General features: G+C 63.6%; 35 protein-coding genes and 1 pseudogene (2 of these 36 only partly in view). 20 read left to right on the top strand and 16 right to left on the bottom strand.

Annotation, left to right across the window (positions count from 1 at the left end; translation table 11 throughout):
* Together IGX34_RS11880 and IGX34_RS11875 are read right to left on the bottom strand one after the other, a co-directional pair.
* Positions 1–762, bottom strand: the 5' portion of a protein-coding gene (locus IGX34_RS11880; RefSeq protein WP_192555937.1) for an esterase/lipase family protein. It extends 834 nt beyond the left edge of the window; only the first 762 of its 1,596 coding nucleotides appear in the window; its start codon is at positions 760–762; its stop codon lies off the left edge, out of view.
* 12 nt (positions 763–774) lie between these two features.
* Positions 775–3,705: a type VI secretion system Vgr family protein gene (locus IGX34_RS11875; protein WP_192555936.1), complete on the bottom strand. Its 2,931-nt coding sequence runs from the start codon at positions 3,703–3,705 to the stop codon at positions 775–777.
* 234 nt (positions 3,706–3,939) lie between these two features.
* On the opposite strand from IGX34_RS11875, the gene tssA reads away from it, so the two are divergent.
* The gene (gene tssA / locus IGX34_RS11870; RefSeq protein ID WP_192555935.1) at positions 3,940–4,992 is read left to right on the top strand and encodes a type VI secretion system protein TssA; all 1,053 of its coding nucleotides are present in this window, start codon (positions 3,940–3,942) and stop codon (positions 4,990–4,992) included.
* Positions 4,993–5,114: 122 nt separating this feature from the next.
* Here the strand turns inward: tssA and IGX34_RS11865 are convergent, their stop codons facing one another.
* On the bottom strand, positions 5,115–5,531 hold the full coding sequence (locus IGX34_RS11865) for a hypothetical protein (protein WP_192555934.1): 417 nt from the start codon (positions 5,529–5,531) through the stop codon (positions 5,115–5,117).
* Between the two features lie 568 nt (positions 5,532–6,099).
* Between IGX34_RS11865 and IGX34_RS11860 the strand changes: the two genes are divergently transcribed.
* From IGX34_RS11860 to IGX34_RS11835, 6 genes are all read left to right on the top strand, one after another.
* The gene (locus tag IGX34_RS11860) at positions 6,100–6,960 is read left to right on the top strand and encodes a M15 family metallopeptidase (protein WP_192555933.1); all 861 of its coding nucleotides are present in this window, start codon (positions 6,100–6,102) and stop codon (positions 6,958–6,960) included.
* Positions 6,961–7,018: 58 nt separating this feature from the next.
* Complete coding sequence (locus IGX34_RS11855) at positions 7,019–7,285, top strand: PAAR domain-containing protein (RefSeq protein WP_192555932.1); 267 nt, start codon at positions 7,019–7,021, stop codon at positions 7,283–7,285.
* Between the two features lie 118 nt (positions 7,286–7,403).
* Positions 7,404–8,774 carry a hypothetical protein gene (locus tag IGX34_RS11850; RefSeq protein WP_192555931.1) on the top strand — a complete coding sequence of 457 codons (1,371 nt, stop codon included), beginning with the start codon at positions 7,404–7,406 and terminating at the stop codon, positions 8,772–8,774.
* A 16-nt stretch (positions 8,775–8,790) separates the two neighbouring features.
* Positions 8,791–12,552, top strand: a complete 3,762-nt coding sequence (gene tssM / locus IGX34_RS11845) for a type VI secretion system membrane subunit TssM (protein WP_192555930.1) — start codon at positions 8,791–8,793, stop codon at positions 12,550–12,552.
* Complete coding sequence (tagF, locus tag IGX34_RS11840) at positions 12,549–13,529, top strand: type VI secretion system-associated protein TagF (RefSeq protein ID WP_192555929.1); 981 nt, start codon at positions 12,549–12,551, stop codon at positions 13,527–13,529. Before tssM ends, tagF begins: the two co-directional genes overlap by 4 nt.
* Before the next feature lie 2 nt (positions 13,530–13,531).
* Positions 13,532–14,332, top strand: coding sequence for an OmpA family protein (locus IGX34_RS11835; protein ID WP_192555928.1), 801 nt, complete (start codon positions 13,532–13,534; stop codon positions 14,330–14,332).
* A gap of 383 nt (positions 14,333–14,715) precedes the next feature.
* Here the strand turns inward: IGX34_RS11835 and IGX34_RS11830 are convergent, their stop codons facing one another.
* Together IGX34_RS11830 and IGX34_RS11825 are read right to left on the bottom strand one after the other, a co-directional pair.
* Positions 14,716–14,982 carry a hypothetical protein gene (locus IGX34_RS11830; protein WP_192555927.1) on the bottom strand — a complete coding sequence of 89 codons (267 nt, stop codon included), beginning with the start codon at positions 14,980–14,982 and terminating at the stop codon, positions 14,716–14,718.
* A 247-nt stretch (positions 14,983–15,229) separates the two neighbouring features.
* Positions 15,230–25,168: an autotransporter-associated beta strand repeat-containing protein gene (locus IGX34_RS11825; RefSeq protein ID WP_192555926.1), complete on the bottom strand. Its 9,939-nt coding sequence runs from the start codon at positions 25,166–25,168 to the stop codon at positions 15,230–15,232.
* Positions 25,169–25,687: 519 nt separating this feature from the next.
* On the opposite strand from IGX34_RS11825, the gene IGX34_RS11820 reads away from it, so the two are divergent.
* Positions 25,688–27,028 carry an amidohydrolase gene (locus IGX34_RS11820; RefSeq protein WP_192555925.1) on the top strand — a complete coding sequence of 447 codons (1,341 nt, stop codon included), beginning with the start codon at positions 25,688–25,690 and terminating at the stop codon, positions 27,026–27,028.
* Positions 27,029–27,145: 117 nt separating this feature from the next.
* On the opposite strand, the pseudogene IGX34_RS22495 reads toward IGX34_RS11820, so the two are convergent.
* The 8 genes and pseudogenes from IGX34_RS22495 to IGX34_RS11775 form a co-directional block, all read right to left on the bottom strand.
* Positions 27,146–27,961: pseudogene (locus IGX34_RS22495) on the bottom strand (LysR family transcriptional regulator); the annotation flags it as partial.
* A 149-nt stretch (positions 27,962–28,110) separates the two neighbouring features.
* Positions 28,111–28,869 (bottom strand): hypothetical protein, encoded by a 759-nt coding sequence (locus IGX34_RS11805; RefSeq protein ID WP_192555924.1) that lies wholly within the window; start codon positions 28,867–28,869, stop codon positions 28,111–28,113.
* A 124-nt stretch (positions 28,870–28,993) separates the two neighbouring features.
* Positions 28,994–31,228 carry a glycoside hydrolase family 20 protein gene (locus tag IGX34_RS11800; RefSeq protein WP_192555923.1) on the bottom strand — a complete coding sequence of 745 codons (2,235 nt, stop codon included), beginning with the start codon at positions 31,226–31,228 and terminating at the stop codon, positions 28,994–28,996.
* An 80-nt stretch (positions 31,229–31,308) separates the two neighbouring features.
* A complete protein-coding gene (locus tag IGX34_RS11795; RefSeq protein WP_192555922.1) occupies positions 31,309–34,272 on the bottom strand; it encodes a TonB-dependent receptor domain-containing protein in 2,964 nt (987 codons plus the stop codon).
* Positions 34,273–34,411: 139 nt separating this feature from the next.
* Positions 34,412–36,010 (bottom strand): alpha-L-fucosidase, encoded by a 1,599-nt coding sequence (locus tag IGX34_RS11790; RefSeq protein WP_225737407.1) that lies wholly within the window; start codon positions 36,008–36,010, stop codon positions 34,412–34,414.
* An 87-nt stretch (positions 36,011–36,097) separates the two neighbouring features.
* Positions 36,098–37,123, bottom strand: coding sequence for a glucokinase (locus IGX34_RS11785; RefSeq protein WP_225737406.1), 1,026 nt, complete (start codon positions 37,121–37,123; stop codon positions 36,098–36,100).
* 484 nt (positions 37,124–37,607) lie between these two features.
* A complete protein-coding gene (locus IGX34_RS11780) occupies positions 37,608–40,223 on the bottom strand; it encodes a glycoside hydrolase family 3 C-terminal domain-containing protein (protein WP_192555919.1) in 2,616 nt (871 codons plus the stop codon).
* Positions 40,224–40,282: 59 nt separating this feature from the next.
* Positions 40,283–41,299, bottom strand: a complete 1,017-nt coding sequence (locus IGX34_RS11775; protein WP_192555967.1) for a glycosyl hydrolase family 18 protein — start codon at positions 41,297–41,299, stop codon at positions 40,283–40,285.
* Positions 41,300–41,611: 312 nt separating this feature from the next.
* On the opposite strand from IGX34_RS11775, the gene IGX34_RS11770 reads away from it, so the two are divergent.
* The 6 genes from IGX34_RS11770 to IGX34_RS11745 are packed head-to-tail and all read left to right on the top strand — an operon-like array spanning position 41,612 to position 47,688.
* The gene (locus IGX34_RS11770) at positions 41,612–42,640 is read left to right on the top strand and encodes an aldo/keto reductase (protein ID WP_192555918.1); all 1,029 of its coding nucleotides are present in this window, start codon (positions 41,612–41,614) and stop codon (positions 42,638–42,640) included.
* Positions 42,637–43,488, top strand: a complete 852-nt coding sequence (locus IGX34_RS11765; protein WP_192555917.1) for an amidohydrolase family protein — start codon at positions 42,637–42,639, stop codon at positions 43,486–43,488. The genes IGX34_RS11770 and IGX34_RS11765 overlap by 4 nt, the downstream gene beginning before the upstream one ends.
* Before the next feature lie 46 nt (positions 43,489–43,534).
* Positions 43,535–44,281: an SDR family oxidoreductase gene (locus tag IGX34_RS11760; RefSeq protein ID WP_192555916.1), complete on the top strand. Its 747-nt coding sequence runs from the start codon at positions 43,535–43,537 to the stop codon at positions 44,279–44,281.
* A gap of 20 nt (positions 44,282–44,301) precedes the next feature.
* Entirely contained in the window at positions 44,302–45,162 is an 861-nt protein-coding gene (locus tag IGX34_RS11755; RefSeq protein WP_192555915.1) for a fumarylacetoacetate hydrolase family protein, read from the top strand.
* Entirely contained in the window at positions 45,159–46,475 is a 1,317-nt protein-coding gene (locus tag IGX34_RS11750) for an enolase C-terminal domain-like protein (RefSeq protein WP_192555914.1), read from the top strand. Before IGX34_RS11755 ends, IGX34_RS11750 begins: the two co-directional genes overlap by 4 nt.
* Before the next feature lie 10 nt (positions 46,476–46,485).
* On the top strand, positions 46,486–47,688 hold the full coding sequence (locus IGX34_RS11745) for an alpha-hydroxy acid oxidase (protein WP_192555913.1): 1,203 nt from the start codon (positions 46,486–46,488) through the stop codon (positions 47,686–47,688).
* Between the two features lie 157 nt (positions 47,689–47,845).
* Here IGX34_RS11745 and IGX34_RS11740 read toward each other — a convergent pair whose 3' ends face one another.
* Positions 47,846–48,184, bottom strand: coding sequence for an L-rhamnose mutarotase (locus IGX34_RS11740; RefSeq protein WP_192555912.1), 339 nt, complete (start codon positions 48,182–48,184; stop codon positions 47,846–47,848).
* Entirely contained in the window at positions 48,184–49,482 is a 1,299-nt protein-coding gene (fucP, locus tag IGX34_RS11735) for an L-fucose:H+ symporter permease (protein WP_338015462.1), read from the bottom strand. Before fucP ends, IGX34_RS11740 begins: the two co-directional genes overlap by 1 nt.
* Before the next feature lie 191 nt (positions 49,483–49,673).
* Between fucP and IGX34_RS11730 the strand changes: the two genes are divergently transcribed.
* From IGX34_RS11730 to IGX34_RS11710, 5 genes are all read left to right on the top strand, one after another.
* On the top strand, positions 49,674–50,450 hold the full coding sequence (locus IGX34_RS11730) for an IclR family transcriptional regulator (RefSeq protein ID WP_192555911.1): 777 nt from the start codon (positions 49,674–49,676) through the stop codon (positions 50,448–50,450).
* A 92-nt stretch (positions 50,451–50,542) separates the two neighbouring features.
* On the top strand, positions 50,543–51,883 hold the full coding sequence (locus tag IGX34_RS11725; RefSeq protein WP_225737405.1) for an alpha-L-fucosidase: 1,341 nt from the start codon (positions 50,543–50,545) through the stop codon (positions 51,881–51,883).
* 274 nt (positions 51,884–52,157) lie between these two features.
* Entirely contained in the window at positions 52,158–53,279 is a 1,122-nt protein-coding gene (locus tag IGX34_RS11720) for a glycosyltransferase (protein WP_192555909.1), read from the top strand.
* Entirely contained in the window at positions 53,276–55,198 is a 1,923-nt protein-coding gene (locus tag IGX34_RS11715) for a glycosyltransferase family 39 protein (protein ID WP_192555908.1), read from the top strand. Before IGX34_RS11720 ends, IGX34_RS11715 begins: the two co-directional genes overlap by 4 nt.
* Before the next feature lie 50 nt (positions 55,199–55,248).
* Positions 55,249–56,088, top strand: a complete 840-nt coding sequence (locus IGX34_RS11710) for a CHAD domain-containing protein (RefSeq protein ID WP_192555907.1) — start codon at positions 55,249–55,251, stop codon at positions 56,086–56,088.
* 78 nt (positions 56,089–56,166) lie between these two features.
* On the opposite strand, the gene IGX34_RS11705 is transcribed toward IGX34_RS11710, so the two are convergent.
* A complete protein-coding gene (locus IGX34_RS11705; RefSeq protein WP_192555906.1) occupies positions 56,167–56,844 on the bottom strand; it encodes a Rossmann-fold NAD(P)-binding domain-containing protein in 678 nt (225 codons plus the stop codon).
* 106 nt (positions 56,845–56,950) lie between these two features.
* Here IGX34_RS11705 and IGX34_RS11700 point away from each other — a divergent pair, with 106 nt between their 5' ends.
* Positions 56,951–57,671 carry the 5' portion of an NAD-dependent protein deacetylase gene (locus IGX34_RS11700; RefSeq protein WP_338015459.1) on the top strand. Its footprint extends 134 nt past the window's final position, so 721 of the gene's 855 nt are visible here — the first part of the coding sequence; it begins with the start codon at positions 56,951–56,953; its stop codon lies off the right edge, out of view.

The following is a 57,671-nucleotide window of genomic DNA, read 5'->3' as shown; positions in this document are numbered from 1 at the left end:
CGCCCTGCTGACCAGACCGCCCATCGAGTGACTGACCAGAATCACCTGCTCGCACTTATAGGGCTTTTGGCCGCCGACTTCGTAATCCGCCCAGGTCTTGATGATTTCGCTGATCTTTGCAGCCAGATCCTTGCCTGACTGGCCATTGCTCTGCAGCCAGTTGTAGCCAACGGCATGTACCGGGCAATAAAAATTATTCCAAGCCTGGTTGGATTCAGCGTCGGTAAGCGAAGTAAAACTTTTTTCCGCCCCCCATTCCTTGCTGAAATCCTTGTCCTGGAAATCCGCCCATGGCGATTTGTCGTCGCCTTGAACGATCGAATTGCAGAAATCGGAATTGAGACTGTTGTCCAGCCAGCGCAAAAAATCGCCGTAGGACATTTTGGCCACCGTGCCCCAGCCTCGATCTTTCGCCACGGCCGCATTGGGAACGGTAGCGCTTTTACCGGGAAAAGCACCGCCAGGATCCACTTCGGCGTTGCCGGGATCGAGCTTGCTTTGACGTGTACCGGAGGAACGAAATCCCCACTGGAACAGCATGCCGATCACGGAGTTCAAACCCCAGATATTTTTCTTGGTCTGCTTGTCCCTGAGATTGGACCCCATGATGCCCGGCACGAAAACTATCGGCACAACCGTATGCGGCAGGGTTTTGCATTGGGCGCGCACCTTGTCATCCGTGGGCGAGGTAATGGTTTGCGCAACAGGTACGCCATCCTCACCGATCGTGGTCCCGACGGGCCGCGTGGTTTCACCAGTCATGAGTGCCTCTCCCTAGGCCTTGCCAAGCAGTCGAATGCTCAATGGCTCCATCCCTAATCCCTTCTGCATTGAAGCCCAGCCGTCCCCATCTGTGACGCCCTGTATTTTCGCGCCGTCGGCACGCACGTATTCGTAGCGATAATTCGCCGCCGCCGTCTTGCCGTCGCGCTGGGTGAGTCTTACGCGTTCATCGAACTGCGCTTCGTCCCAGTTGTTCATTTCCCTGGACAATTGCGTCGGCCCCACAAACTGATGATTGGCCGCATGCACGGTGATCTTGCCGGGACAACCGAACACGATGTTGCCGCCCGATATCGTCACATGCGCCCCGCCGCTCACGGCCAGGTGCACCGTCTGCTTGGCCTGCATCTCTACGGCAGCATTGGCCGACACCACGCTGAGGTCGCCTTTGCTGCGCAAGGCCAGCGCATCGTGCTGTGCCTGCATGTTCAAGGCACCTTTGCCGGCTACAAGGTTGAGACCTACGCCATCCGCTTTCTGTGCACCGGCCAGCCATCCGATCGCCTGGCCGCCGTGAATGCGCAGCTGGTTAGCGACTGCAAGATTGGTGTCCTGCCCACTGCCCATGGCCAATGTTTCGCCGGCCACCATATGCAGCGACTGGCCAGCGATGGCACCGATACCGCCACGCCCCGCCATGGTGAGCAATGCATCTGCGCTATGCGGCACGTCACCATCCTTGCCGGCACCCTGGGCGGGCTCGGCCGTCTGAAAATTGTCGCTGCTGACCACGCTTCCAACGCTTTTTTGCATCGCATCCAACGGTGCCGCCTGCGGATTGAGCTGCGAGGCATTGGCCTGCATCACGCCTTCATGCGTCGACAGCGGTACGGTCGTGTGCGTCGTAGCGGCCTGGCTCAAGGCCTTGCTTAGCTGACTTTGTTGTTTGAGCAAGGCACTGGCCGCCACCGCATCGCCGGCAGGTTCGTTGCCGCTGGCGGCATACGTACTGAGCAACACACCACTGCCACCGCGCACAGCGCCGTAGCTGTCCGTGCGCAATTCCATGCCGCGACCGCGGAAACTGCCGCGGTAGTTGTCGGCCTGATGCACCAGGTTGCCGAGGTTGAGCTGGGTAGCGGCGTGGCTGGTGGCGAATTGCAGGCGACCTTGCTGGTCGGTGTCGTCCATCACCAGCTGGTTGTAGCCATCACCATCGAAGCCCTGGGTTTTCAGGCCGGAAAGCGCGGCGGCGTTGCCATGGCCGCTGGGATCGGCGCTCAGGCCATGCCATGCGGGACTGTTGCCGCCGGCGAGGTTGCCTTGGGCGCTGGGCTGGAAATCGGCGGCCTGCGTATAGAGCGCGGTGGCCGGTGCCACGGCCGAGGCGCCCGGGCTCGGCACCACGCCCGCTTCGCCCTGGCCGTTGTACAGCGCACCCACGATCACCGGGCGATCGATATCGCCGTCCATGAAATTGACCAGCACTTCCTGCCCGATGCGCGGCAAGGCCTGCATGCCGTGGCCGCTGCCAGCATACCGTTGCGTCATGCGCAGCCAGCAGCTGGCGCCGCCGTCCATCCAATGAAACTTCACCTTGATGCGACCCATGCTGTCGGCATGCAGCGGGCCGCTGGCACCGGGACTGGTTTCGCCTTCGGGGCCGACCACGATCGCCGTTTGCACGCCGGGTGCCGTGGGCCGCGGATTCAGGCGCAGGCCGTGACCGTCATCCAGCGCCGCGCGCCAGGGATGATCGCTGGCCAGGGCGTCGAAATGCTGCGCGTAGCCGACTGTTTTGGCGCGTTCCCACAGCGCCTGGTCGACGCCATGCGGAATGCCTTGTTCCGACGTGCTATCGCCAAGGGTCTTTTGCACCGCCTGCTGCACGCTGTCGGGCAAGTTGTTGATGCCGGCATGCCAGACGCGGGTCCACACGAAGGCAGATGGTGCGTTCGCCTCGCCTTCCCACGGCGCTTGCGTTACGCGAAAGCGCGTACCGGTGCGGGCGGTGCGTACGGTGCCGCGGCCTTCCCAGCGCTGTTGCTGAACTTCATGGACCTGTGCGGCGAGTTGAGCGTAGTGCTGGGCTTCGCGCGAATCGGCGAAGGCGTACATGCCGACCGGATCGTAGGCTTCGCGCTGCCCCTGCGCGCCGTCGATGGGCGTGCTGGCGCTCACCGCGCTCACGGCGGCGTAGTCGTAGCTGAGCAAGGTGACCGCATCCGGCGCCAGTTGCAGCGAGGGACCCAGCGCCTGCAGCGTATCGCTGGCTTCGGTCGCGGAGGACCGGTGATAGCGCAGCCCGGCGCCGGAGGCATCGGCGGCGGAACTGGCATCTTCCGGCAGCTGGCCACTGTCGCCGAAGATCACCAGCGTATGGCCGGCCGGTGCGCTGCTGTCTTCGATGAAACTGTAGCCAAGGCCTTCTTCCGCCAGCAGGCGTTCGACGAAGGCCAGATCGGTTTCGCGGTACTGCACGGCATAGCTGCGCGGGCGCACCTGCGCGATCAGACTGCGTGCATCGGGTGTGATTTTCCAGGAAGCAAAATCGCTGTAATCGCCGAATACGCTGGCGGCGATATCCAGCACGCTCTGGTCCTGGAAGATGCGACTGTGCCGGCCCTGCCCCAGCAGCCACAGCCACGGCACCAATACCAGGCGATAGCGCGCCATGCCGCCCTCGGAACCCTGCGCCTGCGCTTCGCAGATCAGGCCACTGCGCACGGCGCTGCTGCCATCGGCCAGGGTGGTACGCAAGGCGGCGCGCTGGCCAAGCATGTCGTCCAGCGACAGGTTGGCATCGGTGCTCAGGGCATCGATCGTCCACGCGTAGCACGCCGACAAGGCTTCGCTGCCGCTCCAGCGTTCGACCTGCAAGGAGGAAAGCGGGCCATCGCCATCGATAGCGTAAAGACGCGTTGCGTCCGTGAAGGTAGCGAGCGACGCCACGGCCGAACCAAGCGTCTGGGGGATGTCCATGTCCTTCTCCCTGGGCTGATCAATCCATCAACCGAACCATGAATCCATAAAGATTCCAGCGTCGGGAGAATATCGCGTTATGCAGCTAATGTCTGTCAACGGCGCCACGGGATTGGCACATCGTTTATGGCAGGATACGGCTTCTGCCGGAGCCATTTGCCACCGGCCGGCCCGCTCTACGGCGGCCATCGCCGCCGCTTAACATCGTCAAGCCCAGCCAGGGAATGCTGCCCCATGATCGATATTGAAGCCTTGCTTGAACCGATTTCCGCCGACGCCCCGTGCGGCGACGATCTGTCGTTTTCCGCGGAATTCGACGCCATCCAGGAGGCCCGCCGCAGCGACGATGCCAGCCTGGACCAGGGGCAATGGGTCACGGATCTGAAAACCTCCGACTGGTTCAGCGTGTCGCGCCAGTGCGGCACCTTGCTGCGTACGCGCAGCAAGGACCTGCGTTTGGCCGTCTGGCTGGCCGAAGCCAGCGCGCGCATGGACGGCTTCGCCGGCCTGGCCGCCGGCTACCGACTGGTGGCGGGCCTGTGCGATCGCTACTGGGACAGCATCCATCCGCAAGCCGACGGCGACGATCATGAATTGCGCGTGGGCAATCTCAGCTGGCTGCTGACGCAGTCGATCCAGTGGGCGCGCTCGATTCCGCTGACCAATGCATCGCAGGGCCGTTATGACGCCATCGCGCTGGAAATGGCGGCGCGCGGTCTGTCCGGCGACGGTCAATCCGATTATCCGGACAACGCACGCATCGATGCGGCGCGCGCGGCTACGCCGTTCGAGTTCTATCAGCAATTGGCCGAGCAGGCGCCGCAGGTGCTGGAAGCGCTCAAGGCACTGGAATCGGTGGTGGATGCGCGGCTTGGCGCCCACGGCCCAAGCTTCACCGCCGCACGCGATGCGGTGGGCGACGTGGTGCGCAGCGCCTTGCGCATGGCATCGACGGCAGGCGTCACCTCGCTGGACGCATCGGCGCCACCGCCGCTGCCGGGCAACAACAGCGCCGTTGAAGCAGTCCCTGCCCCGGCTCCTGCAGCCAGCGGCGTGAGCGGCGAAATCGCCAATCGCCGCGAAGCGCTGCTGTTGCTGCGACGCGTAGCGGATTTTTTCCGCCGCACCGAACCGCACAGCCCCGTGGCCTATCTCGCCGACAAGGCTGCGCGCTGGGGCAATATGCCTTTGCACGTGTGGCTGAAGACGGTAGTGAAAGACAACAATGCGCTGAGCCAGCTGGAAGATCTGCTCGACGTAGGCACCGACGAATCGCGCAACGGCTGATCGCGTAGGTTGGGTTACCCCGGACTTGATCCGGGGGCAACCCAACAAGGCATGCGCGAAGACGGGAAATTTGTTGGGTTACGCTGCGCTAACCCAACCTACCCGGCATGCCTGCGTTTGCGTTATGCGCCGCCGGGCGTTGCGGCCGGGCACGATGCATCGCCCTGGCCTGCATGCGCCGCGCAGAAACGCTGGCGGCAGGTTACGCCTGCTTCGGTATTTGCCGGCGGGCAATCCTGCGGCAGTACATCGTCATCGGCGGTCGCCTTCTTGGCGTGGCGGCCGTGCGCCTTTTTGCCGGCAGCTTCGTTCACTTCCAGGTGATTGATCAGCACGGCAAGCAGATCCACATCCGAATCGCTGCCGGAAGCATCGCCACGCTTGGCCGCATGCGCTATCAGCATCGGCGGTTTACCGGCAGCATGCGGCGCGAACATGTCGCCCAGCGCGGCGGTGTCCTTGCTGCTGGCGCTGGAAGCCGGTGCCGCGGCAGCGGTGGAGGCCGCGCCTGCCGGCGCAAATTGATCGGCCAGAATCACTGCCGCATTCTGCGATCCGCTGGCGGGTTTGGCGGCAGCCGATGCCGCACTGGTTGACGCGGCGGCCGGCTCGGCAGTTGCTGCAGCATGATTTTGCGGATCCGCAGCAGGCGCAAGCGAAGCGGCGGGACCGCCTGCCTGGACCAACGAAGATACCGGTTTGGACGGCTCAAACACGCCGCCCACCGCAAGCAATGCCACGGCGGCTACCGCCACCCCGAGCAAGCCCAGCGGCCACACCCAGCGACGTGCACGAACAGGCTGTGCAGGGCTAGCCGAAGTCCCCTGCAGGCCGGATAGAATGCGTTCTGGCGATTTCGATGCCGGCGCCGGCTGAGCGTCGCCGGCAAGCAGGCTGGGTGCTTTAGATCGTGGTTCCTGCGGGTCCAAGCGCAACTCCCTTTAAGCTTTAGTCCACGAGGCGAACAGGACGAAACCATACTAGGTACCGCGCTGATGGTCCAAGACCTGGTTGTCATTGTCCAGTGACAGCGTCACGGTAGCTTGGCCGCGGGCCCGGTCGCCGGTTACGCCAAAGGGAATTTTAATCAAGGATGTTCAGGGCTTCATGGATCCGATTTTTGCCTGGCTGCTTTTGTTGCTCGCCGCCGCACTGCTGGTGCTATGGCTGCTGGTATTTCCGGACGCGCGCAGCGCAGTCGGAAAATGGTTAGCAAAATGTGTACGCCGTGTGACGGCGCGCACAAAACAATGGCAACACCATTCCAGCAAGACACTGCAGCACCAGTCCCGTCATACCCGCGACAGCTTCGCGCACATGCTCGGTCGGCTGGCGCGGCACCGCGGTTTGCTGCTCGCGCTGGTGCTGATCCTGCTGCTGCCGCCACTGCTGATCGTCGGCCTGCACCGCCACGCCATGCTCGATGGCTACGAAGTCTCGACCCAGGCCGACCAGGACACCACCAACCTGGTCGCCGCCCTGCTCAAGGGCGAGCAGTTGGCCCCGCCGCCGCCGCTGCCGCCAGCAGTCTTCGTGACCAAAGAAGTACAAATGGTGCGACCGGATCTCGGTTCGGCCAGCCGCGACTGGGATAAGCTTTATCCGGATTTCCGCCAGCGCCTGCTGGTGGTTTTCAAGATCATGAAAGAGCGCTACGGTTACGACATGGCGCTGATCGAGGGCTATCGCAGTCCCGAACGGCAGGCCATGCTGGCGTCCCAGGGGAGCAGCGTCACCAACGCGGGCGCCTATCAGAGCTATCATCAGTACGGTTTGGCCGCCGACTGCGGATTCTTTCGCGACGGCAAACTGGTGATCTCCGAGAAAGACCCCTGGGCCATGCGCGGTTATCAGCTCTACGGCGAAGTCGCCCAAGCTGCGGGCCTGGTGTGGGGAGGAAACTGGAAAATGATGGATCTGGGGCACGTGGAATTGCATGCGGCCGGCATCGGGCCGCGTTATCGCTGAGCGCAGCGCGCACCCGGCGGAATCGGATACACATGGATAGGCGGTAAGGAAACCCGGCATGACGCAACCTTTCATCGTTATCGGCGACAAGACCAGCCACGGCGGCACCGTGGTCGGCGGCGCGCCCACTTCAAGCACGCTCGACAAGCAGATCGCGCGCATCGGCGACAAGGTCACTTGCCCCAAGTGCGGCGAAAACACCATTGCCACCGGCGACAACAGCATGCTCGTGATGGGCCAGCCGGTAGCCCGCCAGGGCGACAAGACCGCCTGCGGCGCCACGCTGATTTCCAGCCAGTCCGTCAGCTCCACCGGGGGCGGCTGATGCGCGCAGGCAGCGTGAAGCACCACGCGCTTTACCGGTAATCACGTCGATGGAACGGCGATCTTTCCTCCGCCCTCTCGCTATCGTCATCGCGACGTTCGGCGTGATCTGGGCGGTCATGATCATGCAATGGCGCGCGAGCAATCGCGTGCCCAACAGTGTCGACATCGCGCTGTATCTGGTGGCATTGCCGATTGCGCTACTGCTCGGCTACTTCTTGCTGCGCGTCAGCATCGATGCGATCAAGCGCCGCGCGCGGCCTGCAACGCCGGCCGCGGCTGCCGCGGTCGAAACGAACGATGCGGAGCCGGTCGATCCCACCCTGGCTTATCGTGTCGCCGTATTGGATGGCCAGGTGCTGTTCGCGGCCGGCGACACCCCTGCTGCGCTGCTCGATGCGGCACGCGCAAAGAAGCGTGCCAGCCTGCATCCGCAGTGGCACGACCTGCGCGGTGCACCGACGTTCGCCGCACCGGTGGAAGCGGTGGAGCTGGCGTCCATCGACGAAACCCTGCCGGATGTCGCGGAGCATTGGCCCGAAGGCCAGCGCCGCGTGCTGTGGCTGTCGGACACGCTAGCCGGCAAGATGCTCGCCGAACACTTCGACGGCATGCTCGCAGCGCAAAAAGCTGCGGAGCCGAATCGCGCGCCGGCCGCCCCGACCGTGCTGCTGCGGCTGGAATGGCTGCTGCCATCCCGCTGGAGCGATAACGACCGGCAGACGGCGCACACCTGGCTGAGCGGCCGCCTGGCCGCGCAAGGCTGGCAGGCACCACAGCTGCAGGTCGTGGCGCGCACCGCCGAAAACGGCCTCGCCGCACTGAAGCGGCTGGATGAACTCAACGTGCAATTCAACCGTCATCCAGACAGTGCACATTGCCTGCTGCTGGCCAGCGATTCGCACATGGATTCCGCCACGATCGCCGAATGGGATGCCTCCCATCAATTGCATGGCGCCAAACAGCCCGAAGGCCGCGTGCCGGGCGAAGGCGCCAGCGCCGTGCTGCTCGGCGCATACCGTGCCAATGCCGGCGAACCGCCCATGCTGCTGCATCGCATGCTGGCCGCGCAGCGCGCCAAGCCGGTCGACGCGCCCGGCAAGACGCAGGACGACATCGTGCAGCAACTGCTGGAGCAGGCGTTGGCGCAGGCGCCGGAGATAGCGCCGCAGGCGCTGATGCACCTGGTCAGCGATACCGACATGCGCCCCAGCCGCTACACCGAAGCCTTGCAGATCGCCGAGCATGCGGCGCCGGAGAACGACGCCATCGAGGCGTTGCTGCCGCTCGCCTGTGCCAACGGCGATTGCGGCGCGGCAACTGCGCTCGCCACGGTAGCCGCGGCCGCGGCACTGGCCGGCGAATCGCAGCAGCCTTGCCTGGTGCTCTCTCACCACGATGCCAGCACGCGCGCCGTGCTCCTCCTCTCCCCACCCGCGGCAGCAACGGAAGCTCACGCTGCCGCCAGCAGTGCCCCTTCATTGGCATGACAGGAATACGCTACCGATGAACCGTCTTCGCTATATGCTCACCGACTCGCGAACGCTTGCCATCCTCGGCATCGCGATCATGGCTGGGCTGTTTTTCCTCGGGCCCAATACGCTGAAGATGCTGGCCTTCTGGATCGGCATCGGCCTGGTGGCCTTGCTGCTGGTACTGATCGGGCTATGGATCGCCCATCACCTGCGCGCACGCCGCTCCTCCGAACAACTGGGCGATGCACTGCTGAAGCCGGGCACCAACAGTGCCGGCCAGGCCACCGCGCACAACGCGGATGTGGAAGCCCTGCATACGCGCCTGCGCGATGCGGTGAAAACCATCAAGACCTCGCGGCTTGGCCAGACCAAGGGCACCGAAGCGCTGTACGAGCTGCCCTGGTACATGATCATCGGCAATCCCGCGGCCGGCAAAAGCACGGCGATCGTCAATTCCGGCCTGCGCTTCCCGTTTGCGGACAGTCACGGCAGCATCGTGCAGGGCATCGGCGGCACGCGTAACTGCGACTGGTACTTCACCACCGAAGGCATCCTGCTCGACACCGCCGGCCGCTATTCGGTGCACGACGAAAACCGCAGCGAATGGCTGAGCTTCCTGGAGCTGCTGCGCAAGCATCGTCCGCGCGCGCCGATCAACGGCATCATCATCGCCGCCAGCATCGCCGAGCTCACCGGCAACCGCCCCGAATTCGCGATCAGCCTGGCCAAGAATCTGCGCCAGCGCGTGCAGGAACTCACCGAATGGCTGGAAGTGATCGCGCCGGTCTATGTGGTGTTCACCAAGGCCGACCTGATCGCCGGCTTCAACGACTTCTTCCGCACGCTCGACGACAACGAACGCGAACGCGTCTGGGGCACTACCCTGCCGTTCCATCCCAGCGACGGCAATGACGCAGCGGACGAGTTCGATCGCTACTTCGACGAACTGTCCAAGGGCGTGAAGGAAATGAGCCTGTCGCAGATGGCGCTGGCGCGCGGCAATACCGTGGCGCCGGGCCTGCTGACCCTGCCGCTGGAATTCAGCGGTATCAAGGCCACGCTGCGCACCTTCATCACCACCCTGTTCGAAGACAATCCGTTCCAGTTCCGCCCGGTGTTCCGCGGCTTCTACTTCACCAGCGCGCTGCAGGAAACCGCGTCGGTGCATGCGGCTTCGGATCGCATTACCCAGCGCTATGGCCTGTCCAGGCCGCACGAAGCGCCGCAGCTGGACAGCGTCACCTCGACCAAGAGCTACTTCCTGCTCGACTTGTTCCGCAAGGTGATCTTCGCCGACAAACAGCTGGTGCAGCAGTACTCCAGCCGCAATCGCACGCGCACGCGCTACGCGGTAATGCTCGGCTCCGCACTGGCGCTCGGACTGGCCCTGGCCGGCTGGGCCTGGTCGTATACCGACAACAAGCAGTTGGTCACCAATGTGCAGGCCGACCTGGACAAGGTGGTGGGGCTGCAGAAAGGCCGGGTCGATCTGCAATCGCGCCTGCAGGCCCTGCAGATCCTGCAGGATCGCCTGCAGCAGCTCGATGCCTATCGCGGCGACCATCCGCTGATGCTCGGCCTGGGCCTGTACCAGGGCGACACCATCGAGAACAAGCTGCGCGCCGAATATTTCGCCGGCATGCGCCAGCTGATGCTGGTGCCAGTGCAGCAGAACATGGAAGCGTATCTGGCCCAGGTGGTAGCGCATCGCGATCAGCTGACGCCGGCGCAATCGGGTGCGCCGGACGCTGCCGCCAAGCCTGCGCAGCAGAACGGCTCCACTTATCAGGCGCTGTCGCCCACCAATAGCCAGGACGCCTACAACGCGCTCAAGGCCTATCTGATGCTGGGTGACGCCAGCCATGTCGAACAGGTGCACCTGACTGACCAGCTCGCCCGCTTCTGGCGCGAATGGCTCAACGCCAATCGCGGCATGATGACGCGCGAAGACATGATCAGCAGCGCCGATCATCTGTTGAACTACTACATCGCGCAGTCCGACCAGGCCGGCTGGCCGACCATCGACACCAAGGTGTCGCTGGTGGACGACACGCGCCAGGCGTTGAACCATGTGATGCGCGGCATGCCGGCGGTGGATCGCGTGTATGCGCAGATCAAGGCGCGCGCCGCCACCCGCTTCCCCTCGATCAGCGTTGCCGCGATCGTCGGCGACCAGGCCGACAAGACTTTGGTCGGCAGCTATGCAATTTCCGGCACCTACTCGCGCGAGGCGTGGGAAGGCTACGTGAAAGACGCCATCCACGACGCCGCCAACAAGGAAATGAACGCCAGCGACTGGGTGCTGCAAAGCGCACAGCAGGATGACCTCACACTTTCCGGCAGCCCCGAGCAGATCCAGAAACAGCTCGAATCGATGTATGCCAAGGATTATGTGACGGAGTGGAAGAAGTTCATGCAGGGCGTGTCGGTGGCGTCGTTCGGCAGTTTCGAAGCCGCCGTGAGCAACATGAACCAGCTTGGCGATCCGCAGAATTCGCCGATGCGCAAGCTGATGGACACCGTCTACCAGGAAACCTCCTGGGACAATCCCTCGCTGGTCAACCAGGGCCTGAAGTCTGCGCAGGGCGGCCTGGTCGGCTGGTTCAAGCGCGTGATCCTGCGTCAGCAGCCGCGCGGCGTGAATCTCAACCTCGACAATATCAAGGCACCGGACGGTTCGCTGCAGGTCGGCCCGGTCGGCCGCGAATTTGCCGGCGTTGCGCGCCTGATGATTGCGCGCGACAACAATCCGCCGCTGATGCAGAACTACCTGGACATGCTGGCCAAGCTGCGCACGCGGTTGAACGCGATCAAGAACCAGGGCGATCCCGGCCCGGGCGCGCGCGACCTGATGCAGAAGACCCTGGCCAGCAGCGGCTCGGAACTTTCCGATGGCCTGCAGCTGGTCGACGAGCAGATGCTCGATGGCCTCGACGACAGCCAGCGCAAGACGCTGCGCCCGCTGCTGCTGCGTCCGCTGATGCAGACCTTCAGCGCCCTGGTGCCGCCGACCGAAACCGAGATCAACAAGATCTGGACGGCGCAGGTGTACACGCCGTTTGAAAAGGATCTGGCGCAGAAGTATCCGTTCGATACCAATGGCCAGATCCAGGCGGCCAATAGCGAGATCTCGGTGATCTTCGGCCCCGAAGGCGCTATCTCCAAGTTCGCCAGCGATACGCTCGGGCCCCTGGTCGATCGCCGCGGCGATGCGCTGACCGCCAAGCAATGGGCCGACATGGGCATCACGCTGTCGCCGCAGCTGATGACCGGTTTCGCGCAGTGGGTGGCACCGCTCGGCCAGACCGTTGGCGGCGCCGACCAGACCGTGTTCCAGGTCGAACCCGAACCCGGCAGCGGCGGCATCAGCGAATACAGCATCAACATCAATGGCCAGACGCTGCGTTATCGCAACACGCCGCCAGAGTGGAAGTCGTTCGTGTGGAACGGCAGCGATGCCAACTCCAACGTGCAGATCAGCGCGGTCACCTTTGACGGCCGCACCGTGATGATCCAGAACCTGACCGGCGGCGATGCGCTCACGCAGCTGTTCCGCGCAGCCAAGGGCAGTCGCGGCGACGACGGCGTGTACACGCTGACCTGGAGCCAGGACCAGATCGCCGTTACCGTGCACCTGCGCCTGGTCAGCAGTGCCCAGGCCAATGCCGACGGCTCACAGAAACAAGGACTGCAAGGCGCCACCCTGCCCGCCAGCGTGGCCGGCACCAGCACCAGCAGCAACGCCGCGAGCGGCACCAACAGCACGCAGTCCACCACGGAGGGTGCGCCATGACCGGCGAGTTGACACTCAATATCAGTTATTTCGGCAAGCTGCCCAGCCGCGGCGATTTTCTCAAGGCGCTGGACAACAACCATCAGCTGATTTCCATGCTGGATCGCTGGGCCGGCCAGGGCATCGAGCAGTTGGCGCAAGATGTGGCCTGGAAGCAGCTCTACGACCTGGGCCATGCGCTGAACTTCGCCATTCTCGGCTCGCGCAGCAATGCCGCCATCGGCGGCCATCTGCTGCCGAGCAGCGATGCCTCGGGGCGCCGCTTTCCGTTCATGGCGGCCGTATCGATGCAAGTGCCGCAACCACTGGCGTTTATTTCGCGCAGCCCGCTGGCGTTCTCGCGGCTATGGTCGCGGCTGGAGCGCGAAAGCCATCGCGCACGCAACGCCGCCGATCCGGCCGCCTCGCTGACCGAGCTCACCGAGAATCGCGCCAACGTCAACGTGCTGTATGAATCGCTCAATCCGGCGTTCCAGGATTTCCTGGAAATGCAGACCCTGGGCAGCCTGGAACAGCTGATGACCTCGCCGGAGCGCCCGGTGTCGGTACGCCGCATTCTGCTTGCGCTCGGCATTCTGCTGCAGCCGGTGATGAGCAGCGGCAGCGCGCGTCTCGGCAAGGGCCTGCTGCTGCCGTTGCCGGCCGACCCGCTGTATCGCAACCTGGTTTCCACCCTGTGGCTGGATCTGATCTCCGGCTTTCTCGGTCGTGCCGACTTCGAGCTGCTCACCATGATCCGCCAGGGACCGCAGCCGGTGCTGGCGATCAGCTTCAACGGCGTGCAGGGGCGCACCTTGCAGGCGATGTTCGATCCGCGCGTGGCCGAGCAGGATTTCATTCCGCTGTACGACCCGGATTGGGTCGAGGATCAGGTCAACGATCACGCGGTGAAAAAACTGTCCAGCTACACCAGCCAGGAAGACCTGTCGCTGCGCACTGCGCGCAACACCTTCCGCGAAACTTTTCTTGGAGCGTGATCATGCGCAAACTCATCGCAAGCCTGCTGGTACTGGGTTGCGCCAGCGCGTGGGCGCAAACCTCCGCTCCCGCGCCGGCGACCTCCAGTGCATCCGGCAGTGCAAGCGGCATGGTGACCGCCAGCGGCACCCTGCCCGACGAAGCCACCAAGGCGGCCGTGCTGGATAACCTGCGCAAGCTCTACGGCGCCGATCACGTGGTCGACCGCATCGAAGTCGGCGGCGTGGTGACACCCGCCAACTGGAGCAAATACGTGGTCGGCATGATCGGGCCGAACCTCAAGCAGGTTTCCAACGGCCAGGTGCAGATTCAGGGCAATTCCATCGACATCAGCGGCGAAGTGCCCAATGAAGCCACGCGCCAGCAGGTGCTGAGCACGCTGTCCACCTCGTTCGACCAGAACTACGGCATCAAGCAGAACCTGCGCATCGGCACCTCCAAGCAGCAGGTGCTGGACCAGGCCCTGGCCAATCGCGTGGTGCAGTTCGAAAGCGGCAGTGCCATCCTCACGCCGGCAGGGCGCAGTGTGCTGGACGAAATGGCTGCCGCCATCCTCAAGATCAACAACCCCTCGATCCAGATCATCGGCAATACCGACAATGTGGGCGAGCGCGAATCCAATGTTGCCTTGAGCCTGGCGCGTGCCAATACGGTAAAGGCCTATCTCACTGCCAAGGGCATTCCGGCGGCAACGCTCAGCGTCAGCGGCATGGGTCCGGACAATCCGGTAGCCGACAACACTACCGATGCCGGCCGCGCACGCAATCGCCGCATCGATTTCAAGATCGCCAAGGCGCAATAAGCACACATCGCAAAATCATCTCAACCACACAACACCATTCCGATGCGAATGGTGTTTTTTCATGTGTGTGAAGTGAATGTGAGACTTTGCCCGCATGAATGCATGCACGTGCACACATTCGTGAAAATACTCCAAATGCAGATGTGCCGGCATAAGACATTACGACGTCGATATGCGATAAACACAGCGCCGGGAAGTCAGGCGCCGAGGAGGGGCCCCTCCTCAACATGGATGACCGATGCCCGACCGAGCCGCCAGCAAGGCGGCTCGTTTTATTTGGGCGTCCATACCGAATCGCGAGTTGCGTAGGTTGGGTTAGCGCAGCGTAACCCAACGATGCCGCTACGAAGAGAGATTGTTGGGTTACGCTGCGCTAACCCAACCTACAAAGCTTCATTCAGCCGCGCAATTTCTGCGTAGAGCACATCCAGCTCCCGCCGCAACCGGCGGTTGGCATCCATCAACTCCTGGATCTGCGTGCACTGCGCGACCACTGTGCGCAACACATCCGTGCTCACCACGATATGCCGCTTGCGATAAGCGCGCATGCGTTCGGCCGCGGATTTTGCCTTGCCGGTGGGCGGCCTGCCACGCCGCGGTTTATACGGAAACGACATAGCAATGGTGCCGGGATCACGTGGATCGACCATGGATTTCCTCCTGATTTTAGCACCATTTTACTGTAACGTTACTATAATTGCAAGTATTTTGATCAATACTTCACCGGTCAAAAAAGACGCAGAAATCCGTCGGAAAAACGCGCACACAAAAAGGCGCCTGCACGGCAGGCGCGCAGACGTGCGCAGCACGCAAGTGCCGCGAAATCAGCTCAGGGTTGGGCGAAAAAAAATCAGGCGCGCCGGCATGGGTAACCGGTCGCGCCTGGTTCGGGCAGCATCAGCTGCTGCAGGAAACGGTGGACTTCTTCTTCCCCGCCACGACGTGCGCGACGTGCCGCGGCACGATGACCAGATCGGGATTGCTGGCTGCATGATGATGGCTTGCAGCGTGCGCGATCTTCTCGCCACCAGGCGCGGCGATGTGATTCTTGCAGCGGCCAAATGGTGCGGCTGCGACTGCAGCAGCTGCAACCGGCTGCACGGCCCCGGTATCCGCCGCCGCATGCGTACCGATGACAACTGGCAGTACCGCGGCCGCCGCGGGCGAAGCGTTGGTCTGCGCGGGCGGCGTCGCTACCGCCGGATAGGTTCCCAATGCCGCCATCGCCGTGGATGTCGCCGGCATATGCTGCGCCCGCATGCTCAGGCCGGTACCGGCTGGCGCCTTGCTGAAGGACCAGCGGAAGCCGAGGTTCGCCGCATTGCTGAGACTGCGGCTGGCAGAGTCGACGCTGTAATAGGCGTACAGGCTGGCCTGCGGGGTCAGGTCGAAACTGGCACCCAAGGCACCTTGCCAATGATTGCGGCCCGGTTGCACGCCGCCCACCGTAAAGCCTACGTCGGAGGCGCCGTCGAAAGCGGCATTGAGCGCGGAGAACTGATCGCTCGCGCCATGCAGATAACGCAACACCAATACCGGATGAATCTGCGTGCCGTCCGGATTCTTGCCGAAGTCGCCGATCAGGCGTGCACCGGGACCGTACTGGAAGCTGTGTGCACGGCTGCTGCCCACATCCAGGTCGGCATCGCCCGCACCTTGCTCGTCGAAAGCGTCATAGCGCACACGTGCGTAATACGCACCGAAGAACGGCTCCAGGCGCCATTGGTCGAAGTGGAAGCGATAACCGCCTTCCAGCGCAGTATTGATCGCATGGCCGTCATAACGTGCCGTGGCCACCGGCTGGAATGCACCCACGTCGATCTGGCGGGTGCTGCGCGCACGCTGCCAGCCATAGGAGAGCACGCCGTCCGCCCACCAGTTTTCGGTGTTGTCGAACAGGGCATGCAGGCCCACGGCATATTCGTCGTTGTTGATGCGGTCGTTGGGTTGCGACAGCGAGGTTTGCGAATTGGCAAAGCTTGCGTTGGCGCCGACGCGGAAATACGAGCCGGCCATCGCATCGGTGCCCAGGATCAAGCCGTGCAGCTGATAGTTGGTCTGGTCCGCCTGGAACGTACCGCCGAAACGGGTGGTATCAAAATAGGGCTCGGCCCAGGCGGCCGTGCCCTGCTCGCCATTGTCACGGGCAAGCATCAGCCGATACAGCATCGTATCCATGAATTGGCTCTGCCCGGCCAGCTCGGCCTGCGGCGCCGAGGCATAGATCTCGCCAGTGAGGCTGTCGAACGCGGGAATCACCTGCGCCGAACTAAGGCCACGCGCGTAGCTGAGCAAGGTCTGCAGACGATCGGAGTTGGTGGCAATCGTCTGCAGTGCCGTCGCCATGTTGTATTCGTTGGCATTGAGGCCAGGGAACTGGTTATAAGGCACGCCGCCCGGGCCCGATGAGGCGTCGACCTGGGACAAGGTCAGCAGCACATCGTCGCCTTGTGTCTTCACGCTGGCGCTGAGGAAGGGCAGTGTCTGCTGCACCAAAGCGGCATAGTTGCCGCTGACGCCGCCGGCTGCATCGATGATTGTATAGGTGGTGTGCGCGGCATACGCCCCGGACGACGGCACCACGGTCAAATCGCCGCCCAGCACGGCGCTGCCGCTGAGATGCAGGCTGTCGCTGATGCCGGCGCCGTTGGCGCGAATCTGTGTGTTGGAACCTGCTTCGCTGACCAGGCTGCCCATGCTCAGGCTGCTGCCCGGCACACCGCTGCCGGCGGCAATGCCGCTGGCAGCGGCAAGACCGCTCGGCGCAAGCGTGCCTTGCAAGGTCACCGCGCCGGCAACGCTGCCGCTACCGATCAAGGCGCCGCCGCTATTGATGCTGGCAGGACCATTCAAGCTGCCATTGACCACCAGGTTGCCGTCCACACTGGTTCCGCCGGCGAAATTCGCGGTGGCACCGCTGGCGATGGCCAGGCTGCCCGCCGTTACGTCGAGGTTGGCGATGTTAGTAAATGCCGTGGCCGGCAAGGTGCCCTCGCCCGTGCCGGTGACGGCGAGCGTGGTATTGCCGCCCTGCCCGTGCACCGTGCCGGTGACGCCAGCGAGTTCTGCATAGTCGATATTCACGCGGCTATCTGCTGCGACGTTCAAGCTGCCACCCACCGCACCATCCACCGTGGCGACACTGCCGCTGCCGTTGAGATTGGCCGTCGCACCGGATGCCACCGAGATACCTGCCGTATACGGCGTAGCGGCATTCAAGACACCGCCATCGACCGCGATACTGCCGGTGAAACCAGTCAAAGAACCGCCCAGCGCCACGGTGCCGCTGTCCTGCTTGGTGATCGTGCCGGCGCCGGAGAGTGCGCCAGCCAGGGTGAGGTTTTGCGTACCGCCCAGTGTTGCGCCGTTTGCGCCGACGGTCACCGTATTACCCAAGGTGACGGCACTGGCGGCTTCCAAGGTACCGCCATCGATCGACAACGCCCCCGTGCCCAGTGCTGCGTTGTTGCCAACGATCAGGCTGCCGCCGGTCAAGCTGGTGCCGCCGGTGAAGGTGCTGGCCCCGCTCAAGCTGAGGCTGCCGCTGCCATCCTTGGTCAAGCTGCCGCTGCCTGACAGTTGCCCGCTCAAGCTCAGCGACTGGCTGCCGTTTTCAGTCAGCGCATCGTTGAGCGTGATGTTGTTGGCTACGGTTACGGCGCCCGTCGCGCTGAGGGTCGAGGCGGCGGCGACCGTCAAGGCCCCCGTACCCAGCGCATCGTTGCTGCCGAGTTGCAGATTGCCGCCCGTCAAGGTGGTGCCGCCGCTATACGTGTTCGCACCACTGAGCGTTGTCGTCGAAGTGCCGTCCACTACCAGGCTGCCCGCGCCGGAAATAATGCCGCCCAGGGCCACGTCGCTGCTGTTGCCGGAGATAGTCAGCGTTGCACCGCTATTGAGCACGACCGCATTGGCCAGATTCACCGCGGTGCTCGATTGCAGCGCAACGGCTGCAGCAACAGTCAGCGTGCCGCTGCCCAGGCCCGTGCTGCTGCCGAGCACCAGCGTGCCACCATCCATGGCCACGCCGCCGCTGAAACTGTTGTTGCCGTCCAGGCTCAGCGTCGTGCTGCCCAGCATCGCCAAAGCGCCCGCGCCGCTGATCGTTCCATCCAGCGTCACGGCACCGCTGCTGGCCGGCAAGCTGAGCGTGACGCCCGCGCCGAGGTTTACATCGTTGGCAAGATCGAGCGCACCGGCGGCATCGAGCGAAGCGTTGCCTGCAACGCTAAGCGCGCCCGTACCCAGTGCACTGTCATTACCCAGAACCAGGCCACCGGCATTGAGCGTGGTGCCGCCGGTGTAGGTATTGCTGCCGCCCAGCGTTTCGATACCGCTGCCGTTCTTGACCAGGCTGCCAGTGCCGCTGACGATACCGTTGAAGGTCTGGTTGCCGGCATTGCCAAAGCCGAGCGAATTCGCGCCGAGATTGATCGTGCCGCCGGTACCGGACAAGGCGCCGATGGTCTGATTGCCGCCGGCTGCCGAAATATCCAGGTTGCCGCTGCCGCCCAGTGTCACCGCACCGGCCGCGGCCAGGCTGCCGCCGCCGCTGATCGCCAGCGTGCCGTTGTTGATGGTGGTGCCGCCGGTGTAGGTGTTGGCGCCGGTCAAGGTCAGCGTGGCGTTGCCGTCTTTCAACAAGGCACCGATGCCGGCAATAGTGCCGCCCAGCGTCAATGCATTGCCGCCCAGCACATCGAGTGCACTGCCGGCAGCGAGATTGATGTTGTTGCTGGCATTGATGGCGCCGCTCGCATCCAGTGTCACCGCCGCGCCGACGTTCAACGCACCGGTGCCTAGCGCGGCGTCGTTACCGAGCACGAGGCCACCGCCGTTGAGCGCGACGCCACCGGAGAAGGTGTTGGCGCCGCCCAGCGTCTGCACACCGGAACCGCTCTTGCTCACACCGCCATTGCCGCTGATCACACCGTCGTAGCTGCTATCGCCCACGCCATTGAGCGTGAGGTTGTTATTGCCGAGCGTGACGCTGCTGGCGGCAATGCCGGCTAGCGAACCGATCGCCTGGTTGCCGCCGCCGGAAATATCCAGCGTGCCGCCGTTCAAGGTCACCGCGCCGGTCGCCGCGAGGCTGCCGCCGATACCGATCGACAAGGTACCCGCATCGATATTGGTGCCGCCGCTAAAACTATCTGCGCCGCTGATCGTCAGCGTCGCCGCACCGCTTTTGGTCAGGGAACCGGTACCCGAAATCACGCCGCCCAGCGTGATCGCATTGGAACCGAGCACATTCAGACCGGCGGTGCCGTTGATCGCGATGTCGTTGGTCACGCTGACCGCGGTGTTCGCATCCAGGGTGGCGGCACCGTTGACGGCCAGCGCACCGGTGCCCAGCGCATTGTTGTTGCCCAGGACCAGGCCGCCGGCATTAAGCGCCACGCCGCCGCTGAAGCTGCTGGCGCCGCCCAGGGTCTGCACGCCGGCGCCATTCTTGATCAAGCCGCCAGTACCGGTGATCGAACCGTCGAATGTCGCATTGCCGACGCCACCCAGCGTCAGCGTGTTGGCGCCGAGCGCCACGGTGCTGCCGGCTACGCCGCTCAAGGAACCGATGGATTGATCGCCACCGCCGGAAATATCGAAACCCGTACCGGCCGCCGCGAGATTGACCGAGCCCGCCGCCGAGAGACTGCCGCCGGCACCGATCGCCAGCGTGCCCGCATCGATGGTGGTGCCGCCGGTGAATGTATTGGCGCCAGTCAGCGTTTCGGTGCCGCTGCCCTGCTTGATCAGACCGCCGGTGCCCGCGATCGAACCGCTGAACACGCCATTGGTGGGACCGCCGACCGTAATGTCGTTTGCGCCCAAATCGACCGCACCGCCACCAGTCAGCGTGCCAATGGTCTGCGTGCCGCCGCCGGCAGACAGATCCAGCGTGGCGCCGAGGGCCACATTCACCGTACCGGTGCTGGCCAGACTCGCACCGGCGCCCAGCGCCAGCGTGCCCGCATCGATAAAGGTGCCGCCGGTGTAAGTGTTGGCGCCGTTCAAGGTCAGCGTGGCCGAGCCTTCTTTGTCGAGGCTGCCGGTGCCGGACAGCCCGCCATTGAGCGTCAGTGCATTGCTGCCTTCGACCGTCAGGCCGCCATTGAGGACGATATTGTTGTTGAGCGTGACGGCGGTGTCGCTATCCAGCGTTGTATTGCCGCCCACGGTCAGCGTGCCGGTACCCAGCGCACTGTCATTGCCGACGATCAGGCCACCGTCATTGAGCGTCACGCCGCCGCTGAAGGTGTTGGCGCCATCCAGGGTCTGCACGCCAGTGCCGTTCTTGATCAGCCCACCGCCACCACTGATCACGCCGCCGAAACTGCTATCGCCGGCACTGCCGAGCGTAAGCGTATTGCCGCCGAGATTGACGTTGCCGGACGTACCGGCCAGCGTACCGATGGTCTGGTTGCCGCCGCCGGAAATATCCAGCGTGCCACTGCCCGCGAGCATCACGGCACCCGTGGACGACAAGCTGCCGCCTGTACCGAGCGCCAAGGTGCCCGACAGAATCGCGGTGCCGCCGGTATACGTATTCGCACCGGTCAGCGTCAGCGTGGAACTGCCGCTCATGGTGAGGCTGCCGCCACCGGAAATGACGCCACCCAGTGTCAGCGCATTGCCGCCCTGTACGGTCAGGCCCGCGCCGGCGCCCAGCACCATGTTGTTACCGAGATCCACGCCGCTGCCGCTCGCCGCCAGCGTCACCGCACCGTTGACGTTGACCGTGCCGGTGCCCAGCGCACTGTTGTTGCCGACGACCAGGCCGCCCGCATTGAACGCTACGCCGCCGCTGAAACTGCTGCTGCCGTTCAAGGTCTGCGTACCGGAACCGTTCTTGATCAGACCGCCGGTACCGCTGATGGGACCGTCGAAGTCGGAGTCGCCCAGGCCGCCCAGGGTCAAAGTGTTGCCACCCAGCGTAACGCTGGTGCCGGCGACACCGGCCAGGGAGCCGATCGCCTGATTGCCGCCGCCGGAGATATCGAAACCCGTACCGGCAACGGCCAGGTTCACGGCCACGTTTCCGGCCAGGCCGCCGCCGCTGCCCATGGCAACCGTGCCGCCATTGATGGTGAGTCCACCGGTAAACGTATTGGTGCCGGTGAGCGTTTCGGTGCCACTGCCCTGCTTGACCAGGCCGCCGGTGCCGTCGACGGTGCCGCCGAAACTCGCGTTATTGATCGTACCGAACACCAGCGAATTGGCGCCGAGGAAGAGCGCGCTGCCGGCAACGCCGGACAGATCTCCAATAGTCTGCGTGCCGTTCGCATCGGAAATATCGAAGGTGGAACCCGGGGCACCCAGGTCCACCGCACTGCTGCTATTGATGCTGCCATTCGCACCCAGCTGCACCGTGCCGACATTGATGGTGAGACCACCGCTGAAGGTATTGGCGCCGTCGAGGATCAGCGTATTGGGTCCGTTCTTGATCAGGCCGCCGGTGCCGGAAATCGAACCCTCCACCGTCACCTGCTGGCTGCCGGCGAAGGTCAGCGACGACGCCAGGCTGATGTTGTTGGCCAGGTCGAGCGCACCCACGCTGCCATCCAGCGTCGATGCGGCCCCCACATTCAGCACGCCGCTGCCGAGGGCGTTGTTATTGCCCAGCAGCAGCTCGCCGCCGTTCAAGGCCACGCCGCCGCTGAAGCTGTTATTGCCGTTCAAGGTGAGCGTGGCGTTGCCGCTCTTGATCAACACGCCGCCGTCGGTGATGGCGCCGTCGAGGGTGAGGTTCTGCGCACCGGCCACGGTCAGGCCGACACCGGTGCCGAGGTCGATATCGTTGTCCAGGGTCAGCGCGGAACTGGCACTCAGCGTGCCGTTGCCGGAGACGCTCAAGACACCGGAACCCAGGGCCTGCGCATTGCCGACCACCACACTGCCCGCATTGAGCTGCAAGCCACCGGTAAAGGTGTTGGCGCCATTCAAGGTCAGCGTGCCGCTGCCGTTCTGCAGCAGGCTGCCGCCGTTGCTGATCACGCCATTGAGCGTCAGCGCCTGGCTGCCGACCAGTTGCAGCACGCTGCCGGTATCGAGCACCACGTTATTGGCCAGCGTCGCATTCGCAATGCTGCCCAAGCTGGTATTGAGCGTGCCGCTGACCGTCAACGTGCCCGTGCCCAGCGCACTGTTGTTGCCGACCAGCAGGCCGCCCTGCGACAGCGTCACGCCGCCGCTGAAGATATTGGCGCCGGTCAGCGTTTCCACGCCGCTACCGACTTTCGTCAATCCACCCGTGCCTTCGATCAAGCCGTCGAAGTCCTGGTCGGTGCCGTCGCCGAAGGTCAGCGTGTTGGCGCCGAGATTGACGGTGCCGCCGGTGCCGAACAATTCGCCGACGGTCTGGTTGCCGCCGCCGGAAAGATCCAGCGTGCCGCCCGCCGCCAGGCCGGCATCGACGTTGGCCGACAAGCTGCCCAGCGAACCCATCGCCACCGTGCCGCTGTTGATGGCCAGCTCGCCGCTGAAGTTGGTGAGGCCGTTCAAGGTCAGGGTGGACGAGCCCGACATATTCAGGCCGCCGATGCCGCCCACCGCACCGTTCAAGGTCAGCGCGCTGTCGAGCGGCAAGGTGAGCACGCTGCCGGCGCCGAGGTTGATATTGTTGGCGATGGACAACGCCAGCGATCCTTTCAGGGATGCATTGCCGTTCACGCTCAAGGCTGCTGTGCCGAGCGCCAGGCTATTGCCCAGGATCACCTCGCCGGCCCTGAGGTTCAGGCCGTTGAAACTGTTGGCGCCGTTCAAGATCAGCGCCGAGGCGCCATCCTTGATCAGGCTGCCGGTGCCGGCGATGGTGCCGTTCAAGGTGATCTGCTGGCCACCGAGGAAATCCAAGGAGTTCGCGGGCCCGTTGATGATGATGGCATTGCCCAGCGTCAGCGCCACCGTGCCATCGAGCGTGGTCGCGCCGCCCACCGTCAGGGTGCCCGAACCCAGCGCACTGTTATTGCCGAGCAAGAGGCCACCGGCATCCAGCTGCACGCCGCCACTGAACACACTGGCACCGCCCAGGGTCTGGATACCGCTACCGAGCTTCACCAGGTTGCCCAAGCCGGTGATGGCACCGTTGAACGCCGTATTGCCTATACCGTTGAGCGTAAGTTGGTTGACGCCCAGGTTGATGGTGCCGCCCGCGCCGGCCAGCGAACCGATGCTTTGATTGGTGCCCAACGAAAGATCCAGCGTGCTGCCCGCGGCGATACTGATCGCGCCGGTGGCCGACAGCACGCCGCCCGCGCCTACCGCCAGCGTGCCGCTATTGAGCAGAAAACTGCCGCCGAGGGTGTCCGTGCTGGATAGACTCAGCGTGCCGGCGCCATTCCAGCTGATGCTGCCGGCACCGGACAGGCCGCCTGCGATGGTCATCGGATTGCTGCCGAGCAGCGCCAACGTGCCGCCATTGATCTGGATCGCATTGGCGATGCTGAAAGCATTCGTGGTGTTGAGCGATGCACTGCCGCTCACCACCAGGTTGCCCAAACCTAATGCAGTAGCGCTGCCGAGCACCAGGCCGCCGGTCATCAGGCTTACGCCGCCGGTGAAATTATTGGCGCCGCTCAAAGTGACCGGCGAGGCGTCATTGACGGTCAGCGAACCGGTAAACGGGCCATTGTCGGAAATCGTGCCGCTCAAGGCGAACGAGTTGGTGCCTTGCAGCGTTAAATTTGCGCCGAGCGAAATCGTGTCGGGCAGGGTCAAGCCCGCCACAGCGGCTTCGATCGCACCGCCGCCCACCGTCAGATGCGTGCCGAATACACCGGCGCTATTGAAATTGACCAGGCCGTCGTTGATCGCGGCACTGCCGCTGACCAGGTTGCCTTGCAGATTCCAGGTACCGCTATTAACGACGAGGTTCTGGAAATCCAGGTAATTGCTGGCACTGATCGTGGTCACCGCGCCGCCGGTGCCCGAGCCGTTGCCGAGCGCCGAATTCTGCAGGATCAGCTGATTATTGCTGCCGGTGCCCGCATCCACTTTGCCGGCCGCGGAGAAATTCACCGTGGTGGCGCCGATGGTCATGGTGCCGGCGGTACCGACACCAGCCGCGTTGACGCTGGATCCGGAGACCGCGGTAAACAGGTTACCGCTCGGCGTATTGCCCAGATAGATACTGCCGTTGACGGTGCCCGCATTCAAAAAGCTGTTTTGCGCGCCGGTGGCGCTGGGAGTGACAAAACCGATGCGACCGGTAATCGTGCCGGTATTGGTGAAACTCATCGCCCCGCCGCCATAGCTGACGATGGCTGGCGCGTCCGCCGTGGTGAAGGTACCGACGCCGAAAATCGACATGCCGATGTTGCCGGCGTTTTGTACGGAGGTCGTGCCGCCGTTGCCGTTCTGCACCACCAGGGCCTGACCGCCGTAGCCGAAAATCGAGGCGATATTGACCAGGCCGTTGAGGATGCCGCCGCTCTCGTTGTTGATCGTGATGTTGTTGGTGGCGCTATTGCCCAGGACCGCGCCCGATGCCGCCAGGCTGAGGCCGCCATTGACGACCGGATCGATATCGCCCTGGTTATTGAGCGTGATGCCATTGCCGTTCAAAGTCAGCGCCGCGCCGCCCACGATCGGCGGCACGCTGAGTATCGCGGCGCCAAGGCTGCCCGCGGCGGGCTGCACATTCACCACCACATTGTTGATGCTGCTGGCGTAGGAATTGGTATTGCTGCCCGCCGCGCAGGTGACCACCGGACTCGCCGTCGTGCATTGGGCAAACGCCGTACGGCTGACGGTCGATAGCGCCAGCGCCGGCGCCAGGGCGAAAAGAATGCCTCTGGCCAGACGATGGGTACGGATGCCTTGCAAGCCACGCTTATTCATGACAACCCCCGGTCTGAATACGCGGCGGACCTTTGCAGCAGGCCCCGCCTTGCCACATGGAAAGCACAAAAATTTTGGTCAACAGAAAACCGGCCCCGAACGCATGGCTACGCCCAAGTGCACCGTTTCAAAATTTCAGTAACCCCTGTTTGCCCCCTTCCCTACATCACGGACAAATCGCTCCAGTACATCGCATAAAAAGTGCGGAGTCATTGATTGCCGTCGCACTTATTACGCTAGGTACGCCGGCTACTGTCAATGTGCCGTCAAGGATTTGCGAGGCGCAAAATCACGGCGGAAACGAAATCTCTTATTTATCTCGATCTATATTTTTTTAAATTCGCCCCATACTCCCGCGTATTAATGCCGGAATATTTGAAAGTGCGGCGCGGCAATTTCACTCAGGCAGCCATGCCGCCGGCGCATGGCCATGACTAAAAGCGATTACAGGCTCGGCAACCTGGCGTGATATCCACGATGCGGATCGCAACGACCCGGTCATCATCAGGAGATATCAGCATGCGCCATTCCCGCGCCGCCCTTGCATTGACGCTTGCCGGGCTCGCCGCCGTTCCGGCAGCGTGCTTCGCGTTCGATCCGGTCGCAATTCGCAGCAGCGTCGACGCCGAACTGGGCAAGAACTATCCGCAGCTGGACGCCTTGTACAAGGACATCCATCAACACCCCGAACTTGGCTTCCAGGAAACCCGCACTGCGTTCTTGCTCGCCCAACGCATGCGCGCACTCGGTTTTACCGTAACGGAGCACGTCGGCAAGACCGGCATCGTGGCGATCTATAAAAACGGATCGGGCCCCACCGTATTGGTTCGCACCGAACTGGATGGATTGCCAGTGCAGGAAAAAACCGGACTGCCCTACGCCAGCAGCGCCACGCAAACCTGGCAAGGCAAGCAGACCTACGTTGACCACGCCTGTGGGCACGATATCCATATGGCCAGCTGGGTCGGCACCGCCGAAACCCTGATCGCGATGAAGGATCAATGGCAGGGCACGCTGATGTTCATCGCGCAGCCGTCGGAAGAAGGCACGGTGGACGGCGTCAGCGGCGCCAAGGCCATGCTCGACGATGGTCTGTTCACTCGCTTCCCCAAGCCAGACATCGGCTTCGCCCTGCACAACATCCCCAAGCCGTTCGGGGTCTATTACCGCCCCGGCACCTTTACCTCGAACGCAGCCGACTTGCTGGTCACCTTCCACGGCAAGGGTGCACACGGCTCGATGCCGCAGGAATCGATCGATCCGGTGATGATGGCGGCGCGCTTCATCGTCGATGTGCAAGCGGTGATCAGCCGCGAGAAGCCGCCCGGCGCGTTCGGCGTGATCACCGTCGGTGCGATCAGCGCCGGCGAGGCCGGCAATGTGATTCCGGATACGGCGGTATTGCGCGGCACCATCCGCAGCTTCGAGCCCGAAGTACGCCAGCAGCTGTTCGACGGTATTGCGCGCACAGCCAAGGCCGAGGCGGCGATGTCCGGCGCACCGGCGCCGGATGTGGATCTGCATGGCGGCGTCGACTACAAGGCGGTGGTCAACGATGCCGCCATCACCGCGCGTACCGCGGACGTATTCAAGGCAGCGTTTGGCGATCAGGCGCAGGCCATGCCGGAACCGCTGTCCGCCAGCGAGGACTATTCGGAGTTCATCGCAGCCGGCGTGCCATCGCTGTACTTCCTTGTCGGCAGCTACGATCCGCAGCAGCTTGCCGCGGCCAAGCGTCGAGACGAGAAACTTCCCGTCAATCATTCCCCGCTCTACGCACCGGTGCCGGAGCCGACCATTCGCACCGGCGTCGAAGCCATGACCCTGGCCGTGATGAGCGCGATGCAAGGCCAGCGATAATGGTGTGAATGCACAGTCACCCGTGCTGTTGGCCGCGCACGGGTGGCTGCGCATAAGCGAATCTTGCAGCAGCTGGAATAAAAAGCGCGCTGTAGACGACAGCAGCGATCGATCGAGGCTGATCAGCCACAACGGCCAGTCCGGCAACGGCTGGCCGATCGACAAGGCTTGCAGCCTGCCGTCCAGCCAGTCGGCGACACAGCTGCTCCATGCCGGCGCCATGATCAACGCATCCAGCTGCCGCACCGCGCCGATGGCCATGGAGAGCGAAGAGCATTCAAGCACACGCTCCGGCGGCTGCACACCGTGCTGCAAAAAGAATCGCTTGAAAATCGAATCCGGACCGGCGTCGGAGGTCAGCCACATGGCCTTGCGCAACTCGCCCAGGCAAGTGGCGCCAGCGAGTGGATGCTGCGATCGTGCCGAAATCTGCCAGGGAATGCGGCAGGCCGTTATCGCATCCAGATCGCCCGAGGTTTCCAGCGGATGCGTGCTTAGGGCAAAGTCCAAAACGCCTTCGCGCAGCATGCTCTTCATGGCCTGCGGACCGAGTTCATGCACGGCCAGTTGCACGTCCGGGTAGCGGCGCTGGAACGTCGCCAGCACCGTCTCGAGCGAAACCGACAGCGCCGCCATGGCGCTAATGCCTATCGAGACGTGACGGGCGGGGATTCCCTTCATTTCCTCGATATCCCGGCGCGCACGATCCACGCCCTCAAGCACATGACGCGCATGTTCAACCAGACGCAGGCCGTAGGCCGTCAACCTTGCGCCCTGGCTCGAACGAACCAGCAGCGCCACTCCCAGCTCCTCCTCCAGCGATTGCAAAGTCCGGCTCAGCGCAGGCTGGGTGATGTAGAGACGCTTGGTCGCCTGTTGCAGGCTGCCCGATTCATGCACCGCGACGAGGCTGCGCAGGTGGTGCAATTTCATGGTGCGGCATCCACGGACGAAGATACCGGTCATCATGCACACGATGCCGGCACGATAAAGTGGTTGCCGCAAAGGCGCGCTACTAACCTACATATCGATACTAATATCGATGAAGAAAAGGTGGCTCGCCGATCACGGGAAGCGACTGATCAAAGCTTTCGAATACAGAATAGACACGAAAGCGGCAGCAATACCAACAGCGATACGGTAGAGAACAAAGCCGGCACCGCGCCGTAATGACCGGAGATCCCGCCGCCGCCGAAGAAGCCGAAGTAGAAATAGGCGACCAGCGCGGAAACCAGCACCAGCCGGTCCGGTTCGTGGAACAGGGTTTGCCTGGCCTGCGCGAACAGGCGAAAGAAAAAACTCCAGGCGATCCACACAGCCGCGGCGGTCACCCATGGAAACAGCAACCAGGTCGATATGCCGAGCCCTTTCGCCGCCAGCGCCATATCGGCATGGGTGGTGATGACCCGGGTCGGCGCATAGCTCCAGACGTTGCCGGCACACATCAGCGCGAGCCAGAACAGGAACATCGCCGTGCGGCGGTGATTCCGTGAGAGTGCCGCACGAAACAGCCACAGGCACACAAAATACAGCACACCATTGCCAACGCCCGGACCGACCAAGGCAATCAGGGCCGCGCTCCAGCCATGCTGTCCGGCAAAAATCGGATCGTAATCGACGTTCTCGTCGATATCCTGCTGAAACAGAATATTGGCCGTACTTGCCTCGCCGTAGTTGAGCGCCAACGGGTCCTGTTTGTAGCCGAGCAGCCACGCCGTAAAAGCATGGCTGTATTCATGTGTGAAGTACGCTACGGCGTGGGCGATCAACACCATCATGGCGGTGGCGGCGATAAAACGGATCATCTCGCCGCGTGCAGCACTGTGCCGTGTTTCCGTCATGCGCAACGCCCCTGTTACGTGCTGGATCCCGGCAGGATAACAAACTCGGGTAAACCGGCGCGGTCGTCGCGTCCATATGCATCACGCCGTCATCCCAGCTTTCGCCGGGATGACGCGCATCTCGTTATTGCACCAGAATCTCGTCGCTGAACAGCCAGATGTCCTTGGCGCCGTTCGGGAACGCCACCGGCAACGTGGAAGGCCGGCTTGCCTCCACGCGGATATAGCGTGCGGTCACCGGCTTGGCCGACTTGAACTCCACCGACTGCAGGCGCTGTGCCGAAGTCACATCCGGGTCGAGCCGGTCGCCGTAGACCTGGTCCCAGTGCTGGCCATCCATCGACACGGAAAAAGTCACCTGCTGCGGCAGCACGATCCTGGATTCCGGCGACAGCAGGAACCTGACCTTGATCGAATGCAGGCTGTGCGACTGTTGCAGGTCGATGGTCGCGCTCAGATCGCTGTCGTACCAGCCGGCCCAGCGGCCGTCGTGGAAATCGTCGCTGCCGAGCACGCCGTCGGTCAGCACCTCGCCGGACGCATAGTCCTTGGACGCGGGCTGGGCGAACGTCATGGGATGACCGTTGGCGAGATTGTCGACCAGCGTAAAACTGATCGGGTTGTCGTAACGCAGGCCATGACGGAATGGCACCACTTTGACCGTGCCCGCCTGCTTGATGTCGACCGCATCGTCAAACGTGGGCGACTGCGCGGTCGGCTCGGAGCCGTCGACGGTGTAATGGTTCTGCACATCGTCGAAGCCGCGCTTGGCGTGCAACTGCCAGCCGCCGCCCTGCGCGTTCGCGTCCAGCGTGTACTGCACTACCGCATGGTCTTCCGCGCCATACGCCACATGTTGTGCATCCAGCCACGGATATTGCACCTGCAGGCGACGATCGAAATCGGCGAAGCTGGCATCGTCGTGCGCCGGATTGGTCCACAGGCTTTCGGCCAGCGCCAACATGCGCGGATAGATCTTGGATTCGGCGTTGAACGGATTGGCGCGCTCGCTCCACAACGGCGCTTCGCCGCCGAGAATCTGCGCGCGGTGCGCGGCATAGATGGGATCGTCGCTACTACCGGCGATATTGGCCTGATACACGTTCTTCAGCGTCAGGCGGTCCGATGGCGCGTCCAGGTAGAACGAGCCGGCCACGATGATGCGGTTGCCGTTGGCCAGCGCCTTGCGCGCTTCGTCATGACCTTCCCACATGCGCCAGACCTCGACGATGGCATTCTTGTCTGCGCCGCCTTCGAGGATCTCGTCCCAGCCGACCAGGGTCTTGCCCTTGCTGGCCAGGTACGCCTGGATCTTGCGGATGAAATAGCTTTGCAGGCCATCCTCATCCTGCAGACCCTGCGCGTGCATCAAGGCCTGGCAGGAAGCGCAATCCTTCCAGCGGTCCTTGGGCGTTTCGTCGCCGCCGATATGTATCCACGGCGACGGGAAAATCGTCATCACCTCGTCCAGCACATGCTCGAAGAAGACGAAGGTATTCGGATCGCCGACACAGCTGATGTCCTTGAACACACCCCAGGTGGTGGCGACAGGAATCGGCTTCTTGGTGCAGGAAAGCTCCGGATACGAAGCCAGCGCGGCCACGGCGTGGCCCGGCATTTCGATCTCCGGAATCACGGTGATATTGCGCTGCCGCGCGTATTCGACCAATTCGCGCGCTTCGGCCTGCGTATAGAAACCGCCATAGCGGCTGCCATCGGCTTCGGTGCGCCACGCGCCGACACTGGTGAGTTTGGGATAACGCTTGATCTGCAGGCGCCAACCCTGGTCTTCGGTGAGATGCCAGTGGAAGGTATTGATCTTGTAGTAGCTCAACAGGTCGAGCTGCTGCTTGATAAAGGAAAGCGGGTAGAAATGCCGGCCCACGTCGAGCATGAAGCCGCGATAGGCAAAAGCCGGCGCGTCATCGATCTGCACGACCGGCAGCAACGCGGGTGCGCCGTGCTGCAGCGGCAGCAACTGGCGCAGCGTCTGCACGCCCCAGAACAGGCCTTTGTCGGTCGACGCCTGGATGATCACGCCACGCGACGTCACCGACAGACGATACGCTTCATCGCCTTTGACCGACGGGTCGATCGCCAGCACGATGCCATGCGTATGCGGGCTGTCGGAGAGACGGATGCCGGTCTGGTCACGCACCGCATCGCGCAAAAAACTGACGATTTCGCGTGCGCGGGCATCGTTCGGCGCATCGATGCCGGTATCGGCATCCAGCGTATAGCTGCCCTCGCCTGTCTGCATATGCTGAGGCTTGGGAATGATTCCGATCGCGGCGGAAGCGGTGAGGCTGGTCAGCAGGATCGAAACGCCAAGGCAGCCGGCGGCGAGCGACTTGAACATCGGATGTACTCCATTCAAAAACATACTGCTCTAAAACAGACGAGCCCGGCTTTTGGCCGGGCTCGCTGGTATTGCCTACATCAATCGAGCTTGTAATCGAAGGTCAGGAACAGCTCGCGACCGTTGTACTCACTCGCCGACTGCCCGGTGGTGACGAACTCGAAGCCACCAGCGTCGTACGGAATCGCCGCAACCTTGTTGAAGATATTGTTGACGGTGAAGGTGATCTTGGTCTCCGGGTTGATCTGCCAGCGCACCGCGGTGTTCCAGGTGATCCATACCGGCACGTGACCGTTGTAGACCACGCAATCCGCATCGCCCAGGCCCGGCTGGGTGCCGTTGGCGAGCTCTTCGCACGCACCGTAGCCCGGCGAGCGCAGGGTACCGTCGCGTTCGCCCGAGAGCGACACGTTCCAGGCACCCTTGGTCCAGTCGCCGATCCAGGTCACCCTGCTCGCCACGTGCTCATAGCGCGTATTGAGCAGCGGATCGGAGGCCAGCACGCGCTCCTTGTACGACAAGTTGTCGGTGTAGTTGACGCTGGTGCGGAAGATGCCGTAGTCGGTGCGCTTCTTGTAGTCCAGCGACGCATCGATACCGCTTACATACAGCGACGCTTCGTTGATCGGACCGGAGTTGACGTTGGTGATCACGCCAGCCGCATTACGCGTGACCAAGCCCTCGACCATGTTGCAGTACGCCGATCCCGGCACGTGGGCGGTATACGCCTGCAGGCCGGCGGTACCGTTGACTTGCAGACCGGTTTTGCAGCCCGCTTCATCCGTCAGCACCGTGCTCTGGGAGAGGTACTGGATGGCGTTGTCCACGCCCATGTGCCAGTAGTCGGCGGACACCGACAGACCTTCCACGCCGATCACCTGCCACACGAAACCGTAGGTCCAGGAGTGGCCGGTCTGCGACTGCAGCTCCGGGTTGCCCTTGGTGGTGAGCGAGTAGTACTGCGATTGCGGGCGCTGGATCAGCTGGCACCAGGTGTTGTCGGTCTGGCCCTGCTTGAGCGCGTTGATGCACTGCAGAGGATCGACGTAATCGCCCTGCGGCTCGGTGGAGCCGGTCTGGTAGATCGCCTGCATGTCAGGCGCCTTGAAGTTGGTGTTGTAGGTACCACGCAACAGCAGGCTGTCGAACGGACGCCACTCGATACCGGTGCCCCAGGTACGCGCGACGTCGGCGCTGCTGGCATCGTGGTACTTGTCCAGACGGCCGGACAGCGTCCAGGTCAGCGTATCCAGGATCGGCATGCGGAACTCGGTGCCGAACGAATAACGCTGGCGCGTGCCGCCACCGGTGTTGTGCTCGTAGAACGGGTTGACGAAGGTCGTGCCGTCGGCACCGCGCGGGTCCGGTGACAACTGGTAGCCGTTGTCGGCGGCTTCCGCGACGGCGGCCCAGCCGATCGGCTCGTCCACCCACGGCAGCTTGTACAGCTCGCCGTTGATATGGAACTGCGCCTGGTTCAGCCACGACTCGGCGGTGTCCTCGCCTCCCATCAGGAACTGGTTGGCTTGCTGCGGGGTCATCGGGTTCCACCACTGCTGCCAGTTCATGGCATAGACCGGATAGGTGGTGCCGCCGACGGTGGTGGTGCCCAGCTGCTTGCCGAGGAAGAAGTTGTTCGCTGCCACGCCGTCGTAGGCCGTGTAGTCCTCATGCACGATGTACTTCTGGCTATTGAGGTTCAGGTCCCAGTTGAAACGGCTGTCATCGAAGCTACCGCGCAGGCCGAGCTGCAGGTTCCAGTTCTGCTCGTGGTCGTAGGTATTGCCCTCGGAGCCGGTCTCCTGCGCCGTAAACTGGCGCACGGCGTTGCTGATGACCTGGCCCGTGGTCTGGTCGTAGAACGCACCCGTGCCGATACCCCACAACTGCGTGTTGGAAATGCCGGTGGTGTCGTACAGAGCGGCCGATCCATAGACCTGCAGACCGTTGCTGAAGTCGTATTCGCCGGAGAGGTAACCGCTGTTGTTGATGCTGCCCGGGGTCAGCACCCAGTTCTGGAACAGGTTCGGCTGCGAACAGTAGTAGCCATTGTCGGTGGTGCCGGTGATCTGGTTACCCTGCGTGGTGACGCTATGCGACTGGCTCAACTGCGAGTTGGTGAACTTCGAACAGGTGCCTGCGGGCGGCGTGATATACGTGCCCGCGCCGGTCATCGCAGAGAGCGCGGTAGAGCCATGCGCATCGTACTGGTAGCCGAACATGCGGTCGGCCGGGCTCCAGGAGCCGTAGCCTGCATCGGCGACCGAATCCTGGTACGGACGATCGCTGCCCCACAACGCCGTGCGGTTGGAATGCTCCAGGTTGTACATCACGTGCCAGTTCTCGCCGGAATGGCCGCCGGTCAGGTTGATGTCGCCGTAGGCACGGCCGCCGCGCGTGGCGCCGCCACCGGTGACCTGCAGATCGTCACCCTGATAGTTCTTCTTCAGGATCACGTTGACCACGCCCGCGATCGCATCCGAACCGTAGATCGAGGATGCGCCCGAGGCCAGCACGTCGACATGGTCGATCATGCCGGAAGGGATGTTGTTGTAGTTCTGGAAGTTGCTCTGCGCGTTCATCGGCTGCGGGTAGTCCACCACGCGATGTCCGTCGATCAGCAGCAGGCTAAAGCCCGCGCCGAGGTTACGCAGGTTGACCGAACGCGCATTCACCGAGGTGGCGCCCCAGCTGGCAGGGTCCTGCGTCTGGCCCATCTGCGGCAGCGAATCGAGGAATTCCCACAGGGTGGTGTAACCCTCGTCCTTGATCTGCTGGCCGGTAATCGTGGTCACCGGCGCCGGACCCTCGACCTGCACGCGCGGAATCATCGAACCGGTAACGGTGACGGCCTGCAGCTGCTTGGCGTTGCCCTGGTTGTTCGACTGCGTGCTGGACGACGTGCTCTGCTGCGGAGCGGCTTGCTGGTTGGACTGCGTATCGCTGGAGTTCGTGCTCGATGTCTGCGCGAATGCGCCCGGTGCAAACAGCGCCAGTGCCAGCGAACTGGCAAGTACGCCTCGACGTATGTGTATGTTCTTCATGGTGCTCCCCTACAGTTGAATGCGGTGTCTTGAATCACTCCCAACCCCCTAATAGCTGGAAGCGACATATGCGGCTTGCCTGTATCCGAATCCTTCGAGCGCAGACCGGAAGCCTTGCTTTTGTAAAACGGCAACGATGTTATTGTTTAGCCGCGTTGCCCTCCTCCGTGGTATGCGAAGGATTCGTTGGCATGTCGATGCGATACGCATACACATGCACGCCGGCGGGCTGCGCCGGCAACGTCAGGTGCAGGCCGTCGGCCCGCTGCTCGAAGGCAAGCGTTTTGCCGGTGGCCAGCAAGGTCACCGCGCTCACCTTCATCGAAGGCGTAATCGAATGGATCTGCGCATGGCCCGATGCCGGCCACGCCATTTCGATCGCGTACAAATGGTTGTCTTTGGTGGTAAAGCGGAAATCGTCCGCGGTGTACGGTTTGGTCTTGGTGTCCTGCATGGTGCCGGCCACCACCTGGGTGGGACCTTCGCCGAAGCGCTGCCACGGGCGCGTGCTGTAGATCGCCTCGCCGTTGGCATGCATCCACTGGCCGATGGCGTGCAGGATGCCCTGCGCTTCCGACGGAATGGTGCCGTCGGCCTTCGGACCGATATTCAGCAGCAGGTTGCCGTTCTTGCTTACCACGTCGGCCAGCAGCTGCACGATTTCGTCCGGCGACTTATAGGTATCGCCTTCGGCGTAGCCCCAGGAATCGGGACTGATCGAGGTTTCGGTCTGCCACGGCTGCGGACGGATATCCGCCGCCTGGCCGCGCTCGATATTCATCGTGCCGGTGCCGGGACGCATATCGTTCAACTTGTAATTCAACACCACGCCCTGCCCGCGCGCGGCGGCCTGGTTGTAGTAGAACGCGGCGAACTCGGCCAGCGCCTGGCGGAAGCGCGGCTGGCCCACCCACCAGTCGAAATACATCAGGTCGGGGTGGTAGTCCTGCACGATCTCGGACGAACGCGCCAGCCAGTCGTTGAGATAGGCATCGGAGACGAAGGTCCAGTCCACTTCCTGCCCGTCTTCGCCCTTGTTCGAAACCGACGGATGCGCCGGACCGTACAGTGCGGCGTAGCGCGGATCGTTGACGTCGGAATTGAAAGTGCGGCCGTATTCGTAGAACCAGTCGTGCTCGGCGCGATGCGAGGAAAGACCCAGCTTCATGCCCTGCGCACGCACGGCCTTGGCCAGCTCGCCGATCACATCGCGATGCGGGCCCATTTTTACGGCAGTCCAGTCCGACAACCTGGAGTTGTACATCGCAAAGCCGTCGTGATGTTCGGCCACCGGCACCACATAGCGCGCACCGGCTTCGCGGAACAGCGCCGCCCATGCATTCGGATCGAAGTGCTCGGCCTTGAAGCGCGGAATCAGATCCTTGTAGCCCACTTGCGGCATCGGGCCGTAGGTGGCGATCTGGTGCTGGTAGTAATCGGCGTATTCGCCAGTGCGCTCGTAGGCATGGCGCGGATACCACTCGCCCTTGTACGCCGCTACCGAATACACGCCCCAGTGGATGAAGATGCCGAACTTAGCATCGCGATACCACTCCGGCGTGGTGTAGCCGGTAAGACGCTGCCAGTCCGGCTGCATCGGCCCTTGCCAGGCGGTTTTCAGCGCCTGCGACAGGATCGCCTGGCGCGCGCCGTCATACGGACGATTGGCTGCCGTCCACTGCTGCTCGATAGTGGCCGCATCCGGGGGCGTGACGCTGTGCGTGGTATCCGCAGCCATGGCGCAAGCACCATGCAGCGCGGCCATCGCCACGATCCAAATACCGCTACGACGCCATGAGTAGGTTTGCGCGGACATAGGCTCCCGTTACGGTTGAGTGCGGGACGAGGAAGAACGATCCATCAGCCAGCTGGCCGCGCCGATCACTGCCAGCTGCGCGTGATCCACCACGTGGACCGGCACGGTCTGCAGGAACGGACGCACCACGCCCTTATCCAGAAAGCGTTCGATAAAACGGCTTTTCGCCATGAAATCGGTAATGCGCGAGAGAAATCCACCGGCCAGGTACACACCGCCGGTGGCGCCGTACAGCATCGCCAGATCGCCGATATAGGAACCGAGCCACGCGCAGAACAGCTGCAAGGTTTCCAGCGCCTGCGCATTGCTGCCCATGCATGCGGCAGCCGTGATGGCGGCCGGATCTTCCAGCGTCGGCGATACATTCTCCAGGCGACATACCGCGCGATACACGCGCAGCAAGCCAGGACCCGACAGCACATCGTCGTACGGCACATGCGTATCGGGCGGCGCCAGTTGCGCCAGCACCTGCTGTTCGCGTCCGACGCGTGCAGCGAGCTGGATATGACCGGCTTCGGTGGCGAGCACACTGGGATGCGCATCGGGCAGGCGCACGGCCACGCCCAGCCCGGTACCCGGGCCGACGATCACCACCGGCCCCTGCCCCGGCTTCTCGTGCGCGGCCGGTGCGTGCAAGGTCTGCACGCTATCGGCATCCAGATAGGCGGTGCCGTAGGCCAGCGCTTCGAAATCGTTGAGCACTTCCACGTCGGTCAACGCGAGTGCCGCTTTGAGGTCGGCCGGCGCGATCGGCCACACCAGATTGTTGTTGACCACGCGCCCATCCAGCAGGAAACCCGCGCAGGCAAGCACCAGCTTGCGCGGACGCACAGCGAAGGCATCGCAGAAGGTATGCAGGATGTTCTCCAGGCTGGAGAACTCCGCGCATTTGTAGACGCGATAAGCGAGCATGGCCGGCGCGCTCTGGCCCGGACGCATCGCCACCAGGCCGATACGCGCATGCGTGCCGCCGACATCGGCGGCAAGAAAAGCCGCTTGCTCCATCGACAGTGCGCTCACTGTGGCCGAAGGCATGGCATCCACCTGCGCGGTCACTCCGTCCGTCCCGTTCGCGGGAGGCTCGGCGCTGCCGGCAGCGTCATAGACGTGATAATCGGCTTTCATACGCAGCACAAACTCCTGCCTGCAACCGGCAGAGTTGCTGCGCCACGATCCAGCTGGATTGAGCCCCGCATCTCCCCTCCGGTGAAAACAAACACCTATCCCGTTAAACCCCGCACTGACGCTTCCGTTTCATATACGAACGCCAGTTTTATATTTATGTGTAGAAAGCTTATCGAGCTCATTTAGATCGTGGCAAGTCGCATTGCAGCAGAGCGCTTTGCCATACCGTCAGGTCTACGAAACCTACGCATAAATCCTTGTTTTTTCTATGCAACGAAGCCTGCCTAGACAGGTATGGCCGGGCCGGTCAAGACCGCTGCAATAAAAATCTGCGCATGTCTTGCACAGCACTCCAAAATCCGGCGCGACCTCCCCGTCGCCCCATGGCCGGCAGTCACCGCGGCAATGCCTGCCGTCCAACAATCACGAACGTATTCGCCACGCCTTCGCCATCTCCCGGCTGCGCGCCACCGGCGAACAAACGGTAATGGCCGGCTTCGACTGCGCGCCGGCCCGCTGCATCCACTTCACTGAGTTCGCGTGGTGTCAGCGTGAAGGGAATGCGAAGGCTTTCACCGGCTGCCAGATGCACGCGGCGAAAACCGACCAGCGCATGGCGCGGCGCCAGCGCATCGTCCGGCGCATCCAAATAAACCTGCACCACTTCATCGCCGGCCCGCTTGCCGTCGTTGCGAACCAGCACGCTCGCTTGCAGTGCGCCACCGGCCTGCAGCTGTGGTGCGGACACCTGCAGATCGCTGTAGCTGAAATGGGTATAGCTCAGGCCAAAGCCGAACGAATAAAGCGGCGTGCCTTTGAAGTAGCGATACGTACGCCCCTGCGTGGCGTAGCTCACAAACGGCGGCAGGTCGCTGGTGGACTGATAGAACGTGACCGGCAGGCGTCCGCCCGGGTTGTAGTCGCCGGCCAATACCTGCGCGATGGCATCGCCACCGTCTTCGCCCGGATACCAGGCGGCGACGATTGCATCGGCATGCGCCTTGGCCCAATTCAAGGCCACCGCGCTGCCGGACATCAGCACCACGACCAGCGGTTTGCCGCTGGCCGCGACGCGCTCCAGCAAATCGCGCTGCGCGGCGGGCAGACCGATATCGGTGCGATCGCCGCCGTTGAAACCGGGCACGTCGATCTTCAGCTCCTCGCCTTCCACATCCGGCGACAAGCCGACAAAGGCCACTACCGCATCGGCATGGCGCACGACTGACTCGGCTTCGGCCAGCTGCGCCGCGGCCGGTGCCAGCCATTGCAGGCGCAGGCCCTGATCCTGCCCGCTGTGCAGCAGCTCGATGCGGATCGCATGCGGATGCGTGTCGTCGAAATGCAGCTTTGCCTGCATCGACGTATCGCTGCCGTTGTCGTCGACCACCAGGCGATCGTCGATATACAAGCGCAATGGATCGTGACTGGCGCAGTCGAAGCAGCGGTCGACGTGCAAAGCCAGCGTGTAGTCGCCGGCACCCGGCGGCAGCAGTTCGCCGCGCCAGCGCACGGCATCACCGCTCACCGGCAAGCCGTCCGCCGGCGCGGCGTGATCCCAATCGAAATCGATGCGGCGATCGGTACGCACCAGGGCTGGCTTGCCGTTGAAATCGGGCGTGGCGAAATATTCGCCGGTCAGGCCAGGCTGACTGCCGTCCGGCGTGCGCAAGGCCGTTTCGGGAATCGGCACCGGTACGCCACCGGCGATCGGCGCGCCCTGCGCATAGCTGATCTGCTGCGCGCCGAAGCGCTGGCGCAGACCCTGCAACGGCGTCACCGGTGCGCGCGCGGTGCCGTGATAATTGGCTTCCAGCGTTTCCAGCGTATCGGCGTTCGGCCCGACCACGGCCACACGTGCACCCGCCGACAGCGGCAATGCACCGTGTTCGTTCTTTAACAGAACGATCGATTCCAGCGCAGCCTGCAAGGCAAACTGACGGTGGGCAGCGGTGTCGATCTGGTCCAGGCCGATCGATGCATAGGGATCGTTGCCGCCACCCCATTCGCCGAAGCGGTAGCGTGCGGCAAACAAGCGGGTCAGCGCGGTATCGAGCGCTTTTTCGGTCACGTAGCCTTGGTGCACGGCATCGAGCAGGCCCGCATAGGCGTCGCCGCAATCGAGGTCGGTGCCGGCCTTCAGCGCAGCAGCCGAAGACTGGGCATTGTCCGGCTTGAAATAATGGAACTCGGTCATGTCGTCGATCGCATCGCAATCGGAAACGACATAGCCCTTGAAGCCCCAGTCATGCCGCAGCCGCGTGCTCAGCAAGGCATCGTCGGCACATACCGGCGTGCCATGCAGCGCGTTGTAGGCGCACATGACGGAATCGGCGTGCGCATCGACGATCGCCGCGCGGAAGGCCGGCAGATAGGTCGCTTCCAGATCGTGCGGCGACACATCTACGTCGAAACCGTGACGGCCCGATTCCGGTCCGCTATGCACCACGAAATGCTTGGGCGTGGCGATCGCGCGCGGGTGCGCCGGATCGTCGCCCTGGATACCGCGGATGAAACCGATGGCGAGCTGGCCGGTGAGATACGGGTCTTCGCCGTAGGTTTCCTGGCCGCGGCCCCAGCGCGGATCGCGAAAGATGTTGATGTTGGGCGACCAGATGCTGAGCCCTTCATAACGCGCATGGCTATGGCCCGCGCCGGCGGCATTGAAGCGGGCGCGCGCCTCGGTCGACACCACGCTGCCGACATCATGAAGCAGGCCGGTGTCCCAGCTCGCCGCCAGGCCGATCGCCTGCGGAAACACGGTGGCATCGCCGTCGCGCGCATGCCCGTGCAGGCCTTCGTTCCACCAGTCATAGGCGGCGATATGCAGGCGCGGAATGGCCGGTGCGTTGCTCTGCAGCTGCGCGACCTTTTCCGGCAGCGTCATGTGCGCCACCAGCGCCGCGGCCTGGCTCTGCGCATCCTGGCTTGCCGCAGTGAACGGCACAGTTGCCGCCGCGGCGACAAACGCCAGCAGCGTGCTCTTTTTAACGATGGCGCCGACAAGCTTCATGATGCGCTGCTACAGGCCTCTATCAACGGCGATGGACACTGCATCCTTGCGCGTGCGGATCAACGCTGCACCACCGGCAGCTCGTCCCATACCTTGGGATCTTCCGCGCCGATCACCCAGGCGCAGAAACCTTCCAGATCGTATTGCTTCACCAAGGCATAGCGGTCGGCGAAACTGCGCGCATCGGGCCGGAACACCCATTCGCGCATGTCGTCGCGGTAGAAGTAATACCAGGACTCGTGGTCGACCGAATCCCACTGCACATCGGCATGCTGTTCCTGCGCCAGCGGGAAGGACTCGTCGGCGTCGATGTAGCTGGCCTGGATATTGGAAGCCTCGCTGCCATCGTCGCGCACCGGATTGCCGGTATACCAGTGATAGCCGTAGAGCGCGATGCCCAGCGAGAGCTTCTGCCTGGGTACCAGCGTCAAGGCGTATTTGAGCTGCTCCAGCATCCACGGCAGGCCGTCTACTGGACCGGGCGCGGTCCAGCGCGTGTGCTGGTCATAGGTCATCAGGCAGATCAGGTCGGCGTATTTGCCCAGTGCCGCCAGATCGTAGACGCCGCGCCAGTACTGCCACATCCATTTGGAAAAGCGCCCCTGCCCGGCATGCCCCGGCGCATTCGGCACCATCGCGATGGAGAGCTTGAAGCCATGCTTGTGCAGCGCCTCGGCGGTTTGCTTGACCAGCAAGGTGAACGCGTCGCGGTCAGTCCAGGAGATGCTTTCGAAGTCGAACTGGAAACCGGCATAGCGGTATTGCTGCGCCTGCTGCAGCATCGATTCGATCATGTGCTGCTTGGCGACTTCGTCGTGCAGCAGCGTATGGAAGCCGTCGCGCCCGGACGACATGGAAATGATCGGCTCCACCGGCACCCGGTGTTGCGTGGCGATATCCAGCACGTACTGGTTGGGACCGCCGTTGACCAGGCCCTGGCTGTCCACCCCATACCAGGTAGGTACCAGCAGACCGACCTTGTCCACGTGCGCCACGAAGGAATTGACCGACTTCTGCATGCCGATCAGATAGAACAGCGCCTCAGGCTGCTGCGCCATGGCGGCGCCGCAAGCCATCAGTCCCGCCGTGAGGCCAAGCAGCCACTTGCAGACGCCAGCGCGGACTTTCAAACGTGCCATCAGACATTCCCCGACCGGACGCGGCCCCACCAGCCGAGTATCCGTTTATTGGCAAAACAGAAGTTCATATATGTTTAGATCGAGATAAATCGAATTGCAAGTGCTTTTTGAGGCGGCCGGGAGGTCATCGCGAAGCATCTATGAAACTTTTGTTTATATATACACAGCACTCCGGATGCGCGATGATCCGCCGCAAAGCCACGGCGAGGGGATTTCCGCTCGTGCACGCCGGGGCTATCGCGAGGCTGCATGACACAAGCGACAACCCCATCTGACGCGCCCCAGCCCGAGCTGGCGCCACGCCCCTGGCTGCGCTCTCGACTGGCCTTCGGCGGCGCGCCGATCGGCAATCTCTATGCGTCGGTGGATGACGAAGCTGCTGCCTACACGCTGGCCCGCGCCTGGCTGCGCAACATCCGCCATGTCGATACCGCCCCCTATTACGGCTACGGCCTCAGCGAAAGCCGTATCGGCGCCGCCCTGGCCGGCATGCCGCGCAACAGCTACAGCCTGTCGACCAAGGTCGGCCGCCTGATCGAAGCCGATGCGCAGCAGACCGGCCACGCCGACGGCTTTATCGTCGACGGGCAGCGCGCACGCTTCGACTACAGCCGCGACGGCGTGCTGCGCTCGGTCGAGGCCAGCCTGCGGCGCCTGCGCACCGATCATGTCGAGCTGCTGTTGCTGCACGATATCGGCGCACTTACTCACGGCGAACGCCATGCCGCCGTCTTGCAGCAGGCGCTGGACGAAGCGCTGCCGGCGATGGCAGAACTGCGCGCACAAGGCGTATGCGACGCGATCGGCCTGGGCGTCAACGAAGAAGCCGTATGCCTGGAAGTGATGCCGCGTTTTGCCCTGGACGCGATCATGCTGGCCGGCCGCTACACCTTGTTCGAACAGGCGCATAGCGCCGCCGTGATGGCGCAGGCGCAAGAGCGCGGCATCGCCATCCTCGCGGCCGGCCCGTACAACTCCGGCCTGCTCGGCGATAGCCGCGGGCCTGGCCAGTTCTACAACTACGCCCCGGCCGAACCGGCGGTGCAAGCACGTGCGCAGCGCTTTTATGAGGTGCTCGGCCACAGCCATACGGATGTCGGCGCGGCCGCCCTGCAATTTCCGCTGGCGCATCCGGCAGTAGCCAGCGTGGTCTGCGGCCTGCGCTCGCCCGCCGAAGTCGACACGGCCAGCGAGCGCATGCAGATGCCGGTTCCCCGTGCCGCATGGCAGGCCCTGCGTGACGCCGGCCTGCTGCAGGAAGCCGTGCCGACGCCATGATCATCGTCGATGCGCACCAGCATTATTGGCAGCCCTCGCGCGGCGACTACGGCTGGCTGGCCGATGCGCCGGAAGCATTGCGCGCCGCTTTTCTGCCGGCCGATCTGCAGGCGCAGCGCAAGGCCGCCGGCGTAACTGCCAGCGTGCTGGTGCAGGCGGCGCCTACGGAACCGGAAACGCGGTATCTGTTCGAGCTGGCGCAGCAGGATGCCGGTGTTGTCGGGGTGATCGGCTGGGTAGATATGGAAGCCGTCGATGTCGAGGCGCGCATTGACGCGCTGATCCGCGACGGCAACGGCCTGCTCTGCGGATTGCGGCCGATGGCGCAGGACCTGGCCGATCCGGACTGGCTGGCGAGTCCGGCGCTCGACCGTGCTTTCGACTGCATCCAGGCGCGCGGGCTGGCGTTCGATGCGCTGGTCGGCATGCCGCAACTGCCTGCATTGCTGCGCCGACTGCAACGGCAGCCGGCGTTGCGCGTAGTGCTGGACCACGCCGGCAAGCCGTCGATCGGCGAGGCGCCGATCGCACTGTGGGCCAACTGGATCGATCAGCTTTCCGCGCATCCACAGCTTTACTGCAAGTTGTCCGGCCTGCTGACGCAATTGAGCGGTACGACGCACGAAGAAGCCATCGCGCCCTATGCCCAGCACCTGTTCGCCAGCTTCGGCAGCACCCGGCTGATCTGGGGCAGCGACTGGCCCGTACTCACTTTGCGCGCCTCATTCGAACACTGGCTCCGGCTTGCACAGACATATACCGAACGCTACGCGCCCGGCACGCAGGCTGATGTATTCGCCGCCAACGCCGTGCGCTGCTATGCGCTGAAGCTGGATACACATAGCTAGCCATGAACACCACCCTCTTCCATTCCGATCGCAAAGGATTCACGCCATGAGCGGACGCCTCTCCGGCAAAAAGGCCCTGATCACTGCGGCAGGCGCAGGCATCGGCCGTGCCACCGCCCTCGCCTTCGCCAATGCCGGCGCACAGGTGCTGGCCACCGATATCGATAGCCAGGCGCTGGCCACGCTGGCGGCCGAACATGCGTCGATCAGTACGCAGCGGCTGGACGTGACGCGCACCGAGGAAATCCGCGAGCTGGTCCAGCACGCCGGTCCCTTCGATGTGCTGTTCAACTGCGCCGGCTTTGTGCACGCGGGCACCATTCTGGATACCGACGACGCCAGCTGGCAGCGTTCGTTCGCCATCAACGTGGACAGCATGTTCCAGCTGTGCAAGGCCGTGCTGCCGGGCATGCTCGAACAAGGCCGCGGCAGCATCATCAACATGTCGTCGGTGGCGTCCAGCGTGAAGGGCGTACCCAACCGCTTTGCCTACAGCACCACCAAAGCCGCGGTGATCGGCCTCACCCGTTCCATTGCCGCCGACTTTGTCGCGCGCGGCGTGCGCTGCAATGCGATCTGCCCCGGCACGGTGAAAACGCCGTCGCTGGGCGAACGCGTGCGCGCATTGGGCGGTGACGAGGCGGCCAACTGGCAGAGCTTTGTCGCGCGCCAGCCGATGGGCCGGCTGGGCGAACCCGCAGAAATCGCCGCACTAGCGTTGTATCTCGCCTCCGACGAATCCGCCTTTACCACCGGCACCATCCACGTTGTGGATGGCGGCTGGTCCAACTGAACAGCAGGAGCACGTATTCCATGAAACTGGTCCGTTATGGCGCCGTGGGCAAGGAACGGCCCGGCCTGATCGACACCGCCGGCACGCTGCGCGATCTCTCTGCCGTAATCAGTGACATCGATGCGCAGGCGCTCGGCCGCGACGGCCGCGCACGCTTGGCCCAACTCGATCCGCAGCAGCTGCCGCAAGTGGCAGGCGAGCCGCGCTATGGCTCGCCCATCGCGCACGTCAGCAAGATGATCTGCGTGGGCATGAACTACGCCGAGCACGCCGCAGAAACCAATGCACCGGTGCCGCAGCTGCCGGTGATCTTCATGAAGGCGACCAGCGCCATCATGGGACCGAACGACAACGTGATCATTCCGAAAGATTCCATCAAGACCGACTGGGAAGTGGAACTGGGCGTGGTGATCGGCGAAACCGCACGCAGCGTCAGCGAAGAACAGGCGCTGTCGCATGTGGCCGGCTACCTGGTGGTGAACGATCTGTCCGAGCGCGATTTCCAGTTCGAGCACGGCGGCCAATGGGTGAAGGGCAAGAGCTGCGACACCTTCGGCCCGCTGGGCCCGTGGCTGGTCACGGCCGACGAAGTGCCCGATCCGCAGAACCTGGCGCTGTGGCTGGAAGTGAATGGCCATCGCTATCAGAACGGCCATACGCGCACGATGATCTTCAGTGTGGCCAAGCTGGTCAGCCATATCAGCCGCTACATGACGCTGCTGCCGGGCGATGTAATCAGCACCGGCACGCCGGCTGGCGTAGGCCTGGGACAAAAGCCGCCGAAGTACCTGCAGGCCGGCGATGTGATCGAACTGGGCATTGAGGGCCTGGGCCAGCAGCGCCAACAGGTGCACGCCCATCCGGAGAACGTGCGCGCATGAGCAAGATCACCGCGCTGGACACCTACGATGTCCGCTTTCCCACCTCGCGCGAACTGGATGGTTCGGATGCGATGAATCCGGATCCGGATTACTCCGCCGCCTATGTGGTGATGCGCACCGACCAACCGAGTCTGGCCGGCTACGGTCTGGCCTTCACCATCGGCCGCGGCAACGATGTGCAGAAGGCAGCGATCGATGCGTTGAATCATCACGTCGCCGGACTGGATCTGGATGAAGTGATCGACGATCTCGGTGGTTTTGCACGCCGCCTGATCGGCGATTCGCAGCTGCGCTGGCTGGGTCCCGAAAAAGGCGTGATGCACATGGCGATCGGCGCGGTGGTGAATGCCGCGTGGGATCTTGCCGCGCGCGCCGCCGGCAAGCCGCTGTGGCGCTTTATCGCCGACATGACGCCGGAACAGATCGTCGCCACCATCGACTTCCGCTATCTCACCGATGCGCTGACGCCGGAAGAAGCACTGACCATGCTGCACGCTGCCGCGGCGGGCAAAGCGCGACGCTTGGCGCAGTTGCTGCAGGAAGGCTACCCGGCCTACACCACGTCGCCGGGCTGGCTGGGCTATAGCGACGAAAAAATGCAGCGCCTGGCGCGCGAAGCGGTGGCCGCGGGTTTTCGCACCATCAAGCTGAAGGTCGGCATGAATGTGGAGGACGACGTGCGCCGCTGCCGCCTGGCACGCGCGACGGTCGGTCCCGATATCGGTATCGCGGTCGATGCCAACCAGCGCTGGGATGTGCCCGACGCGATCGCCTGGCTGCGTCACCTGGCGGAGTTCCGCCTGGCCTGGGTGGAAGAGCCCACCAGCCCCGATGACGTGCTCGGCCATGCGGCGATCCGCCATGCGGTGGCGCCGGTGCCGATTTCCACCGGCGAACACACGCAGAACCGGGTGATGTTCAAGCAGTTGTTCCAGGCCAATGCCGTGGACCTGATCCAGATCGACGCGGCGCGTGTGGGCGGCGTGAACGAGAACCTGGCGATCATGCTGCTGGCCGCCAAGTTCGGCGTGCGCGTGTTCCCGCATGCCGGCGGCGTGGGCCTGTGCGAGCTGGTGCAGCATCTGGCGATGGCCGATTTCGTGGCGATCAGCGGCAATAAGGACGATCGCGCGATTGAATTCGTCGACCACCTGCACGAGCATTTCGTCGATCCGGTGGTGATTGCCAACGGCTGCTACATTGCGCCCAGCGCGCCGGGCTTTTCGGCGCAAATGCGCACGGACAGCGTGGCGCAGTATGTTTACCCGGAGGGTCCGGCATGGTGTATGCCGGTCGACACCGCGAAGGCATAACGGGGCGTCCATGAGCACTCCCATCACCAACGTTGCCGATCTGCGCGCCCTGGCCAGGCGCCGCGTGCCGCGCGCATTCTTCGAATATGCCGACCGCGGCTCGTACGACGAAACCACGCTGCGCGCAAACCGCGCAGCGCTGGAGCGCATCGCCCTGCGCCAGCGCGTGATGTGCAATGTGGATCAACGCTCGCTGGCCACCGAGATCGTCGGGCAGCCGGTGTCGATGCCGCTGGCGATCGCGCCCACCGGGCTCACCGGGCTGCAGCATGGCGGCGGCGAGATCCTTGGCGCGCGGGCCGCGGCCAAGGCCGGCATTCCGTTCTGCCTGAGCACCATGTCGATCTGCTCGATCGAGCAGGTGCGCGAGGCGGTGCAGACGCCGTTCTGGTTCCAGGTTTACGTGATGCGCGATCGCGGCTTTACGCGCGATCTGATTCAGCGCGCCAAGGCGGCGCAATGCAGCGCCTTGATGCTTACCGCCGACCTGACCGTACAAGGTCAGCGCCATCGCGAAATCAAGAACGGCCTGTCGGTGCCGCCGCGGCTCACCTTGCACAACCTGCTCGACATGGCCAGCAAGCCACGCTGGGCCTGGAGCATGCTGCGCGCACCGAGCCGCTCCTTCGGCAACCTGCAAGGCCGCATCGACAACACCGACAGCCTCAGCACGCTGGCGCAGTGGATCGCCAAGCAATTCGATCCCACGCTGGAGTGGAAGGATCTGGAATGGATCCGCGAGCTGTGGCCCGGCAAGCTGATCATCAAGGGCATTCTCGATCCGCGCGACGCGCGCATCGCCGCCGATCACGGCGTGGATGCGATCGTGGTTTCCAACCACGGCGGCCGCCAGCTGGATGGTGCGCCGGCCACCATCGAGGTGTTGCCGTCGATCGTGCAGGCCGTGGGCGAACGCATGCAGGTGCTGTTCGACGGCGGCATCCAGAGCGGCCAGGACCTGCTCAAGGCGCTGGCCTGCGGCGCGCATGCCGGCTTGATCGGCAAGGCCTTTCTCTACGGCCTGGGCGCCCTGGGCGAAGCGGGCGTGACGCAGACGATCGAGCTGATCCGGCGCGAGCTGAGCGTGAGCATGGCGCTGACCGGGCAGACCGATGTGCGCAATCTTTCGGATGACCTGATCTGGCGCAAGGCGCCGGAGGGCATGCTGAGCATCATCAGCACGCAGTTTGACGGAGTACCGTGCCGGCGTTGATTGCCCCCTGGGACGCAAACTTCATGGCCGTCATTCCCGCAAAAGCGGGAGTGGTGGCCCAGGAAGGCGGCCCACGGGCAGCCACGTAGGTTGGGTTAGCGCAGCGTAACCCAACAGTTCGGTGCGGCATCGTTGGGTTACGCTGCGCTAACCCAACCTACGCATCAGCGAGTGAAAAAATCCGCTGCATCGGCACCCATTTCTGCCCGGCCTGCGCCCACGGCAAGCGCTGCTGATAGCGATCCATCAGCGCCTCCCACGCCAGCGTCTTCGCATCCGGCTCGGCCGCCTCGCGCGATATGCCCTGCCCTGCGGCCATCTGCACCACCATCACCAATCGGTTACCGGTGCGGAATATCTCCATCTCCTGCACGCCGGAGGCGCGGATCGAGGCGATGATCTCCGGCCACACTTGCCCTGGCTGGTGCCAGCGCTCGTATTCGGCAATGGCCTCGGCATCGTCGCGCAGATCGAGCGCGTAGTAATGACGTTGCATCAGCCGTTCACCTCCCTCGGTATGCCGCGCCGCCAGGCAAACAGCAGGATCACTGCGAAGCAGCAGGCCGGCACGCTCATCGCGGTAGCGATGCTGGAATGATCGGATACCGCGCCCATCAGCGCGGTGAGTACCGCGCCACCGATGATGGTCATCACCAGCAAGGCGGCGCCCAGCTTGCGTTCGTCATCGTTACGCCCTTCGACGCCGAGCGCGAAGATGGTCGGATACATCACCGACATGAAGAAGCTGCATACCACTAGCGCGTAGGCGCCGCTGCTGCCCGGCGACATCACCGCGTACAGGGTCAACGCGATATTGATCGCCGCAAACACCAGCAACAGGCGTACCGGCGCCACATATTTCATCAGGGCTGCGCCGGTAAAGCGTCCGAGCATGAAGCACAGCAGCTCGGCGGTGAGGAAATTGGCAGCTTCCTTCGCGGTCGTGCCGCCCATGTTCGCCTGCACGTAACGGATGGTGTAGCTCCACACCCCCACCTGTGCGCCGACGTAGAAGAACTGCGCCAGCATGGCGCCGATAAAGCGCGGATCGCCCAGCAGCCGTCGCAGCACGCCATCGCCACTAGGCGCCGCCGCCGTCTCCGCGGCGGCCGCACGCGGAAAACGCGTGAACATGATCAGCACCGCCCAGGCCAGCACGACCACGCCGATCACCAGATACGGCCACTGCACGGCATGCGTCTCGCCGTGAAAGTAGGCCGTGCGCTCGACCGCGCTCATCGCCGCAATCTGCCCAGGCGTGCGCTCGATGCCGGTAAAGATGAAATGCTGCCCGATCAGGATGCCGGCGATCGAGCCGAGCGGATTGAAGGCCTGCGCCAGGTTGAGACGGCGCGTGCCACTTTCGGGCGGCCCCAGCAAGGTCACGAAGGGATTGGCCGAGGTCTCCAGAAACGCCAGGCCGCTGGCGATCACGAACAGCGCGAACAGGAACAGCCCGTAGGCAGCCAGCGAGGCGGCCGGCCAGAACAGCAGCGCGCCGGCGGCGTAAAGCACCAGGCCCAACACCACCGCGCTCTTGTAGCCGAAGCGCCGCATGTACATGCCGGCCGGCATGGCCACCAGGAAATAGCCCAGATAGAACGCGCTCTGCACCAGGCCCGCCCCGAAATCGCTGAGTACGAACGCTTTTTTGAACTGCGCGATCAGCACGTCATTGAGGTTGTTGGCCGCGCCCCAGAGGAAAAACAGGCTGACCACCAGTACCAGCGGCAGCCATGCGGTGCGGCGCTCGCCGGCACCAGTCGCGGATGGTTCTTCAGTTATGGATTGCACACTCACCCTCTGCTCCCGATGGCCCGCTGTGGAGCGGTCCTGAACGTGACGGCTCCCCTCATTTGTGCAAATATGAAACCGTTATTCATGGATACCACAAGACGCGCCGCAACATCCGCGCGTCCGCCGGGGCACGTGACGCACCAGCTGTGCCACTGTCGCAGGTATCCGCCTACAGACAGGGAAGAAACATGCCGACTGCCACTCCCAAATACCGCGCCCCGGCGCTCGACAAGGGGCTGGATATCCTCGAACTGCTCGCCGGTTCGAAGCGGCCCCTGAGCATCGCCGAAATTTCCGAAGGCGTGGGCCGTTCGCGCGGCGAAATCTTTCGCATGTTGCAGGTACTGGAAGAGCGCGACTACATCGCGCGCGGCGAAGGCGATGGCGGCTATTCGGTAACACCGCGGCTGTTCCGGCTGGGCATGGAGCAGCCGCCGGTAAAAAGCGCGATCGAAGCGGCCATGCCGGTCATGCACCGGCTGGCCGATGCGCTTGGCCAGGCCTGCCATCTGGTGGTGCCGTCGGGCGAGCAGATCGTGGTGGTCGCGCGGGTGGATCCGCCCGGCGAGATCGCCCTGGTGGTGCGCGTAGGCCATCGCCGCCCGATGTCGCAGTCCACGTCCGGGCATGTGCTGCTGGCCTTCCAGGAAGAACAGGTGCGCGAACGCTGGCTGGACCTGATCGCACGCCATGAGCCCGGGCTGGACCGCAAGAAACTGACCAAGCTGCTGACCCAGCTGCGCGCGCACGGCTATTCCAGCGAGCCCAGCAATGTGGTGGATGCGGTGACCGATCTTTCCGCGCCGGTGTTGGAGCACGGCCATGCCACCTGTGCGCTGACCATTCCATACATCGAGCAGCAGACCACCAAGCAAACCATGGACGATGTCATCGCCGCCCTGCTGCGCGCCACCGGGGAAATTTCCGAAGCGCTGCAATTCGGCGGTCCGGCACGCTCCAGCTGATTACGCCACGCCACGGCGTGGTCCTTGCCAATCATCACAAAGGTTTCCAAGCAATGCGGTTCTATCGACGTGTTCTGTGCACTGCCATGCTTATGGCCGCTTCCCTCGCCGGCACCGTGTCCGCGCAAAACTTCGTCGATGTGAAACCGTCGCCGCAGCAGCTGCATTGGCAGGACCTGGAGTTCGGCGTCATCGTGCACTTCGGCACCAATACCTTCCTGGATCGCGAATGGGGCGACGGCACCGCCGATCCGAAGGTGTTCAACCCCGATCACGTCGATCCGGATCAGTGGGCGCGTGCGGCCAAATCCGCCGGTGCGCACTATCTGGTGCTGGTCGCCAAGCATCATGACGGCTTTGCGCTGTGGCCCACCGAGCAAACCGACTATTCGTTGAAGCGCAGCCCGTGGATGGGCGGCAAGGGCGACCTGGTGCGCATGACCGAAGAAGCCGTGCGCAAGGAGGGCCTGGAATTCGGCATCTATCTGTCGCCGTGGGACCGGCACGAACCGCGCTACAAGGATCCGGCCGCGTACGACAAATATTACATGGCCGAAATGGACGAACTGGTGCAGGGTTACGGCCCGCTGGTCGAATGGTGGCTGGACGGTGCCGGCAGCGGTGGCCACGTCTACGATTTCAAGAAGTACATGGAAGAACTGCGCACCTATCAATCCAATACGATGGTGTTCGCCGACGTCGGCTTGTTCGACTACGGCGATATCCGCTGGGTAGGCCAGGAAGACGGACACATCCGCTGGGAAAACTGGAACGTGATCGATCGCCATGGGCAGTTGCGCTGGCGTCCGGTGGAAGTGGATACGCCGCTGCACAAGCTGCAATGGTTCTGGCATCCCAACAGCGACCAGACCTTGAAGAGCGTGGCCGAGCTACTCGATATCTGGGAAAACAGCGTCGGCCGCGGCGGCCAGTTGATGCTGGGCCTGGCTCCCAATCGCCACGGCCAGCTGCCGCAGGCGGATGTGACGCGACTGCAGGAATTCGGTGCGGCGCTGCAGGCGCGCTATGGCCTGGATAAGGACCTGGCGCACCAATATCTTGCCAACAACAGCGCGGTCGCCTCGGCGATCGACGGCAATCCCGATACCTTCTGGTCCGCGCCGGATGGTTCGCACAGCGGCATGATCGAAGTGGATTTTCCGCAGCCTGTCACCTTCGACCATGCCTTGAGCATGGAATGGCTCAACGAAGGCCAGTGCGTGGAAAGCTACGCGATCGAAGCCTGGGACGGTGCCGGCAAGCCCTGGAAAACGCTGATCCGCGCCCAGGCGATCGGCCATATGAAGCTGGACCGTTTCACTCCGGTCACCACCACCCGGGTGCGCCTGAACATCCTGGCCAGCACCTGCACGGCACGCATCCGCGAATTCCAGCTGTTCAACGTGGGCGACCAGCCGGCAGGCGCCCCCTGACACACCGCAAGGAGCCCGTCCAGGCCCTGACAACGGCCGGCGAAAGCCGGCCGTTGGCTTTCCTGGCCAAGATCTAGGATATTTTGTGAAAAATGACCCCCGCCGGCTTCTTCGGCGCTCGGTCGCGTCACAATCGACTTTCGATGGATCGCACGGTTAGGGCATGGTCGCGTCACGGTGGTCAACAGCGTGTTGATCCGTGCGTTGGCCATAGGGGACGTTCTTCGGTCATGGCGTAATGCGCGTGCATCCAGCACCAATTTCAGCAGTCAAAGTGGTCGAAGCGCCAAGGCTTGCCGAAGGTCCGGAAGCCGGCACGCAGCCGCCTGCGCTTTCCATCGTCATCTGCACGCTGGACGAACACGAAGCGATCGGCCAGGTACTGGGCGAACTCGGCGAACATCTGCAGGGCATTCACCACGAGATCATCGTGGTGGACGATTCGGCCGACGAACGCACCGGCGATGCCGTCAATGCCTATGCAGCGGGCGATCCGCGCATCCGCCTGCTGCGCCGGTACAACGCCAGCGGCCTGTCTTCCGCGGCCATCATCGGCTGGGACGCCGCCAAGGGCCAGGTGCTCGCGCTGATGGACGGCGACGGACAACATGATCCCGCCCTCATGAAGCGGCTGCTGAATAACGTGAACAACCCGGACGTCGATGTCGCCGTGGCCAGCCGCTATCTGGACGACGCACGCTCCGGCCTGAACGGACTTCGCCACGGCCTGAGCCGTGCCGGCATCTGGCTGACCGACACCGCCCTGGGCGTGCCGCTGGCCGATCCGCTCAGCGGCTGCTTTGCGATGAAGCACGAATGGTATGCCCAGGTGCGCCATCGTCTCTCCGGCCTGGGCTTCAAGATTCTGATCGACGTGGTCGCCTCCGGACAGCGTCGCCCGCGCACGGCCCAGGTCGCCACCCTGCTGCGTCCGCGCGCAGGCGGCGCATCCAAGCTGGATACCCGCGTGGTGATCGACCTGATCGCCCTGCTGATGGAAAAGCGCACGCAAGGCCGTTTGCGCGCGCGCACCATCATGCAGGGCATGGCCGTGCTGGCGAGCCTGCTGGTGCAATGGCTTTGCGCCGGTACGCTGCTGGCGTTCGGGCGGCCGTTCTGGCAATCCCTGTTGCTGGCCAGCGTTGCCGGCCTGGCCGCACGCCTGTGGTTAGGCTACGTGATGACCCCGCGCTCGCTGCGTCCGCGCAGGGGGCGCGAATTCGTGCAGCAATGTTTCGCGTTCTGCGCGCATCGCTGGACCGATTTGCCGTTGAATGCAGGCATCGCCATTGCGCTGTGCGCAGTGCACTGCCCGTGGCCGCTGGCCGTGATGGTCGGTGTGCTGCTGGCCGAAGCCCGCTATGTTGCCGGCACCCGTACGGGAGTTACTGCGTGAATGCATCCCTCCGGGCGCCCGCCCGCTGGCAGACTGCGGTTTTTGCTGTTGTTGCATTGATGGCTTGTGGTGGCGCCTTCGTGGGCTTGTCGACCAGCGGTCTGTGGATCGACGAGCTGTTTACCGTCCATCTGATTCACCACGATCAAGGCCTGGGCGAAGTATTCCGCCGCGCACTCACCGATACGCATCCGCCGTTCTACTATTTTTTGCTGTACGCCTGGACGCGTGTGGCCGGGCTGTCGGAATGGGCGTTGCGCCTGCCCAGTGCCGTTTTCGCCGTGCTGGCCGTCGCGATCTTTGCCGCCGGCACGCGGCGCGTGCTCAGCCCGGTGGCGATCGCCTTCGCCTGCGCTGCCGGCGCGCTGTCGGAATTCTGGTTCCAGCAATCGCAGAATGCGCGCAGCTATGCCTTGTGCATGACCTTCGCCGCCGGGCTGTTGTCGCTGGCCATCGCCATGCGGCGGCGCGTACGTGCCAATCCAGCCTTTCCGTTGGCGCACTGGCTGGCGCTGAGCGTGCTGGGTTTGTTCGCCAGCCTCACCCACGCCTATCTGTTGCTGGCGCTGGGCATGACCCTGGCCTACCTGCTGCTGAGCCTGTCCTTTTGGCGCCTGCGCCTGGCGCTGATCGGCACCGGCCTGGTAGTGCTGGCCATCAATGCTGCGTACTACAAGATGATGATGCATGCCTCGCAGCAGGATCTGCAGAATCTGTGGTTCACCAACAGCGCCGGCTTTTTCAAACTGCAGATCCGCGAGGCGTTCTACAACCTGCTGCCCGCCCGCATTGCGCTGGTACTCGGCTTGATGCTGCTGTTCGGGCTGCAGCGCAAATTCGCGCGCGATCCGTTCTACGCATTCGATGAACTCGATACCCGCTGGACTACCGCACTGGCCAGCTTTGTGCTGCTGGGCGTGGTGTTGTGCGGCATCGGCGTATCGCTGGCGGTAGCTCCGTCGTATTCGGAGCGCAACCTGCTGACCTGCGCACCGTTCGCGTGGCTGCTGATCGGCCGCATCTACGATGCGATGGGACCGCGCGGGTACAGCGCCGGCAGCAAGACACTGGCCGTACTGGTGATGGTGATCGTGTGCATGCAGCTGATCCAGCTGCGCGGACGCGAGCTGCCGCGCACGGAAAGCTGGCGCGCCACCGCGCATTTTGTGCAGCAGTTGCCAGGCTGCGCCGGGCAGACGCTGCCGGTGATGCTGCCGTACCGCTTCGGCCATGCCAATCCCTATTTCCGCGCGCTGTCCGAGCACGATTTCTTCGGCTACTACCTGCCGCAGGATGCGCACGTGCAGGCCTATATGCCGGCCGAAATCGCCGCGCGGCATCCGGTGGACGGTTTGCCGCAATTGCTGGCCGAACGTGCCGCAGATGCCGAAACCGGCACGGGCTGCACCTTGCTGGCCTGGGGCGTGCACGACCTGGATGAATCGGCCGCACTGAAGATCGCGCTGGACCTGGCACGCCAGCCAGGCATCGCGCCACGTCGTGTGCTGATGCTGGAATTCATGACCTACAAGCTGCATACGCTGAGCTGGCAGCAGGTGCCGGAAGGCTATGTGTACCTGGCCGTGCCGGCGGCTTCCGGTGCACATGTGCAGCCGCCGGCGCTGCCTGCCGTGCCACTGTCGCATGGCGATGCCGCAACGCTGGGCGATCGCGTGGTCATCGATTACCTCAGCAGCTACAACGGCACCAGCGGACCGGCGTATACGGTCGATGTCTACGGCATCCAGCGCTGGGTCGCGCACAAGAAGCCGCAGGAGGATTTCCTGGCGGTGCATCGCCTTAGCTGCGACCCGCCGACCACCAAGGCCAATTGGGATGTCTGGCCCGATCCGGAGCTTCCCGGCTGCAGCGGCCGCCCCTTGCCGACCCACGCCGGCGCCATTGACGGGCAGCTATGATGGCTTGAAGGCAACGCCTGTCCTGAAGGTCAGTGGAGCCATTCGGCCGGATGAACCACGCCAAGCACAGCAGGCACCACCTCGGTCTGGCGCTGGGTTCGCTGGCGGCCAAGGAGTGCCATGCACTGCAGGCGGTGCTGGCCTCGTCGAAGAATCCACACGATCTTATCCATGAGGCGCGCCGCTGCGGCCGCAAACTGCGCAGCCTGCTCACCGCGCTGCCGCCCTCGCCACAGGTCGCGCGCATCGACCAGCAACTGAAGCAACTGATCCACGGCTTTTCCCCATTGCGCGACGCGCAGATAGTCATACGCACGGCACAGCGACTGGCCAGTGCGCACAACCTGCAGATCACACCGGCACTCGGCGAGCAGTTGCAGCAACGCAGCACGGCACTGCTTGAGGATGCCGTGAAACAGGATCCCGGCTGGATGAAGCGGCAGGACCAGGCCGAACGCATCGGCCAGACGATCAACACCCTGCCCTGGTCAAGCATCACGCCGGCGATGACCAAGGCCATGCTCCGACGCAGCAGCAAGCGCGTGAAAAAAGCGCGCCGCAAAGCGCTCGAACAACGCACCAACGAGGCGTTCCATCGCTCGCGGCGGCGTGCCCGTTGGCTGCGCTACCAGCTGGAATTCCTGCGCAAGGCAGGCCACGACGCCGGCATGAAGAAAAAGCGCATCCAGCGCTACGGTATGCGTATCAAGCGACTGCGCTCGATCATCGACCGGCTCGGCTGGCGCCAGGATTACCAGGTCTTTCTGCAGGCCATCGATCAATTGCCAGCCACCGATGAAGTGGTGCAGCTGCGCCACGCGCTGGCCCGAACCTCGGCGACGCGAACTCGACGGGCATCGCCCCGGATCGAACCACCCGCAGCGCAGTGACAGACCAGCAGTGGTATATCGCAGCATGCGGTTCCATCGCGACAAGTCCGTTGCCGGTGCTGTCGAACTACTTGCCCGTCACGTCGCTGTGCGTTCCGCCAAGGCGCGGATATCCGCGGTTTCCAGTACCGCTTTCGGCGCGCCATAGCGAACGGCATTCAACATCGCCTGCCCCATCATCCGCGTGCTGAGTATTGCGTTGGGAAACAGCTTGCGCAGCGGCGTCAGCAGCGGCCGGCTGAGGCTGTAGAAGAATTGGTAGGACGAGGTTTTGGAACGGATGCCATCCAGCGGCTGGATAATGCCCGGGCGGAACAGATACACCGCCTTGAACGGCAGCCGCTGCAAGGCGTTTTCGATGCGTCCCTTGACCCGCGCCCACATGCTGCGCCCCTGCTCGGAACTGTCGGTGCCGGCACCGGAGACGTAGGTGAAGGTCATGCCCGGATTGCGCGACGCCAGCAACTGGGCAATCGATACGGTCAACTCGTAGGTCAGATGCGAATACGCGTTTTCCTGCATGCCGGCCGAGGACACGCCCAGGCAAAAAAAGCAGGCGTCGAAGCCATTCAGCTGATCGGCGACGGTGTCGCAGCGGAGCAGGTCCGCCACGCTGAGCTCCCGCAGCCTGGGATGCGACTGGCCCGTTGCCGTACGTCCCACGGTTTGCACCAGGGCGACGTCCGGCGCCAGCAGGCACTCGCGCAGCACACCTTGTCCAACCATGCCGGTGGCACCAAATAGCAGGACATTCATGGCGGCTCCCGATCTGCGATGGGGTGGAAACCACCTGCTGGTGGCTTCCGCGGGCAATTCAATGCCACCCTGCCATCATCGGGCCGTTTTACGCGCGAGGCAAAACGTGGCGTCTATCCCTGCTCCAGCGACCAGCCCGCCGGCCGAAACCGGCAGCGAGGCGCTCAAGGCCTTTATCGGCCGTCATCGCCGGCTGTTTGTGCTGACCGGTGCCGGCTGCAGCACCGATTCGGGCATTCCCGATTATCGCGATGCCGATGGCAGCTGGAAGCGTGCCCAGCCGGTCACTTACCAGGCCTTTATGGGCGAGGAGCTCACTCGCAAGCGCTACTGGGCGCGTAGCCTGGTCGGCTGGCGCCGCTTCGGGCATGCGCTGCCCAACGGTACCCATCGTGCGCTGGTGCAACTGGAGCAACTGGGTAAATCGCAGTTGTTGCTGACCCAGAACGTGGATGGCCTGCATCAGCGCGCCGGCAGCCGGCAGGTAGTGGATATGCACGGCCGGCTGGACACCGTGCGCTGCATGGGCTGCGAACAGCGCTCACCGCGGCACGCCTTGCAACAAGCGCTGCTGGAACACAATCCGGACTGGGCCACGCTCGATGCCGCCGATGCGCCGGACGGCGATGCAGATCTGGACGGCCACGATTTCAGCCGCTTCAACGTGCCTCCCTGCCCGCACTGCGGCGGCGTGTTGAAACCGGACGTAGTGTTTTTCGGCGAAAACGTGCCACGCGATCGCGTGACGATGGCGATGCAGGCGTTGGACGAGGCCGACGCCATGCTGGTGGTCGGTTCGTCGCTGATGGTGTTTTCCGGCTACCGCT

The sequence above is a fragment of the Dyella acidiphila genome (assembly GCF_014863405.1).
Classification (GTDB): Bacteria; Pseudomonadota; Gammaproteobacteria; order Xanthomonadales; family Rhodanobacteraceae; genus Dyella_B; species Dyella_B acidiphila.
Note: the sequence above shows the minus strand (reverse complement) of the source record. Positions and strands in the feature narration are given on the sequence as shown.

Bases quoted from the DNA above. Each gene is read 5' to 3' on its own strand.
- IGX34_RS11875 (WP_192555936.1), bottom strand. From the start codon at position 3,705: ATGGACATCCCCCAGACGCTTGGTTCGGCCGTGGCGTCGCTCGCTACC.
- tssA (WP_192555935.1), top strand. From the start codon at position 3,940: ATGATCGATATTGAAGCCTTGCTTGAACCGATTTCCGCCGACGCCCCG.
- IGX34_RS11860 (WP_192555933.1), top strand. From the start codon at position 6,100: ATGGATCCGATTTTTGCCTGGCTGCTTTTGTTGCTCGCCGCCGCACTG.
- IGX34_RS11855 (WP_192555932.1), top strand. From the start codon at position 7,019: ATGACGCAACCTTTCATCGTTATCGGCGACAAGACCAGCCACGGCGGC.
- IGX34_RS11850 (WP_192555931.1), top strand. From the start codon at position 7,404: ATGATCATGCAATGGCGCGCGAGCAATCGCGTGCCCAACAGTGTCGAC.
- tssM (WP_192555930.1), top strand. From the start codon at position 8,791: ATGAACCGTCTTCGCTATATGCTCACCGACTCGCGAACGCTTGCCATC.
- tagF (WP_192555929.1), top strand. From the start codon at position 12,549: ATGACCGGCGAGTTGACACTCAATATCAGTTATTTCGGCAAGCTGCCC.
- IGX34_RS11835 (WP_192555928.1), top strand. From the start codon at position 13,532: ATGCGCAAACTCATCGCAAGCCTGCTGGTACTGGGTTGCGCCAGCGCG.
- IGX34_RS11830 (WP_192555927.1), bottom strand. From the start codon at position 14,982: ATGGTCGATCCACGTGATCCCGGCACCATTGCTATGTCGTTTCCGTAT.
- IGX34_RS11825 (WP_192555926.1), bottom strand. From the start codon at position 25,168: ATGAATAAGCGTGGCTTGCAAGGCATCCGTACCCATCGTCTGGCCAGA.
- IGX34_RS11820 (WP_192555925.1), top strand. From the start codon at position 25,688: ATGCGCCATTCCCGCGCCGCCCTTGCATTGACGCTTGCCGGGCTCGCC.
- IGX34_RS11805 (WP_192555924.1), bottom strand. From the start codon at position 28,869: ATGACGGAAACACGGCACAGTGCTGCACGCGGCGAGATGATCCGTTTT.
- IGX34_RS11800 (WP_192555923.1), bottom strand. From the start codon at position 31,228: ATGTTCAAGTCGCTCGCCGCCGGCTGCCTTGGCGTTTCGATCCTGCTG.
- IGX34_RS11795 (WP_192555922.1), bottom strand. From the start codon at position 34,272: ATGAAGAACATACACATACGTCGAGGCGTACTTGCCAGTTCGCTGGCA.
- IGX34_RS11790 (WP_225737407.1), bottom strand. From the start codon at position 36,010: ATGGCTGCGGATACCACGCACAGCGTCACGCCCCCGGATGCGGCCACT.
- IGX34_RS11785 (WP_225737406.1), bottom strand. From the start codon at position 37,123: ATGCCTTCGGCCACAGTGAGCGCACTGTCGATGGAGCAAGCGGCTTTT.
- IGX34_RS11780 (WP_192555919.1), bottom strand. From the start codon at position 40,223: ATGAAGCTTGTCGGCGCCATCGTTAAAAAGAGCACGCTGCTGGCGTTT.
- IGX34_RS11775 (WP_192555967.1), bottom strand. From the start codon at position 41,299: ATGGCTTGCGGCGCCGCCATGGCGCAGCAGCCTGAGGCGCTGTTCTAT.
- IGX34_RS11770 (WP_192555918.1), top strand. From the start codon at position 41,612: ATGACACAAGCGACAACCCCATCTGACGCGCCCCAGCCCGAGCTGGCG.
- IGX34_RS11765 (WP_192555917.1), top strand. From the start codon at position 42,637: ATGATCATCGTCGATGCGCACCAGCATTATTGGCAGCCCTCGCGCGGC.
- IGX34_RS11760 (WP_192555916.1), top strand. From the start codon at position 43,535: ATGAGCGGACGCCTCTCCGGCAAAAAGGCCCTGATCACTGCGGCAGGC.
- IGX34_RS11755 (WP_192555915.1), top strand. From the start codon at position 44,302: ATGAAACTGGTCCGTTATGGCGCCGTGGGCAAGGAACGGCCCGGCCTG.
- IGX34_RS11750 (WP_192555914.1), top strand. From the start codon at position 45,159: ATGAGCAAGATCACCGCGCTGGACACCTACGATGTCCGCTTTCCCACC.
- IGX34_RS11745 (WP_192555913.1), top strand. From the start codon at position 46,486: ATGAGCACTCCCATCACCAACGTTGCCGATCTGCGCGCCCTGGCCAGG.
- IGX34_RS11740 (WP_192555912.1), bottom strand. From the start codon at position 48,184: ATGCAACGTCATTACTACGCGCTCGATCTGCGCGACGATGCCGAGGCC.
- IGX34_RS11730 (WP_192555911.1), top strand. From the start codon at position 49,674: ATGCCGACTGCCACTCCCAAATACCGCGCCCCGGCGCTCGACAAGGGG.
- IGX34_RS11725 (WP_225737405.1), top strand. From the start codon at position 50,543: ATGGCCGCTTCCCTCGCCGGCACCGTGTCCGCGCAAAACTTCGTCGAT.
- IGX34_RS11710 (WP_192555907.1), top strand. From the start codon at position 55,249: ATGAACCACGCCAAGCACAGCAGGCACCACCTCGGTCTGGCGCTGGGT.
- IGX34_RS11705 (WP_192555906.1), bottom strand. From the start codon at position 56,844: ATGAATGTCCTGCTATTTGGTGCCACCGGCATGGTTGGACAAGGTGTG.